Origin of the sequence: Phenylobacterium sp., from assembly GCF_044372605.1 — a bacterium.
In the GTDB taxonomy this organism is placed as follows: domain Bacteria; phylum Pseudomonadota; class Alphaproteobacteria; order Caulobacterales; family Caulobacteraceae; genus Phenylobacterium.
In genome coordinates this window covers 1-49,112 of record NZ_JBILRO010000003.1, presented here as the reverse complement: position 1 = coordinate 49,112, position 49,112 = coordinate 1, and the positions used below count along the sequence as shown (strand labels likewise).

Annotated in this window: 43 protein-coding genes and 1 tRNA gene; 25 read left to right on the top strand and 19 right to left on the bottom strand. The window is 66.5% G+C overall.

From position 1 onward, the window contains the following. Together ACIQ42_RS00745 and ACIQ42_RS00740 are read right to left on the bottom strand one after the other, a co-directional pair. Window positions 1-625: TonB-dependent receptor plug domain-containing protein (locus ACIQ42_RS00745; protein WP_397420316.1), on the bottom strand; the 625-nt coding region annotated here is incomplete at its 3' end. 73 nt (window positions 626-698) lie between these two features. Further along, window positions 699-1,796 carry a Gfo/Idh/MocA family protein gene (locus tag ACIQ42_RS00740; protein ID WP_397420315.1) on the bottom strand — a complete coding sequence of 366 codons (1,098 nt, stop codon included), beginning with the start codon at window positions 1,794-1,796 and terminating at the stop codon, window positions 699-701. Window positions 1,797-1,968: 172 nt separating this feature from the next. Between ACIQ42_RS00740 and ACIQ42_RS00735 the strand changes: the two genes are divergently transcribed. The 3 genes from ACIQ42_RS00735 to ACIQ42_RS00725 all read left to right on the top strand — a co-directional run bounded on the left by ACIQ42_RS00735 (window position 1,969) and on the right by ACIQ42_RS00725 (window position 5,591). Then, window positions 1,969-3,246, top strand: a complete 1,278-nt coding sequence (locus ACIQ42_RS00735) for an MFS transporter (RefSeq protein ID WP_397420314.1) — start codon at window positions 1,969-1,971, stop codon at window positions 3,244-3,246. A 206-nt stretch (window positions 3,247-3,452) separates the two neighbouring features. Continuing rightward, window positions 3,453-4,427, top strand: coding sequence for an SMP-30/gluconolactonase/LRE family protein (locus ACIQ42_RS00730; protein WP_397420312.1), 975 nt, complete (start codon window positions 3,453-3,455; stop codon window positions 4,425-4,427). Window positions 4,428-4,439: 12 nt separating this feature from the next. Beyond that, window positions 4,440-5,591: a GDSL-type esterase/lipase family protein gene (locus tag ACIQ42_RS00725; protein WP_397420311.1), complete on the top strand. Its 1,152-nt coding sequence runs from the start codon at window positions 4,440-4,442 to the stop codon at window positions 5,589-5,591. Here the strand turns inward: ACIQ42_RS00725 and ACIQ42_RS00720 are convergent, their stop codons facing one another. Continuing rightward, window positions 5,592-6,392 carry a DUF1080 domain-containing protein gene (locus tag ACIQ42_RS00720; protein ID WP_397420310.1) on the bottom strand — a complete coding sequence of 267 codons (801 nt, stop codon included), beginning with the start codon at window positions 6,390-6,392 and terminating at the stop codon, window positions 5,592-5,594. It abuts the gene before it with no gap. A gap of 147 nt (window positions 6,393-6,539) precedes the next feature. Here ACIQ42_RS00720 and ACIQ42_RS00715 point away from each other — a divergent pair, with 147 nt between their 5' ends. From ACIQ42_RS00715 to ACIQ42_RS00705, 3 genes are all read left to right on the top strand, one after another. Further along, complete coding sequence (locus ACIQ42_RS00715; RefSeq protein WP_397420309.1) at window positions 6,540-8,240, top strand: GMC family oxidoreductase; 1,701 nt, start codon at window positions 6,540-6,542, stop codon at window positions 8,238-8,240. After that, window positions 8,240-8,857 (top strand): gluconate 2-dehydrogenase subunit 3 family protein, encoded by a 618-nt coding sequence (locus ACIQ42_RS00710; protein ID WP_397420308.1) that lies wholly within the window; start codon window positions 8,240-8,242, stop codon window positions 8,855-8,857. Before ACIQ42_RS00715 ends, ACIQ42_RS00710 begins: the two co-directional genes overlap by 1 nt. 313 nt (window positions 8,858-9,170) lie before the next feature. Further along, entirely contained in the window at window positions 9,171-9,851 is a 681-nt protein-coding gene (locus tag ACIQ42_RS00705) for a DUF1080 domain-containing protein (protein WP_397420307.1), read from the top strand. Window positions 9,852-9,858: 7 nt separating this feature from the next. Here the strand turns inward: ACIQ42_RS00705 and ACIQ42_RS00700 are convergent, their stop codons facing one another. Both ACIQ42_RS00700 and ACIQ42_RS00695 read right to left on the bottom strand, forming a co-directional pair. Then, window positions 9,859-10,434 (bottom strand): gluconate 2-dehydrogenase subunit 3 family protein, encoded by a 576-nt coding sequence (locus ACIQ42_RS00700; RefSeq protein ID WP_397420306.1) that lies wholly within the window; start codon window positions 10,432-10,434, stop codon window positions 9,859-9,861. Continuing rightward, entirely contained in the window at window positions 10,431-12,164 is a 1,734-nt protein-coding gene (locus ACIQ42_RS00695; RefSeq protein WP_397420305.1) for a GMC oxidoreductase, read from the bottom strand. The genes ACIQ42_RS00700 and ACIQ42_RS00695 overlap by 4 nt, the downstream gene beginning before the upstream one ends. Window positions 12,165-12,322: 158 nt before the next feature. Here ACIQ42_RS00695 and ACIQ42_RS00690 point away from each other — a divergent pair, with 158 nt between their 5' ends. Beyond that, window positions 12,323-13,138: a DUF1080 domain-containing protein gene (locus ACIQ42_RS00690; protein ID WP_397420304.1), complete on the top strand. Its 816-nt coding sequence runs from the start codon at window positions 12,323-12,325 to the stop codon at window positions 13,136-13,138. 91 nt (window positions 13,139-13,229) lie between these two features. Further along, window positions 13,230-14,606: an MATE family efflux transporter gene (locus ACIQ42_RS00685; protein ID WP_397420303.1), complete on the top strand. Its 1,377-nt coding sequence runs from the start codon at window positions 13,230-13,232 to the stop codon at window positions 14,604-14,606. Here the strand turns inward: ACIQ42_RS00685 and ACIQ42_RS00680 are convergent. From ACIQ42_RS00680 to lspA, 5 genes are all read right to left on the bottom strand, one after another. Beyond that, complete coding sequence (locus tag ACIQ42_RS00680; RefSeq protein ID WP_397420302.1) at window positions 14,603-15,658, bottom strand: sugar phosphate isomerase/epimerase family protein; 1,056 nt, start codon at window positions 15,656-15,658, stop codon at window positions 14,603-14,605. The genes ACIQ42_RS00685 and ACIQ42_RS00680 overlap by 4 nt on opposite strands. Continuing rightward, entirely contained in the window at window positions 15,655-16,800 is a 1,146-nt protein-coding gene (locus ACIQ42_RS00675) for a Gfo/Idh/MocA family protein (protein WP_397420301.1), read from the bottom strand. The genes ACIQ42_RS00680 and ACIQ42_RS00675 overlap by 4 nt, the downstream gene beginning before the upstream one ends. 2 nt (window positions 16,801-16,802) lie before the next feature. Beyond that, window positions 16,803-17,750, bottom strand: coding sequence for a sugar phosphate isomerase/epimerase family protein (locus tag ACIQ42_RS00670; protein WP_397420300.1), 948 nt, complete (start codon window positions 17,748-17,750; stop codon window positions 16,803-16,805). Window positions 17,751-17,775: 25 nt separating this feature from the next. Continuing rightward, window positions 17,776-19,014 (bottom strand): MFS transporter, encoded by a 1,239-nt coding sequence (locus ACIQ42_RS00665; protein ID WP_397420299.1) that lies wholly within the window; start codon window positions 19,012-19,014, stop codon window positions 17,776-17,778. A gap of 183 nt (window positions 19,015-19,197) precedes the next feature. Then, on the bottom strand, window positions 19,198-19,713 hold the full coding sequence (gene lspA / locus ACIQ42_RS00660; protein ID WP_397420298.1) for a signal peptidase II: 516 nt from the start codon (window positions 19,711-19,713) through the stop codon (window positions 19,198-19,200). Between the two features lie 999 nt (window positions 19,714-20,712). On the opposite strand from lspA, the gene ACIQ42_RS00655 reads away from it, so the two are divergent. From ACIQ42_RS00655 to ACIQ42_RS00630, 6 genes are all read left to right on the top strand, one after another. Next, window positions 20,713-21,732 (top strand): LacI family DNA-binding transcriptional regulator, encoded by a 1,020-nt coding sequence (locus ACIQ42_RS00655; protein ID WP_397420317.1) that lies wholly within the window; start codon window positions 20,713-20,715, stop codon window positions 21,730-21,732. Continuing rightward, window positions 21,729-23,009, top strand: coding sequence for an aspartate aminotransferase family protein (locus ACIQ42_RS00650; protein ID WP_397420297.1), 1,281 nt, complete (start codon window positions 21,729-21,731; stop codon window positions 23,007-23,009). The genes ACIQ42_RS00655 and ACIQ42_RS00650 overlap by 4 nt, the downstream gene beginning before the upstream one ends. Next, a complete protein-coding gene (locus ACIQ42_RS00645) occupies window positions 23,002-24,015 on the top strand; it encodes a phosphotransferase enzyme family protein (RefSeq protein ID WP_397420296.1) in 1,014 nt (337 codons plus the stop codon). The genes ACIQ42_RS00650 and ACIQ42_RS00645 overlap by 8 nt, the downstream gene beginning before the upstream one ends. A 134-nt stretch (window positions 24,016-24,149) precedes the next feature. Continuing rightward, window positions 24,150-25,358, top strand: a complete 1,209-nt coding sequence (locus ACIQ42_RS00640; RefSeq protein WP_397420295.1) for an acyl-CoA dehydrogenase family protein — start codon at window positions 24,150-24,152, stop codon at window positions 25,356-25,358. Between the two features lie 34 nt (window positions 25,359-25,392). After that, a complete protein-coding gene (locus ACIQ42_RS00635) occupies window positions 25,393-26,517 on the top strand; it encodes an acyl-CoA dehydrogenase family protein (RefSeq protein WP_397420294.1) in 1,125 nt (374 codons plus the stop codon). Window positions 26,518-26,558: 41 nt separating this feature from the next. Continuing rightward, window positions 26,559-28,259, top strand: a complete 1,701-nt coding sequence (locus ACIQ42_RS00630; RefSeq protein WP_397420293.1) for a class I adenylate-forming enzyme family protein — start codon at window positions 26,559-26,561, stop codon at window positions 28,257-28,259. Window positions 28,260-28,274: 15 nt separating this feature from the next. On the opposite strand, the gene ACIQ42_RS00625 is transcribed toward ACIQ42_RS00630, so the two are convergent. The 4 genes from ACIQ42_RS00625 to selA form a co-directional block, all read right to left on the bottom strand. Next, the gene (locus tag ACIQ42_RS00625) at window positions 28,275-29,255 is read right to left on the bottom strand and encodes a dipeptidase (RefSeq protein ID WP_397420292.1); all 981 of its coding nucleotides are present in this window, start codon (window positions 29,253-29,255) and stop codon (window positions 28,275-28,277) included. Beyond that, entirely contained in the window at window positions 29,252-29,590 is a 339-nt protein-coding gene (locus ACIQ42_RS00620; protein ID WP_397420291.1) for a hypothetical protein, read from the bottom strand. Before ACIQ42_RS00620 ends, ACIQ42_RS00625 begins: the two co-directional genes overlap by 4 nt. Window positions 29,591-29,629: 39 nt before the next feature. Continuing rightward, window positions 29,630-31,729 carry a TonB-dependent receptor gene (locus ACIQ42_RS00615; RefSeq protein ID WP_397420290.1) on the bottom strand — a complete coding sequence of 700 codons (2,100 nt, stop codon included), beginning with the start codon at window positions 31,727-31,729 and terminating at the stop codon, window positions 29,630-29,632. 80 nt (window positions 31,730-31,809) lie between these two features. Continuing rightward, window positions 31,810-33,369 carry an L-seryl-tRNA(Sec) selenium transferase gene (selA, locus tag ACIQ42_RS00610; protein WP_397420289.1) on the bottom strand — a complete coding sequence of 520 codons (1,560 nt, stop codon included), beginning with the start codon at window positions 33,367-33,369 and terminating at the stop codon, window positions 31,810-31,812. On the opposite strand from selA, the gene ACIQ42_RS00605 reads away from it, so the two are divergent. From ACIQ42_RS00605 to ACIQ42_RS00575, 7 genes are all read left to right on the top strand, one after another. Next, entirely contained in the window at window positions 33,302-35,266 is a 1,965-nt protein-coding gene (locus ACIQ42_RS00605) for a SelB C-terminal domain-containing protein (protein ID WP_397420288.1), read from the top strand. The two genes, selA and ACIQ42_RS00605, sit on opposite strands and share 68 nt — an antisense overlap. A 103-nt stretch (window positions 35,267-35,369) precedes the next feature. Further along, window positions 35,370-35,648, top strand: coding sequence for a type II toxin-antitoxin system ParD family antitoxin (locus ACIQ42_RS00600; RefSeq protein ID WP_397404586.1), 279 nt, complete (start codon window positions 35,370-35,372; stop codon window positions 35,646-35,648). Next, on the top strand, window positions 35,648-35,962 hold the full coding sequence (locus ACIQ42_RS00595) for a type II toxin-antitoxin system RelE/ParE family toxin (RefSeq protein ID WP_397420287.1): 315 nt from the start codon (window positions 35,648-35,650) through the stop codon (window positions 35,960-35,962). Before ACIQ42_RS00600 ends, ACIQ42_RS00595 begins: the two co-directional genes overlap by 1 nt. Window positions 35,963-36,028: 66 nt before the next feature. Further along, a tRNA-Sec gene (locus tag ACIQ42_RS00590) sits at window positions 36,029-36,123 on the top strand. Window positions 36,124-36,145: 22 nt separating this feature from the next. Continuing rightward, on the top strand, window positions 36,146-37,732 hold the full coding sequence (locus tag ACIQ42_RS00585; protein WP_397420286.1) for a peroxiredoxin family protein: 1,587 nt from the start codon (window positions 36,146-36,148) through the stop codon (window positions 37,730-37,732). 31 nt (window positions 37,733-37,763) lie between these two features. Then, window positions 37,764-38,282 (top strand): UGSC family (seleno)protein, encoded by a 519-nt coding sequence (locus ACIQ42_RS00580; RefSeq protein WP_397420285.1) that lies wholly within the window; start codon window positions 37,764-37,766, stop codon window positions 38,280-38,282. Between the two features lie 100 nt (window positions 38,283-38,382). Beyond that, window positions 38,383-39,459, top strand: a complete 1,077-nt coding sequence (locus tag ACIQ42_RS00575) for a YeiH family protein (protein WP_397420284.1) — start codon at window positions 38,383-38,385, stop codon at window positions 39,457-39,459. Window positions 39,460-39,462: 3 nt separating this feature from the next. Here the strand turns inward: ACIQ42_RS00575 and yghU are convergent, their stop codons facing one another. The 3 genes from yghU to ACIQ42_RS00560 all read right to left on the bottom strand — a co-directional run bounded on the left by yghU (window position 39,463) and on the right by ACIQ42_RS00560 (window position 42,752). Beyond that, a complete protein-coding gene (gene yghU / locus ACIQ42_RS00570) occupies window positions 39,463-40,341 on the bottom strand; it encodes a glutathione-dependent disulfide-bond oxidoreductase (RefSeq protein ID WP_397420283.1) in 879 nt (292 codons plus the stop codon). Window positions 40,342-40,442: 101 nt separating this feature from the next. Beyond that, window positions 40,443-41,684 carry a DegT/DnrJ/EryC1/StrS family aminotransferase gene (locus ACIQ42_RS00565; protein WP_397420282.1) on the bottom strand — a complete coding sequence of 414 codons (1,242 nt, stop codon included), beginning with the start codon at window positions 41,682-41,684 and terminating at the stop codon, window positions 40,443-40,445. 15 nt (window positions 41,685-41,699) lie between these two features. Beyond that, window positions 41,700-42,752: an iron-containing alcohol dehydrogenase gene (locus tag ACIQ42_RS00560; protein WP_397420281.1), complete on the bottom strand. Its 1,053-nt coding sequence runs from the start codon at window positions 42,750-42,752 to the stop codon at window positions 41,700-41,702. A gap of 88 nt (window positions 42,753-42,840) precedes the next feature. Between ACIQ42_RS00560 and ACIQ42_RS00555 the strand changes: the two genes are divergently transcribed. Then, the gene (locus ACIQ42_RS00555; RefSeq protein ID WP_397420280.1) at window positions 42,841-43,680 is read left to right on the top strand and encodes a PIG-L deacetylase family protein; all 840 of its coding nucleotides are present in this window, start codon (window positions 42,841-42,843) and stop codon (window positions 43,678-43,680) included. 14 nt (window positions 43,681-43,694) lie between these two features. Continuing rightward, window positions 43,695-45,089 (top strand): neutral/alkaline non-lysosomal ceramidase N-terminal domain-containing protein, encoded by a 1,395-nt coding sequence (locus ACIQ42_RS00550; RefSeq protein ID WP_397420279.1) that lies wholly within the window; start codon window positions 43,695-43,697, stop codon window positions 45,087-45,089. Window positions 45,090-45,098: 9 nt separating this feature from the next. On the opposite strand, the gene ACIQ42_RS00545 is transcribed toward ACIQ42_RS00550, so the two are convergent. After that, window positions 45,099-46,184 carry a serine hydrolase domain-containing protein gene (locus tag ACIQ42_RS00545; RefSeq protein ID WP_397420278.1) on the bottom strand — a complete coding sequence of 362 codons (1,086 nt, stop codon included), beginning with the start codon at window positions 46,182-46,184 and terminating at the stop codon, window positions 45,099-45,101. Between the two features lie 230 nt (window positions 46,185-46,414). Beyond that, entirely contained in the window at window positions 46,415-47,179 is a 765-nt protein-coding gene (locus ACIQ42_RS00540) for an SDR family oxidoreductase (RefSeq protein WP_397420277.1), read from the bottom strand. A gap of 152 nt (window positions 47,180-47,331) precedes the next feature. Between ACIQ42_RS00540 and ACIQ42_RS00535 the strand changes: the two genes are divergently transcribed. After that, window positions 47,332-48,822, top strand: a complete 1,491-nt coding sequence (locus tag ACIQ42_RS00535) for a carotenoid oxygenase family protein (RefSeq protein WP_397420276.1) — start codon at window positions 47,332-47,334, stop codon at window positions 48,820-48,822. Beyond that, on the top strand, window positions 48,819-49,112 hold a 294-nt coding region (locus tag ACIQ42_RS00530; RefSeq protein WP_397420275.1), incomplete at its 3' end, for a nuclear transport factor 2 family protein. The genes ACIQ42_RS00535 and ACIQ42_RS00530, both read left to right, overlap by 4 nt.

The following is a 49,112-nucleotide window of genomic DNA, read 5'->3' as shown; positions in this document are numbered from 1 at the left end:
TCACGCCGGACAGCCTGCCGCTCAGCAGGCCCGGGATGATCTCACCGTTGACGCCCATCGTAAGCCGATGCTCGTCACCGCCATAATAGCTGGCCTCGATAAATGCGCTGGTATCGGCCGTCGGATTCGCCGTGAGAATGTTGATCACGCCGGCTGACGCGTTCTTGCCGAACAGGGTTCCCTGGGGACCGCGCAGAACTTCAATGCGCTCCAGGTCGACCAATTCCGAAACCATCTGGCCCGGCCTCGCGAGCACGACGCCATCAAGAACCATCGACACGCTGGGCTCCGCACCCGGCGATGTCGTAATTGTCCCCAAGCCACGGATCAGCAGGACGGTGTCCTTGGCCGAGTTCTGAGGCCGGAGGGTGATCGTGGGGATGAGCGTGATCAGGTCAGGGACGCTGTTTCGGTTTTGCTCGCGCACGACATCGCCGCCCAGCGAACTCACGGCGATCGGAACCTCCTGGAGCGATTCTGAGCGTCGGCGGGCGGTGACCACGACGTCCTCGATCTGATTGATACCCGAGTCCGACGACGTCGCTTCCTGCGACTGCGCGGCCGCCGGGAGCCCAAGCAAAACGGCTGCTATGCCAGCACCTGCCACCAATTTGGACTTGTACATGTCGCCTCCCCGGCACTTTTTGTTTGAATCTAATCTCTGTCCTACGCTGTCATACATGACAGCGCAATTGTGCTCAATGCGTCAAAAACCCCAGTTCGGTCATTTCGACCACGCGGCGTTCGCGAGCGCTGATCTCGGCGGCGGTTCCAATCGCAACAGCCATCAGCCCATCGTGCGCTGAAACCTCAACCGGGCCCTCGCCGCGCACGGCGGCGATAAACTTTTGATGCTGGTAGAAGGTCGAACCGTGATGAGTGCCGGCCGCCAGCGCCGTCGCGTCCACATCAACGACCCGGCGCTCCACCTGCTTTGGATTCCTGAACCCCACGCGCGGCGAATAGACGATGGCGCCTTCCGGTATCAGGACATCCAGACGGGCCTTGTCGCCGACGGCCGTGATTTCTTCCTGGTTCTCGGCGCCCTCGGCGAACATGCAGAGGTCCAGCATGGCGCGGACGCCGTTGGCGAACTCGACGGTCGTATAGCTGTTGTCGATGATGTCGGGCCGGCGACCCTGGTAGTTCTCGTCCACATGGTTCACATCCATGGAGCCCGAGCAGTAGACGCGCACGGGTTCGGACCGGATGATGAAACGCATCAAGTCAAAGAAATGACAGCACTTTTCCACCATGGTGCCGCCGGTGTTCTGCGAAAAGCGGTTCCAGTCCCCGACCTTTTTCAGGAACGGGAACCGGTGCTCGCGGATCGACAGCATCCTAAGCGCGCCGATGCGGCCGCTGTGGATCTCGTCAATGAATTCCACCGCCGGCGGCATGTAGCGATACTCCATCGCCGTCCAGAACGGCGCGGGCGAGCGAGCCGCATGCTCCGCCACCCAGCGGGCGTCCTCCAGGGTGGTGGCCAGCGGTTTCTCGCACAGGATCGGCAGACCGGCGTCGAGCAGCGGCTCCAGAACACTGCGGTGGGTGTAGTTCGGACTGGCCACGATCACCGCATCCACCTGTCCGCTGCGGACCAACGCGGCGCCGTCGGCAAAGACAGCCACGCCGTCAGCCCTGTCGCCCAGCGCGCGCCGCGCCCAGCCCAGTGAGGTTTCGACAGGGTCGGCGATGGCCGTGACCACCGCACCCGGCGTCACAGCCAGATTGTTGAGGTGCTCGACCCCCATCATGCCTGTCCCGACCAGACCGTATCGAACCACCTGCGGCACCTGCATCTCCACAAAAAACCAATATGACAGCGCTGACTTATTATGAGCATTCTCCAGTCTGATGCGCCGGGCAAGCCTTTAGTCGTAAGAACGGGGGCCGGTCGCGTCGCCGGATATCCAGGGAGGGCCGGAGCATGACGGGGCGGATCCGCCATAACGATGGGATTGGCGCATGAGCGACCCAAAACCCGTCAGCTTCAACAAATGGTTCCTGTTCATCCTGCTGGCGATCGCCGGCATCCTGGCCCTTGTGGACCGGCAGGTGATCTCGGTGCTGAAGCCGGAGATGGCCGCCGAGCTGGGCTGGACTGACGATGACTACGGCACGCTCGGCGCCTGGTTCCAGGGCTCGATGGCTGTGGCGTTGCTGGTTTCCGGACCGCTGGTCGACAGGATCGGCGTCAAGTGGGCCAATGTGCTGGGCGTCTTCACCTGGAGCATCGCGGCGATGTTCCACGGTCTGGCCCACACCATGAACCAGTTCGTGCTGTGCCGGATCGGCCTGGGCGTCACCGAGGCCATGGCTACGCCCTCCGCGGTCAAGACAGTGGCCACCATCCTGCCGCCCAACCAGCGCTCGGTGGGCTTTGGCCTGATCAACGCCATCTCCAGCGTCGGCGCCATCAGTGCGCCGATCCTGATACCGTTCATGGCCATCCCGTTCGGCTGGCGCGGGGCTTTCGTGATCGCCGGGATCGCCGGAATTGTCTGGTCGGTGGTCTGGCTGGTTTCCACCCGCAAGACCAACTTCGGCGACGTCGCGGTCAAGGCGCCGCCAAAGGTCGCAGCCGCACCCGCGGGACCCAAACTCTCTATCCTCAAGGACAAGGCCACCTGGGCGATCTCCGGCGCCAAGCTGCTGAGCGATTCCACCTGGTGGCTGCTGCTGTTCTGGATGCCGGACTTCCTGCACCGCCAGTACGGGATCAGCGGTGTCGCCATCGGCCCGCCCCTGGCCCTGGCCTACGCCGGCGGCGCGCTGGGCGCGCTGGTCAGCGGGGCTGCCGCCACCCATTTCCTGACTCGCGGCTATCCGGTGAACCGCGTTCGCAAGCTGGCGATGCTGATCAGCGGCCTGATGGTGCTGGTGCTGCCCCTGGCTTCACAGGCAGACAGCGCCTGGGGCGCGGCCGCGATCCTGGCCGTGGTGTTGGCGGCGCATCAGGGCTTTTCCACCAATCTGTTCGCGCTCATTGCCGATGTGACCGACAAGACCAAGGTCGGACAGGTGACCAGCTTCGCGGCCTTCTGCGGCAACATCGGCGGCATGACGATCGTCAAGGTGGCGGGCCTCGTGCTGACGGCCGGGCTTGGCTACTATCCGCTGTTTGTGTTTGCGGGCGCCTCGTACCTCATGGCGCTGGCCTGGATCCACCTGCTGCTGCCCAACATCCAGACGGTGGATGGCGCGGCGGACGAAGGGGAGGTTCTGCCGACGCCTCTCCACTGATCGGCAGCGCGGTCCAGTTTGTCGGGCACCAAGATCGCACCTAGGCCGTCATGGATTATTCCCATTGCCAGCCGCGATCCATGGGCGAAAGTAGGACGTGACAGGGCGACGAACAGTCTCCCGCGCGGGGGAGGCAAGACCATGGACACCGGACGCAGGGATGCGATCGGTCAGGGCGCGCTGGCGGTGGCCATCCGGAAGGCGCCATGACGGATCGCATGCTCGACCGCGACTGGAGCCAGCCCGCGCGGTATCCTGACCCGGCCGTCGAGGTGATCGACAAGCGGTTCCATCGCTATCGACTGGGCAGTGCTGCGGTCGAGCGGCTGTGGACCGGCGGGCGCTGGAACGAGGGGCCAGCGTGGTTCGGCGACCAGCGCTGCCTGATCTGGAGCGACATTCCCAACGATCGCCTTCTCAGGTGGTGCGAGATAACCGGCGCGGTCACGGTGTTTCGCCAGCCGGCCAACAACGCCAACGGTAACTCGCGCGACCGGCAGGGCCGCCTGATCACCTGCGAGCATCGCAGCCGCCGCGTCACGCGAACCGAGATCGACGGAACAGTCAGGGTCTTGCTCGACAGGTTTGAAGGGAAGCTGCTGAATGGCCCCAACGACCTGGTCACCCATCCCGACGGCGCCATCTGGTTCACGGATCCCGGCTACGGCACGCTGGGCCACTACGAGGGCGACAAGGGCGAGCTCGAACTGCCCACCCGCACCTATCGCCTTGACCCGTTGAGCGGCGTGGCCACCGTGGTTGACGAGGCGCTGGAACGTCCCAACGGCCTGGCGTTCTCGCCGGACTACCAGCGGCTCTATATCGCCGACACCGGCGCCTCGCACAAACGCGGGCACCCGCGGCAGATCCATGTGTACGACGTGATCGACGGTATGCGCCTGGCTAACGGGCGCGTGTTCTGCGACTTCGGGAAGTCGTCGCCGGACGGCTTCCGCGTGGATGTGGACGGCAACCTCTGGTGCGGGACCGGCTGGGGCGATCCCGACGATGACGGCGTGCAGGTGTTTGCGCCCGACGGCGACAAGATCGGCGTGATCCACCTGCCCGAGGGCGCAGCGAACCTTTGCTTTGGTGGGGTGAAACGCAACCGGCTGTTTATCACAGCCTCACAGTCGATCTATTCACTCTACGTCGAAACCCAGGGCGTGGCCTACAGCTAGGAGAGCAAGACGGTGACACGTTACCCGGGCGAGGCGCTGAGGGCCGGTGCAGTCAGCGTCTTCGGCGCGCTGGACTTCGACGTTCGGCCCAACGGCGTCAGTCCCAGGCGCCTTCCCGACTGGACGCGTCTCCAGGTTCCCCAGGTGATGGACGCCATGGTGCGGATGCCGTCCGGCGTGCGGCTGGCGTTCAGCACGGATGCGCGGGAGATCCGCCTGACTGTGCAGACCTCGCGACTGGAGTTCCCGCCGCAGCCCGCGCGACCGGCAGTGTTCGATCTGGTGGTGGACGGCGCCGTCGTCCAGTCTCACGCGACCGTCGCCGGCAACACCATCCGGTTGGACCGCACGGACCCGGGCAAGTTCGAGCTCATACGTGGCGAGCCCGACGAGGTTGTCTTCAACGACCTCACCCCTGGACTGAAGGCCTGCGAGATCTGGCTGCCCCACAACGCCTATGTGGAGTTGCGGGCGCTGGAGATCGATGATGGTGCGACACTTTCGCCGGTCCCGGCCCCGACCACGCGACGCTGGATCCATTACGGCAGTTCGATCAGCCATTGCCTCGAGGCCCTCCAGCCCACCGGCGTCTGGCCCGCCGTCGCCGCGCGACTGGGGGGCATGCATCTGCAGAGCCTGGGGTTCGGCGGACAGTGCCACCTGGACCAGTTCGTAGCCCGCACGATCCGCAACTCTGACGCCGACCTGATCTCGTTGAAGGTCGGCATAAATGTGATCAACGGCGACACCCTGCGCGAGCGGGCCTTCACCCCGGCCCTGCACGGGTTTCTGGACACCATCCGCGAGGGCAAACCCGACACGCCGATCGTGCTGGTTTCGCCGATCTTTTGCCCCAGCGCCGAGACCCGGCCCGGCCCGACCGTGCCGGATGCGAGCGGCAGGTTCGTCACCCTGCCGGGGCATGAGGAAATCCAGACCGGCTGTCTGACCCTGGTGCGCGTGCGCGAAATCCTGGCTGAGGCGGTGGCGGCGCGACATGCGGCGGGCGACGCCAATCTGCACTACCTGGATGGACTGACCCTGTTCGGCGCCGATGATGCCGGCGACCTGCCCGACGACCTGCACCCCAATCCCGAGGGCTATATCCGCATGGGCCACCGGTTTGCCGACGCCGTGTTCACCGGCGGGCTCAAGCTGGGATAGTCAGCGGGTCAGCGGCCGGACCCAGATGTTGCGGAAACTGATCGGCGCACTGGGGTCGCCATGGGCCTGCAGCTTGATCGGCGTGGGGCCGTGAGCCTTGTAGGTCGGCTTGCCGATGAAGCGGGTTTCGCCGGGCAGGACGAAGTTGTTCTGCACCAGTACGCCGTTGTGCAGCGCTGTCACCCGCGCCGGCGTCACCAGCGCCCCGTCGGCGCCGAACACCGGCGCCGTCCAGATCACGTCATAGGACTGCCATTCGCCGGGCTTGCGGCTGGCGTTCACCAGCGGGATCGACTGCTTGTAGATGCTGGCGGCCTGACCATTCACGTAGGTCGTGTTCTCGAAGGAATCGAGGATCTGCAGCTCGTAGCCGCCATCGCCGGCGCCGGTCGACGCCAGGAAGAGGCCGCTGTTTCCCCGGCCCTGGCCTGAGCCGGTGATACCCACAGGGATCTTCCATTCGATGTGGAGCTGGTAGTCGGTGAAGACCTGCCGCGTCTGGATGTTGCCGGAAGCCTTGTTCACCGTCATCGCGCCATCGGCCACTGTCCAGCCTGCCGGCCCCCCGCCCCGGACCGCGACCCACTGGGCCAGATCCTTGCCGTCGAAGAGCACCACCGCGTCGGAGGGGGCATCGCCATCGCGGCGGCCGGGGGTGACGATCGGCGGGACGGGCTGGTAGGCCTCGGTGTCCGCAGGTTTCGCGACCTGCGCCAAGGGCTGCGCCGGCGCAAGGCACAGCATCAGGCTGCCGAAGACGGCGGGGACAGGGGCGAAACGCAGCGATGATCGATGGGTCATGGTCGCGAAGCGTCCTCTGACGCCCGGGACACGTCAAGCCGGAACCCCGAATAGTCATTGGTCACGCCAACGCCTTGAGCTAGCCTCTTCCCGAAACTGCAGGGCGGGCGCGGTCCACAAGGGCCACGGTGGCTGGAAACGGGACCCATGGCGTCTGAACCCTATGACGTGATCATCGTCGGCTCCGGGGCCGGCGGCGGCATGAGCGCTTACCACCTGACCAGGTCGGGCCTGAAGGTGCTGATGCTGGAGGCCGGGCGGCACTATGACCCGGCCACCGAAACGCCGATGTTCAACATCCCGGCGGACGCGCCCCTGCGCGGGGTCGGAACGCCGGACAAGCCGTTCGGATTCTATGACGCCACGGTGGATGGGGGCTGGGAGGTTCCGAACGAGCCCTACACCGTCGCCGAGGGCTCCGAGCCGTTCAAATGGTGGCGGCCGCGGATGCTGGGTGGGCGCACCAATCACTGGGGCCGGATCTCGCTGCGTTTCGGTGAGCTCGACTTCAAGCCCCGCAGCCGCGACGGCCTGGGCTACGACTGGCCCATCACCTACGACGACCTGGCGCCCTGGTACGACAGGACCGAGCGGCTGATCGGCGTGTCCGGCGCGGCCCCGCCGCGCGGCCTGCTGAACACGCCGGACTCTCCGCCCGGTTGCCTGATGGAAGCCGCCCCGCCGCGGGCGTACGAAATCTTCTACGAGCGCGCCTTCCGGGCCATGGGCATCCCGGTGATCCCCATGCATGGCGCCGTCGTCACCCAGGCGATGGAGGGCCGGAACACCTGCATCTTCGCCACGCCCTGCGGTCGCGGCTGTTCGATCGGAGCCAATTTCCAGAGCACCACCGTCCTGCTGCCCCCGGCGATGGAGACCGGAAACCTCACCATCACCACCAATGCCCTGGTCTATCAGGTGGATCTCGACAAGGCCGGCAAGGCCAAGGGCGTGACATACGTTGATCGCAAGACGGGAGAGCACCATTCGGTGACCGCTCGGTCAGTTGTGCTGGCCGCCGGTTCGGGCGAGACGGCGCGGATCCTGCTGAACTCCAAGAGCGCCGCATTCCCGGATGGCCTTGGCAACACCAACGGCATGGTCGGGCGCTACCTCATGGACAGCGTCGGCCTTGGCGTTCAGGGCCGTTTTCCTGCTCTTGAGGGTCTGCCGCCCACCAACGATGACGGCCAGGGCACGCAGCACACCTATGTGCCCTGGTGGGGCTACGGGAAACAGAAAGAGCTGGGGTTCCCGCGCGGTTATCACATCGAGATCGGCGGAGGCCGGCGCATGCCCTCGCTCGGCATCGGCAGCTATGTGGGCGATGACGAGACCCTGGTCGGCGACGCCCTGAGGGACAAACTTCGCCACCGATACGGCAGCGTGATCGGCTTCGACGGGCGCGGCGAGATGATCCCCAACGATGACTGCTATTGCGAACTTGACCCGAAGGTGAAGGACAGGTGGGGCATCCCGGTGCTGCGGTTCCACTGGAAATGGGGCGACGCCGAGATCCGTCAGGCCGCGCACATGGTGCAGACCTTCCTCGAAGTCATCGACCGTCTGGGCGGCACGCCCGTGCCCGGCTACGAGACCGACGGCCGCAAGGCCATCTCCAAGGGCGGCGAGATGATCCATGAGGTCGGCACCGTACGCATGGGCCACAACGACAAGGACTCGGTGGTCAACCAGTACGGCCAGTCCTGGGCCGTCCCCAACCTGTTCGTGACCGACGGCGCAGTGCTGGTCTCCAGCCCGGACAAGAACCCGACCCTGTCGATCCTGGCCCTGGCCTGGCGTTCGAGCGACCATCTGGCGAGCCTGGCCAAACAGGGAGCGCTGTGATGTCCGACGACGCCCCCAAGCCCTACGTGTCGAAGATTGACCGCCGCACCGCCATCACCTGGATCGGTGTGGTCGGCGCGGCGACGGCGGCGGCGGCCGGTGTCGTGGTCTACGGCCCCAAGACGGGCGGCAAGGTCGAAGCCAAGGGCTATGGGACAGACCCCAACCTGGTGGAGCCGGCCAAGGCCCCCTGGCCCCGCATCCTCACCCCCGACCAGCTTCAGACCGCGGCGATCCTGGCGGACTACATCCTGCCGGCCTCGGCCACGGCCCCCTCGGCCAGCGCGCTGGGCATCCCCGACTTCGTCGACGAATGGGTGAGTGCGCCCTACCCCGATCAGGTCAAGAGCCGCGCGGTCATTGTGAAGGGGCTGACGGAACTGGGCCGCAAGGTTCTGAAGGCCAATGCGGCGGATCGAGCCGCCGCCATGAGCGCCATCCTCGCCACGCCGTTCTTCATCAGCTTCCGCAAGCTGACCATCGGCGCCTACTACACCACCAAGGAAGGCTTCAAGGACATCGGCTACATCGGCAATGTGGCGCGGGTCAGCGATCCCGGGCCTTCGGAAGCGGTGAAGGCGGCGCTGGAGCGGGAACTGAAGAAGCTTGGTCTGTGAGGGCGCGTTGCATAATTCCCGCTTGGCGAGCGAGCCCCTTCGCCCCTTGTGAGAGGATTGCGTGATCCAGTTTGGCGCAGGAATCAGCTCACGCAGCCCTTCGCCCCTTGTGGGAGAAGGTGGCCCGCGCAGCGGGTCGGATGAGGGGTCTCGCTTATCTATCCGAATGAATTTCAGGGATTTACTGGCCAGGATCATCGACCCCTCATCCGTCAGGCTTCGCCTGCCACCTTCTCCCACAAGGGGAGAAGGGGTGTTTGGGCCGTCTGCACGACCAACCAGACTCCGCAACGCGCCCTTTGAGGATGAACCCATGAAGCACCTGATGCTTGGCCTCGCCCTCACCGCCTTCGCCACAGGCGCCCTGGCTGCCGACAACACCCTGACGCGCGCCGAGAAGAAGGCCGGCTGGACCCTGCTGTTCGACGGCAAGACCACCGATGGCTGGCGGGCCTTTAAACAGACGGAAATCGGGCCCGGCTGGAAGGTCGAGAACGGCGTCCTGTTCCCGGACCCCAAGGTCGCGAAGGACATTGTCACCAAGGGCGACTACGCCAGTTTCGAGCTCTCGTTCGAGTGGCGGATCAGCAAGGGCGGCAACTCCGGCGTCATGTTCCACGTGATCCCGGAAGGTTCCGAGACGTACGAGAGCGGGCCGGAGTACCAGATCCTCGACAACAGCCGCAGCGTACAGCCCAGGGAGCAGGCGGGAGCGCTATACGCCCTGGTCGCCCCCACCATGGACAAGACCAAGCCGGTGGGCGAGTTCAATCAGGCCCGACTGATCGTGGACCGCGGCAAGGTCCAGCACTGGTTGAACGGCATGGAAGTCGCCCGCTACGAGATCGGCTCACCCGAGTTCAAGGCCCTGGTGGCGGCGAGCAAGTTCCGACGCTGGCCCCAGTTCGCCACCGGTCAGACGGGCGGCATCGCCCTGCAGAACCACGGGAACGACGTGGGGTTCCGGAACATCAAGATCCGGGTGTTGAAGTAGCCCGCCCTCACGTCGCCCAGGCGCGACCGATCTCCTTCAGGGGCACGCAGCCCCGGTAGTCACCCGGAAACGGATCGTAGCGCAGGGTCTTCGTGGCGCCGGTTTCGGAGGTGAAGAAGCCGGTGAACGTGGCCTGCTTCATGAGCGCGAAGAAATGCGAGACCGGCTTCTGGGCAGCCTCGACATCGTAGCGTCTCAGGAGTTCCGTCTGCTGCGCCGCGCTCAGGGCGGTGAACGCCATGCCGTAGGCGGCCTGGGCATCGGCCTGCATGGTGTCGAGGCCGTCCCGAAGTCGTTTCACCTGGTCGGGATCATAGAAGGTCGCCAGGGCGCGATCGATGAACGGCGCGACGCCGGCCGCCCGCGCGCCGGGTGTATCCGTGGCCGGCACGATCAGCTCGACAGCGGCGTCCAGGATCTGCGCCTGCGCCGAGGTCAGGGCCCTCGGAATCCAGGTCAGCGTCGGCTGCGCAAAGGCAGAGGACGGCAGGATCAGGGTGGCCCACAGCGCGCCAAAACTCAGGCCGGCGCCGATCAAGGCGTCGCGGCGGCCGGGTGAGTTCGGCAAATCGAAAGGCCTCACAGCTCACCCCTCTTGCTGGCCGCCACAGCGTGATCCACCGCCCGCGCGGTCAGAGCCATGTAGGTCAATGACGGGTTCACGCAGGACGCCGAGGTCATCGCCGCGCCGTCGGTGACATAGACGTTTCGGCAGGCGTGCACCTGATTGTGGGCGTTCAGCACCGAGGTTTTCGGATCACGTCCCATCCGCGCAGTGCCCATTTCGTGGATACCGAGACCCGGACCGTATCCGGTGTCGCCGCCCACTACATTCTTGAAACCGGCCGCATCCAGCATCTCCATGGCCGCCAGCCGCATGTCCTTGCGCATGGCCTTTTCGTTGTCGCGGATGCTGACGTCGAAGGTGATGGTCGGCAGACCGTGCTGGTCCTTCAGTGAGGTGTTCAGGGTCATGCGGTTGTCGGCATAGGGCAGCATCTCGCCGAAGCCCCCGAGCCGGACGGCCCACGGGCCTGGCTGGGTGAGCTCGGCCTTTCGGTCTGCGCCGAAGCCCGGGCTGTTCAAACCGCGTTCCCAGCCAGGGCGCCCGGCGCCGCCCTGGTAGCCAAAGCCGCGCAGATAGTCGCCTCGCGCGCTGGCCTTGTCACCGAGATTGCGGAACCGGGGGATGTAGATGCCGTTCGGTCGGCGGCCGGAATAGTACATGTCCTCGTAGCCCGGCGCCGCGGCCTGGGCGCCGACGCCCAGGTGATGGTCCATGATGTTGCGGCCGACCTGGTCGCTGTCATTGCCAAAGCCGTTTGGGAACCGTTTGCTGGTCGAGTTCAGCATGATCCAGGCGGTATTGATCGCCGAGGCGCAGAGGAAGATGACATCGGCGTAGAACTCGGTTTCCTCGCCGGTCACCGCATCCTTCACCCTGACCCCGGTCGCCTTGCCCTTGCGCTCATCCAGGATCAGCGAGGTGACGATGGAGTCCGGCCGCAAGGTCAGGTTCCCCGTCCGCTCGGCCGCCGGCAGGGTCGCAGAGTTGGAGCTGAAGTAGGCGCCGAAGGGACAGCCCCGGATGCAGAGATTGCGGTTCTGGCACTTGCCTCGACCCAGGGCCAGCTGCTCTTCGGTTGGCGCGGTCAGGTGCGCCACCCGGCCGATCGTGATCCTTCGATCCGGGATTTTTGCCTCGACCTGGGCCTTCAGGTGCTTCTCGACGCAGTTCATTTCCATCGGCGGCTGGAACTGACTGTCCGGAAGGTGGGCCAGACCCTCGCTCTGACCGCTGACGCCAATGAAGCGCTCCACATAATCGTACCAGGGCGCCAGGTCCTCGTAGCGGATCGGCCAGTCTACCGCGATGCCCTCACGGGCATTGGCCTCGAAGTCCATGGGGCTGTGGCGATAGGTCTGTCGGGCCCACTGGAGGGAACGACCACCCACGTGATAGCCGCGGATCCAGTCAAACCGTTGGGTCTCGGTGTAGGGGTGCTCGTCGTCCTTGACGAAGAAGGGGCGGGTGTATTCGGTAATGGTGTAACCCGTGCGCTGCTGCACCCGGTAGTGGGCCTTCAGCTCGGCCGGCGGCAACCTGCCGCCGGGATACTGGGTCTCCCAGGGGCTCATGGTCGCGGTGGGATAGTCCTCCAGATGCTTGACCATCCGGCCACGCTCGAGGACCAGGGTCTTGAGCCCCTTTTCCGTCAGCTCCTTGGCCGCCCAGCCGCCGGTGATGCCGCTGCCAACGACGATGGCGTCGTAGCCGTTCTTGCGGCGCGCGCGGGTGTTGAGGTTGGCCATGTCGCTCCCTTGCGCCCTGCTGTTCCGGAATCAGCAGTTGGATTGAGCGGTCTTCACGTCCGCCACTCATTGCGCTGGTAGCTTCCATGAAATCGATTACATTTCAACCCGCCGGACGGTCGATTCAACGTTCGCCGGCCAGCCCCCGGGAGGACGTGATGACGGGTTTCAACCAGCGCCGGATCGCGGCGTTCTGCGGCGCGGCCATGGTCCTGGCTCTGACCGGCTCCGCGGTGCAGGCGGAGCCGCGCTGGCGGTCGATCTTCGACGGCAAGACCCTGAACGGCTGGACCCCCAAGATCGTCGGCTACCCTGCAGGCGAGAACTTCCAGAACACCTTCATCGTCAAGGACGGCGCGATCCAGGTCTCCTACGCAGGCTACGACCGGTTCGGCGCGCGGTTCGGACACCTGTTCTACAAGACCCCGTTCAAGGCCTATCGGCTGCGTCTCAACTACCGGGTGCTGGAGCCGCCGCTTCCCGACACTCCCGGCTGGGCCCGGGGCAACAGCGGCGTGATGTTTCACAGCCAGAGCGCCGAAAGCATGGGCTTGAGGCAGCCGTTCCCTGTGTCGGTAGAATTCCAGATCCTGGGCGCTGACGGCCCCGGCCCGAGACCCACCGGCTCGGTCTGTACGCCGGGGGTCAGCATCACCCTGGGCGGCGTCCGCCAGCCGGTTCATTGCACCACGTCCTCAGGTCCCACCATTCCCAACGGAACCTGGACGGCGCTCGAGCTGGAGGTCACTCCCGACGGCGACGTCACCGAAAAGATCAATGGCGTAGTCGTTCACCGCTACGCCAGCATCGCGCTCGACCCGGCCGACCCCATGGCTGCCGCCGATGCACGCCGCCTGATCGCCGAGCGCGGCGGTGTCCTGCCGGTCACCGAGGGCTACATCGCGCTCCAGAGCGAGGGCCATCCGATCGAGTTCAGGGATATCCAGGTGCAGGTGATCAAGTCCCGGCGTTAGACTACGTTCTGAGGGGCGTCGCGGCTCCGTTGGAAGCGTTCGCAGATTTACTGCCTATCAGCGATCAGTTGAACGGCGTTAGGGTGGGTCCATGTCTGACGTCCCTTCGACTGAGCGCCCCATCCATCCACTGTTGATCGCCCCCGTGGCGCCCACTTTGGCGAAGCTGGCGGCGCCCAATCTTTTGGGGATGATGGCCACAACCGCCGTGTCCATCGCCGAGACCGTTTACATCGGTCGGCTGGGGGCCGAGGCCCTGGCGGCGGCGGCGCTGGTGCTGCCGCTGATCATGCTGATGGGTATGATGAGTGCGGGTGCCATGGGCGGCGGCGTCTCCTCGGCGATCAGCCGGGCGCTGGGCGGGGGCGATGCGGATCGCGCCGAGGCGCTGGCCCGGCACGCCACGGTGATCGGCCTTGCGATGGGTCTGCTCTTCACCCTGCTGTTGACCGTGTTCGGCGGCGCAATCTTCCACATTCTGGGCGGACGTGGCGATACGTTGAGGCTGGCGGCGCTCTACGCCGGGATCGTGTTTGCTGCGGCCTCGGCGCTGTGGATGGTCAACATCCTGGCCTCGGTGCTGAGGGGCTCCGGAAACATGGTCGGCCCATCGGCCATCATGATGGCCGGCGCGGCCCTGCAGGTGGTGGTGGGCGGCGCGCTCTGCTTCGGCTGGGGTCCCGCGCCGCAGCTGGGGATCGCGGGGGTGGGCCTTGGCCAGGTGATCACCTCGGTACTCAGCGTGGTGCTGCTCTATCTGATGCTGCGGTCTCCGAAGGCCAAGGTGAGGCTGCAGGTGATCGGCCCGCTGCGGCGCGATCTCTTCATGGATATCCTGAAGGTGGGCGGCCCGGCCCTGCTGTCACCGATCCAGACAGTGGCCACGGTATTGATCATCACAGCCATCGCCGCCCGCTTCGGGGTTGAGACCCTGGCCGGATACGGCATCGGCTCGCGGCTTGAGTTTCTGCTGGTGCCAATCGCGTTCTCTGTGGGCGTGGCCTCGATCCCGATGGTGGGGCTGGCGATCGGGTCGGGCGACGTAGCCCGCGCGCGGAGGGTGGCGTGGACGGCGGGCGCCATGGGCGCGGCCGGACTGGGGACTGTCGGCATCGTGCTCAGCCTGGCTCCGGACCTGTGGGTTTCGATCTTCACAGAAGATCCAGCGGTGCGTACGGCGGCAGCGCTTTACCTGCACTTCGCTGGCCCGACGTTCGCCTTCTTCGGCCTTGGCCTGGCGCTCTACTTCGCCTCTCAAGGGGCGGGGCGGATCATGGGACCACTGCTGGCGGGCACGGCGCGGATGGCGGTCGTTGCGGCCGGAGGCTGGATCCTGGTGGCCAACAGCGCACCGTCATGGAGCCTGTTCGCCCTGGTCGCGGCCGGCATGGTGGTGATGGGCGTTGTGACCGCTGCGTCCGTGGCGATGACACCCTGGGGTCCGCGCCCGACACCTACGGAAGCCTAAAGCCCCAGCAACCGTCGGTTCTGGTCCGCATCAACACCCGAAGCCGCGAAGTCGTCGAAGGCACGGTCGGTGACCCGGATGATGTGGTCGCGGATGAAGGGCGCGCCTTCGCGGGCGCCGTCCTCCGGGTGCTTCAGGGCGCACTCCCATTCCAGCACCGCCCAACCGGGATAGTCGTACTGGGCCAGTTTCGAGAAGATCGCCCGGAAGTCCACCTGGCCGTCGCCGGGGGAGCGGAACCGGCCCGGCCGGTCGACCCAACCCTGATAGCCGCCATAGACGCCGGAGCGACCGTTCGGCCGGAACTCGGCATCCTTGACGTGGAAGGCGCGGATGCGGTCGTGGTAGCGATCAATGAAGTCGAGATAGTCCAGCTGCTGCAGCACGAAGTGGCTGGGGTCGTAGAGGATGTTCGCGCGGGAATGGCCGCCGACCTCGTCCAGGAACCGCTCGAAGGTGGCGCCATCGTGCAGGTCTTCGCCCGGGTGAATCTCGTAACAGACGTCGACGCCGGCCTCGTCGAAGGCGTCGAGGATCGGCCGCCAGCGCCGGCCCAGCTCGGCGAAGGCCTCCTCGATCAGGCCGGCGGGTCGCTGCGGCCAGGGATAGAGGTAGGGCCAGGCCAGCGCGCCGGAGAAGGTGGCGTGGGCGTTCAGGCCCAGCCTTTGGCTGGCTTTGGCGGCCGCCAGAAGCTGACGGACGGCCCATTCCTGCCGCGCCTTCGGTCGTCCCCGGACATCGGCCGGCGCGAAGCCGTCGAACAGCTCATCGTACGCCGGGTGCACCGCCACCAGCTGGCCCTGAAGGTGGGTGGAAAGCTCGGTGATGACGAGGCCGTGTTGCGCCAGCCGTCCGGCGATCTCGTCGCAGTAATCCTGGCTGTCGGCGGCGCGTTCCAGATCGAAGAACGACGTCGAGTCTCCCGTGGGCATCTGTACGCCAGCATAGCCCAGTCCCGCCGCCCATTCGGCAATGCGGTCCAGCGAATTGAACGGCGCCTCGGGCCCGATGAACTGCGCCAGGAATATGCCCGGCCCCTTCAGCGTCTTCATGGCGCAGCCTCCAATGAAACCCAGCCTTCGCCATCACGGCTGGCGGCGACAGCACGCTCCACGAAGGCCATGCCGCGAACGCCGTCGGCGATACCGGGAAGCGGAGCCGGGTCGGTCCGGCCCTCAGCGATAGCGTCGGCAAGGTCGGCGTAGAGGTTGGCGAACGCTTCGATGAAGCCTTCCGGATGGCCGGTCGGAATCCGCACCCGCGCCCTTGCCGGCGCGCTCAGGTAGCCGGACGCGGCGTGCAGGATCTGGCTGGGCGCATCCAGCAGGTCCAGCGCCAGCTCGCCCGGCCGCTCATGCGACCAGCAGAGGCCGCCCTTTTCGCCATAGACCTTGATGGTCATGCCGTTGCGCGCGCCCGCCGAAATCTGGGAGGCGATCAGCACGCCCCGGGCGCCGCCGGCAAACCGCAGCAGCATGTTGCAGTCATCGTCCAGCACCCGGCCCGGAACCATGCTGGACAGGTCAGCGCAGAGCCGCTCCACCCTCAGCCCGCTGACAAACTCGGCCATGTTGAAGGCGTGAACGCCGATGTCGCCGATGCAGCCGCCGACGCCCGCCTGCGCCGGGTCCGCCCGCCAGCCGGCCTGGCGATCCCCGTCACGTTCGATGGGACGCGACAGCCACCCCTGCGCATACTCCACCACCACCTTGCGGATCGCGCCGAGGTCGCCCCGCCGCACGATCTCGCGGGCCTCACGGGCCATCGGATAGCCGGTGTATATATAGGTCAGGCCGTAGACCTTGCCCGAGGCCGCCACCTTGCCGGCCAGCGCCCTGGCCTCCGCCAGATTGAGAGTCGCGGGCTTGTCGCTCATGACATGCAAACCAGCATCGAGCGCGGCCGCCGATATGGAATAGTGGGTGTCGTTGGACGTCACCACGGCCACCAGCTGGGCGCCGTCAGGGCGGGCGGCCTCGGCGTGGATCATCTGATGGTAGTCGGCGTAGATGCGGTCCTCGCGGACCCCCCACATCCGTCCCGCCTCGGCGTTACGGCTGGCGTCGCGGCTGAACGAACCTGCCACGAGCCGAAAGCGACCGTCCAGTTCGGCGGCCATGCGGTGGACAGGCCCGATGAAGGCGCCCGGCCCGCCGCCGACCATCGCCATCCGCAAAGGGGCCTGCGCCGCCATGGTCAGGCGACCACCCCGGCCAGGAAGTCATGGCTGATCTTCGCCGCCTCGATCCGGGGACGGGCAAAGGGCGGTTCCTGCTCCACATGGAACCCGCGAACCCCTGCCGCATAGGCGGCCGGCAGCAGGGTCTTCCAGTTGAGCGCGCCGGAGCCCACCTCGGTGGGATCCATGCTCAGGACATAGTTGGGCTTGGTGGTGGCCTTGAGGTCCTTCACGTGCATCTGGGTGAACCGTCCCTTGTGCTTCGTCAGGAGGGCGCCCGGATCGACCCCGGCGGCCGCCGCCCAGCCCACATCCAGCTCGAAGGAGACGATGGCCGGGTCGGTGTTCTTGATCAGGATCTCCAGCCCGGTGGTATCGCCCAGTGGAGCGAACTCCGGATTGTGGTTGTGGTAGCCGATGGTGATCCCGGACGTCTTCAGCACTGCGCCCTTGGCGTTGAGGAAGTCGGCGTTCATCTTCCAGTCGTCGGCGGTCATGCCCTCGGCGATGCGACGCAGGAAGCCGGGGAAGGTTTCACCGACCGCCGGCGCCCGCCCGAACCGGTCCGGAATGTAGAAGATCGGCATCACGGCGTTGGTGACGCCCAGCGTGTTCAGGTCCCCGGCCAGCTTGGCCAGGTCGCCGTCGAGACCGCCACGTCCTTGGATATGGGCGCTGCGGCAGATCAGGCCGGCCCGGTCGATGGCCGCCCGCAGGTCCGTCGGGGTCCGGCCCAGGAAACTCGCCAGTTCGACGGCCTTGTAGCCGATCTTCGAGACCGTCCCGAGCGTGCCATCCAGGTCCTTCGCTACGTCCGGACCCAGGGTGTAGAGCTGGATGCTGATCGGCAGTTTGCGCTGCGCAAAGAACGGCTTGGCGGCGGCGTCCGCGCCGGTGGCCGTCATGGCTGCGAGACCGGCGGCGAGGAACCCGCGTCGGTGCAGGTCGGACGATATCGGGCGCATGCGGCGTCTCCCTTGAAGGTCATGGTCAGGCGATGTCGGGGGTTTCGGGCGCCCGCGTGGGCGGACGGAAGAACAGGGCTAGGATCACCACGGCGGCCAGCGCCATCCCGGTCGGGACCAGGAACAGGGTCTGGTAGTCGACGATCTGCGTCTCGGCGCCGCTGATGTCGGTGACCTTGGTGGTCAACCGGCCGATCAGGGTGGGGAACAGGAAGCTGGCCACCACGCTGCCGATTCCCAGGATCAGCAGGTTGAACAGGCCCTGGGCGCTGGAGCGCACGTCCTTGGGGAAGACGGCGTCCACGAAGATGTAGACCGTCGCGAAGAAGAACGCGTAGCAGACGCCGTGCAGCAGCTGGACGGCGACGATCACCGGCAGGCTGTCGGCGAAGAAGGCGAACACCGCAAACCGTGCCGCGTGGCCCAGCACGCCAATGATCATGGTCATCTTCCAGCCCAGCTTCACCAGCACCGGGCCGAGGATCAGCATGGTCCCGATCTCGGCCAGCTGGCCCAGGCTGAGCACCACCATGCTGAGGTTGCCGGCGATGCCCACCCGGTTGGTCAGGAACCCGTCGGCCATCACGAAGTAGCCGTTGTGGATCACACTATCGATGAAGGTGACCGCAAACAGCACGCCCACGAACGGCACACCCAGCAGCTTCACCGCACGCCGCCAGGCCAGCTTGTCGACGCCCTCGGCCTCACGGCGTGGCGGGGTGTGCGGCAGGGTCAGGCTGTAGGCCGCCAGCGCGAACGACACGATGGCCGCCACCAGGAAGATCCAGCGGATCTGCTCGATGTCGGCCTCGGCGTCCAGCAGGAAGATGAACGGCCAGCTCACCAGCATCCAGCCCACCGTACCGCCCATCCGCACCGCGCCGAACTGCTTGGCCGGGTCCTTCAGATTGGCAAACGCGATGGAGTTGGAGACCGACAGGGTCGGCACATAGAGCAGGCTGTAGACCATGTAGCAGGCGAAGAACGGCCAGAAAGTGCTGGAGAACGCCACGCCGATCAGGGCCAGACCACTCAAGGCGTGGCTGACCGCCATGAACCGCTCGGCAGCGAAGTTGCGGTCGGCGAACTGGTTGGAGAAGAACATCCCGGCCAGGGCGGCGACGCCCCAGCAGCTGCCCACCAGCGACTGCTGCCAGGGCGCGAACCCCAGCAGGCCCATGTAGGGAAACAGCTTCGGCGCCCAGGCCCCCCAGACGGCCAGCTGCAGCACCATCATCAGGAACAGCCGCACTTGCACCGTCATGTCTGCGCTCCCGGGTTTACGCGGCTCAGAAGCTCATTGGGGCGGCTTCTGCGGGTCCGATGTAATCGATTTCAGGGATAGCAAGCGGTGGAGTGGGGGGCAACAGGGGGTGAGGGTCGGGCGCGTGGTGGCGACCGACCGCCGGGAGCGGACTCCGGGGACGACCGCAATGGGGGTGCGGCCCTAAGGTGCCAGAGAGCTGCTCGACGCCTTGTGCCTCCGCTCTCCCGCTCGACTCAGAACCAGCATGTCCAACAGGACGAGACCGATACCTACGTTGATGAAGACATCGGCGGCGTTGAAGACCCAGATGAAACCTGTCTCTGTTGCGTCAAGCATGTCGATGACAGCGCCGAGCCATATTCGGTCAATTGCGTTGCCAATGCCGCCAGCGATAATGAAGACCAAGCCAGTAGCCATGGTCCTCGGCTCGTCTCGACTGCAGACCAGGAATCCAAGAACGCCCGCTACAGCGAGGTTTATGCCTGCCAGGCCCCAGCGGGTGACCTCGCCGAGATCCGGTGCGAGTCCGAATGCATTGCTGCGGTTGAAGACAAGCGTGAGATCAAAAGGTCCCGGCAGGGCGATACTCTGTCCTAGGGCCATCGCGGAAAAAGCCCAAAGCTTCGTCGTCTGGTCGATTGAGAGGAGTGGGACGACAAAGAACAACAGCAGACCAAAACGTGAGCGCCTGGACACGTCCACTACTCCTCCGCGAGACCCTTATATGGTAACGCTTGAGCCCCGTCAGTCCAATAGCTCTAAACAGCCGCTTAGGGTCGGAACCTGCCTCAAGGCCGGCACCCGGAAGCAGCCGTTCCGGCTCAGCGACGGATAGCTGACCCTCTCAAGGGGCGTTCAAGGGGGTAGCGGACGTTGACCCGCGCTGGTCGAAGCCAACGCTATCGTTGCGACTGTACAGTCCGTTGGACGAGCCAAAGGTGAAACGCGTGCACTCCGAGAAAAGCGAGTGCGGTAACAATGTTTGCGGGTATGGCTAGGTGTTCCTGACCGGCCCTCGGTTCTCGGAAAGTCGTCAAGGCGACGATTGCGGCGAGGCAGACCGCAGCGAGCACAGGCGTGAATGCGAGCGCAACATGGCGTGGCGCAGTCCAAGTTACCGAGCCATTCAGCCACCACTGCATTGGCAGGCGACGTTCCGTTTTGAAGCGAAGATTTGCTCGCAGCGACATTGCCGTCAGAAGCGCTATGGTAATCAGAGCTACTACCGCTTGCGTCATGACAAGGCCTCCAATCGACAAGAGAATAGGCTCGTCAGGGGAGTGTCTGCAACGGGTCGAGGCTGTGCAAAAACACCAACGATCCAATTGTCGAGACGATACCTATCCCCATGGGACCTGTTGCGCGCTTTCGGCTTGAGCAGGTGGATAGATATCATGTCACCCGGACTCCTGCGATCAGCCTTCCTCGGCTCCGGCGAAGCCGAGAGGGAGAGGGTCGGGAGAGGGCCGGCGCGTGAAAATGTGATCCGCTGATGGGAGGGCGAGGAGGTACGGCGGCGAGGTTTGCGGGGCCTCGACGTCACATCTGAGTCAGCCCAGCCGGCCCTCTCCCAACCCTCTCCCAACCCTCTCCCTCTCGTCGCCCTCGCTCGCGCGAGGTCTCGGGGGAGAGGAGGCGGCTAAAGGCCGTAGCCCACACTTGTCTTGCCCCGCCGCCGCCGCCACTCTCCGCGCGATGGCGACGATACAGGATGTTGCGCGCAGCGCGGGGGTCTCCACCGCGACGGTGTCACGGGTGTTCAGCGCACCGGAGCAAGTGGCCGAGGACACGCGCGCCCGGGTGCGGGCGGCGGTGGCGGACCTGGGCTATACGCCGAACCTGGCGGCCAAGACACTACGGACCCTGCGGACCGACAAGATCCTGGTGACCGTGCCGGACATCTCCAATCCCTTCTTCTCGCAGGTCATCCGGGGCGTGGAGGAGGCGGCGACGGCGGCGGGCTATGCGGTGTTGCTGGGCGATACCCGCCACGAGGAGGCCCGCGAGGATCAGTACGCCCAGATGCTGCTGCGCAAGGAGGCCGATGGTCTGATCTTTCTGGGCCACCGCCTGCCGGACGCGCTGGCCGCGATGGTGGCCAGGATGGGGCCCCGCACGCCGATCGTGAACGGCTGCGAGTTCAGCCCGAACCTGAGCGTCTCCAGCGCCCACATCGACAACGAACGTGCCGCCGCCGAGGTGATGGCGCACCTCTATGATCTGGGCCACCGACGGATCGGCGTGATCACGGGGCCGCTGATCAGCCCGATCAGCCGCGACCGGCTGGCCGGGGTCCAGGGCGCGGTGCCGCGTCAGGCGAAGCTCAAGGCGCTGACCGTGGCCACCGGCGATTTCTCCATCGAGTCGGGCGAGGCGCGGGCTGGCGAGCTGCTGGATCGACCGTCGGCGCCCACGGCGCTGTTCTGCTTCAATGACGAGATGGCGATGGGCGCGCTGGCGGCGATCCGGCGCCGTGGTCTGAAATGCCCCGACGACATCTCGGTCGTCGGCTTCGATGACATCCGCTTCGCCCGCTATCTCGATCCGCCGCTGACCACCATCAGCCAGCCGACCCACGAGATCGGGCGTCATGTGGTCAGGCTGTTGCTGGATATCCTGAGCGGTGACGCCGAGGATCGGCGCGACGTGACCTTGCCGCACCAGTTGGTTATCCGGGCCAGCACAGCGCCGCCGCCGAAGGGAGCCTCCACATGACCGCCGACCTGCTTGCCCGCCGGAACCAGGCGCTCGGCGCCGGCGCGGCGCTCTTCTACGAGACGCCGCTGCACATCGTGCGGGGCGAAGGCGTCTATCTGTTTGACGCCGGAGGGCGGCGCTATGTCGACATGTACAACAACGTCCCCTGCGTGGGGCACGCCAATCCTGATGTAGCCGAGGCGGTGGGGCGTCAGCAGGCGACGCTGAACGTCCACAGCCGCTATCTGCATGAGGGGATCGTCAGTCTCGCGGAACGGCTGACGGCCCTTCACGGCCCGCAGATCGAGAGCGTGGTGTTCAGCTGCAGCGGCACCGAGGCCAACGAGGTGGCGATCCGCATGGCGCGCTTCGCCACCGGCAAGCGCGGAGTGGTCTGCACGGACGCCACCTATCACGGCAACAGCGAGCTGGTGGGCGGCATGACGCGGCTCGGCGCAGGGCAGCCCGAGCGGGCCGATCTGGCGACATTTCCTTCGCCCGAGCTCTATCGGCCGCTGGACGACAATCTCGACGAAGACGCCCTTTGCGAAGTCTATCTGGACCGGCTGCGGGCCGCGATCGCCCGGCTGGAGGCCAGCGGCGCCGGGTTTGCCGCATTGATCGTCTGCTCGATCTTCGCCAACGAGGGCCTGCCAGACGTACCGGTTGGTTTCATGACGCGCGCCGCCGAGATTGCGCGGGCGGCCGGCGGGCTGGTGATCGCCGACGAGGTACAGGCCGGCTACTGTCGTACCGGGCGCTGGTGGGGCTATGAGGCCATGGGCTTCACGCCGGATATCGTGGTCACCGGCAAGCCCATGGGCAACGGCGTGCCCCTGGCGGCGACGGCGGCGAGCCGGGCCCTGGTGGAGGGGTTCCGCGCCCCGACGCGGTACTTCAACACCTTTGCCTCCAGCCCACTGCAGGCGGCAGCCGGCATGGCGGTCCTCGATGTGATCGAACGTGACGGCCTGCAGAGCAACGCCGCGCGGGTGGGCGGCGATCTCAAGGCGGCCCTCAAGGCGCGCCAGTCGCAGCACGACTGGATCGGCGACGTCCGGGGCCAGGGCCTCTTCATCGGCGTCGAGATCGTCCGGGACAAGGACTCCCGAACCCCCGACCGGGATCGCGCCGTCGACATAGCCAACCGGCTGATGCGTCGGGGGTTTCTGACCTCCAACGCCGGGATGCTGGGTAATGTGGTGAAGATCCGCCCGCCTCTGGTATTCTCGCAGGCGAATGCGGTCGACTTCCTTGAAGCCTTCGATGCCACCGCAGGGGAACTCAATGCCTGAGGCGCAACTTGATCAGGCGGACATCGATGTGTTCACTCCGGCCGCAGAGGCGGCGCTGGCCGCATTCCCGATCGATCCGGTGGACCTGGAACTGATCGCGCTATCCGAGAATGTCACGTTCCGCGTGCGCCACCGCGCTGATGGCGCGAGCTTTGTGCTGCGCCTGCATCGGCCGGGCTATCACACCCTGGCGGAACTGAATTCCGAGCCACTCTGGACCCGGGCCCTGAACGAGGCTGGGATCAGCGCACCCGTCCCCATGGCTGCGCGGGACGGCGGTCACTATGTCCCGGTCACAGTCGCCGCCCGGAGCGAACAACGGTTTGTCGGCATGGCAAGCTGGACCGACGGCGAGCTGCTGTCGGACATCATCGACGCGACCCAGGATGCATCCGCCACCGCCAGACACTTCGAACAGCTGGGCGGGATCATCGCGGCCCTGCACAACCAGGCCAGCGTCTGGAGCCCGCCGGCCGGGTTCACGCGCCATGCCCTGGACGCCGACGGGCTGATGGGCGAGGCGCCTTTCTGGGGCGCGTTCTGGGAACACTCGGCCTTCTCTCCATCCGAGCAGGCGCTTTTGAAAACCACCCGTGACAAGGTCCACGGAATGCTCCAGCGGTACGGCAAGGACCCGTCGCGGTTCAGCCTGATCCACGCAGACCTTCACCCCGGCAACATCCTGGTTGGGCAAGACCGCCTGACGGTGATCGACTTCGACGACGCAGCGTTCGGCTGGCACGTCTACGACATCGCCGTCGCGCTCAAATACAACCAGACCGAACCCGGGTTCGACGCCCTGCAAGCGGCGCTGCTCAAAGGCTATCGTGCGGCTAGACACCTCTCCGATTTCGACGAAGCCCTGATCCCGACATTCATGATGATCCGCCGCATGGCGCAGGTAGGTTGGCTACATCAGCGCCCGGAGATTGATGCCCGTGAGTTCATGGAGACCGCGGGACCGGAGGTCTGTCGCCAGTGCGCCGCCTTCAAGCCTCCAATCTGAGGCCGTCTGGCTGCGGACAACCTAATGAGACCGGGCATCTAGCCTTACGTGGCGGGAACAGACGCATTGACGACGCAGCACGTTTGACGAAGCCTCCGTCTGACAGGAGGAGAGTCGCCCTGGGAGGTTCCACAATGGCCGACGTCGATCCGAAAGACCTGCAAGCCTTCGCCGAGGCTGCAGACGCCTGGTTCAAGGAAAACGTGAACCGCGATCCAGGGTTCATGCTGCCACTGACCTTCATGGAAGTGGGCACGGATCAGCAGTTCCACTTCCTGCGCGACTGGCAGAACAAGGTCTACGAGGCCGGCTATCTGGGCGCGGCCTGGCCGAAGGAATATGGCGGCGGCGGCCTGGCGCAGGCGTTTCAGGCGGAGGCCACCCGGGCCATGCGCCGGCACGGCGGGCCGATCTTGCTGAACGCCATCGGCCTCAACTGGACCGGGCCGCTGCTGCTCGATTTGGGCTCGCCGGCGCAGCGGGCGAAGTACCTCAAAGGGATCCTGTCGGCGGAAGACATCTGGTGCCAGGGGTTCTCGGAGCCGGAGAATGGCTCGGACCTGGGCAACGCCCAGACCCGCGCGGTGCGGGATGGCGACAGCTACGTCGTGACGGGTTCGAAAATCTGGACGACGCTGGGCAAATACGCCCGATACATGATCCTGCTGGCGCGGACCCAGCCCCCGGGTGAGCGCAAGTACGACGGGCTGACCTTCTTCCTGGCGCCGATGAAGATCGACGGCGTTGAGACCCGCCCGATCAGGAAGCTGACCGGTGAACATGGCTTCACCCAGACCTTCTTCCGCGAGGCCCGGATCCCGGCGGACGAAATCGTCGGTGTCGAGGGCGGCGGCTGGAAGGTGGCCATGCGGACCCTGGAGTACGAACGCGGCGCGCGCGGCGGTCAGGCCGGCGGCTATGTGGCGGTGGGGTCCAACGCCTGGGACGTGCTGGAGATGGCGCGCAAGATGACCCGCGGCGGCAAGCCCGCCCTTGAAGATCCAGCGCTCCGCGCCCGGATGGTGGACTTCATGATCGACATCCAGAGCAACGCCCTGTGCTCGCAGCGCTCGGGCTTCAGCCCGCTCAACACCGACCGGCCCACTGGCGTGGCGCTGAGCGGCAAGCTGATGCACTCGGAATTCTCGCGCCGGATCAATGAGTTCGCCATCAGCCTGAACGGCGCCCACGGAGCCTACTATGTGGGCGACCCCAACGCCGTCGACGGCGGCTGGTGGACCCGGTCCTACCTGAACGCCTTCTCGGGCACGATCGGCGGCGGCACCTCGCAGATCCAGCGCAACATCATCGGCGAGCATGTGCTCGGCCTGCCGAAGAGCTGAACCGGATGGCCACGAGCACCATGGGACACGGCTGATGCAGGAACTGGGACGGCTGGGATTCAGCGAGGATCAGGGCAGCCTGCTGGAGGTGGCGACCTCGTTCTGCGCGAAGCGGTCGCCGATGGCGCGCGTGCGCCAGTTGATCGAGGACGACACCGGACACGATCCCGACGTCTGGCGCGAGATCGTCGAACTGGGGTGGCTGGGTATCGCGATCCCGGAGGCCTACGGCGGCGCAGGGCTGCAACTGGCCGAGGTGGTTCCGGTCATGGAGCAGATGGGCCGCTACATGCTGGCCGGGCCCTTCTATTCCACAACCCTGGCCGCCCAGGCGATTCTGGCCGGCGGCACGGAAGATCAGAAGCGGACGCTGCTGCCGAGGCTGGCCGAAGGGTCGATCACCAGCCTGGCCCTCTGTGAGGCGAACGGCGACTGGGACCTCGCGAACATCACCTGCACCGCCACGGCGACCGTATCGGGCGCGCTGAGGCTCTCGGGTGAGAAGCGGCTTGTCAGCGATGCGGCCTCTGCGTCCAACATCATCGCCTCGGTCATGCTGGACGGTCGTCCGGCGCTGGTGTTGATCGACCGCGCCACGCTGGGCCCCGATGCGCTGCGCCGCGAGGTGATTATCGACGAGACCAAGCGGGCGTACAGCCTGTCCCTGGACGGCGTCGAGGTTCCAGCGGCCAACCTGCTGGACCCGGACCGCGCCGGGGCCGCGCTTCACCATATTCATCTGACCGCCAACCTGCTGGCGGCGGCCGAGATGTGCGGCGGGACCCAGTCGGTAATCGACTACACGCTCGACTACCTGAAAACCCGGGTGCAGTTCGGCCAGCTGATCGGCGCCTACCAGGCGTTGAAGCACCCGATTGTCGACGCCTACGTCAGCTACGAGCAGACCCGCAGCCACGTCTACAGCGCCGCCCATTGCTTTGGCGAACAGGGCGTGGGCGAGATCGCCACACGCATGGCCAAGGCCCAGGCCGACACCACCCTCTCGTTTGCAGCGGACCGGGCCATCCAGTTTCACGGCGGGTTCGGCTTCACCTATGACTGCGATGCCCAGCTCTATCGTCGCCGCGCCATCTGGCATGCCTCGCAATACGGCGACGCGGCGTGGCACAAGGCGAAGCTGGCGGACCTGCTGCTCTAGGCCACGATCCCACGCCAATCCGGAAACCTGGAGCCAGACCCTTGGCTGATACGCCTACGCCCAAGTACGCCACCCGCGCCGAGGCGATCGCCGCCCTGACCGCGCCCGGGCAGTTTTACGAACTCGAGCAGATGACAATCCGGGGCCGGTCGCTGCGGGTGTTCAAGAATGCGCCGGCCTCGCTGCGTGAACTCTTTGCCGATGCGGTCAGCGACAAGACCTTCATCGTCTACGAGACTGACCGGCTGACCTTTGCCGAGGCCTGGGCCAAGGCCGGTCGCATCGGCGGCCTGCTGGTCAAGGACTACGGCGTCCAGCCCGGCGACCGGGTGGCTATTTCCATGCGCAACTATCCGGAGTGGATTCTGGCCTTCATGGCGGTGACGTCCATCGGCGCCATCGCCGTGGCCATGAACGCGCTCTGGCAGCCTGACGAGATGGCCTACGGCCTCAGCGACAGCGGCGCCAAGGTGCTGTTCGCGGACCAGGAGCGGCTGGATCGGCTGGCCCAGGTCGCAACGCCCGTCGACGTAAAGGTGATCGCGGTGCGGGCCACGGAGTCGGGCGGCCCCGCGGATCTGAACACCCTGCTCGCGGCGGCCGGCGACGTCGACATGCCACCCGCCAGCATCGCGCCTGACGACGACGCCATGATCTTCTACACCTCCGGGTCGACCGGCCACCCGAAGGGCGTGATCTCGACCCATCGCAATGTCCTTTCGGCGCTGTTCTCCTGGGAGCTGGATCTGGTGGTCGGCGCTGAGCTGGCCGGGATCACACCGGAGCCGCCGGTCGTTCAGCCCGCTGGTCTGCTGGCCGTGCCCCTGTTCCACGTCACCGGCGCCAATGCGATCTTCCTGCAGGCCTATCGCGCCCAGCGGAAACTCGTCTGCATGTACCGTTGGGACCCGGAACGGGCGGCGGAGTTGATCGAGGTCGAGAAGATCTCGTCCTTCACCGCGCCCGCCGCCATGACCGGCGATCTGGTGCGGGCGGCCAGGCTCACGTCGCGTGACCTCGGCAGCCTTCTCTCTGTGGGCGGGGGCGGCGCGCCGCGTGCGCCGGAACAGGTCAAGCAGATCGAGGGCGCGTTCGGCAATGCCTTGCCGAATACCGGTTGGGGCATGACCGAGACCAACGCCATCGGTACGGGGATCGGTGGGCTGGACTATCTGGGACGTCCGGCCAGTTCCGGGCGCTGTTCGGCAGTGCTGGACCTCAAGATCGTCGACGAGCAGGGAAACAGCCTTCCGGCCGGCGAACGCGGCGAGCTGCTTGTGCGCGGCACGTCGGTCTTCTTCGGTTACTGGAACCGGCCCGACGTCAACGCCAATCTGTTCGAGGATGGCTGGTTCCGGACCGGCGATGTGGCCTATCTGGATGAAGAGGGCTTCCTGTTCATCGTCGACCGCATCAAGGACCTGATCATCCGGGGCGGTGAGAACATCGGCTGCGGTCAGGTCGAGGCGGCCCTGCTGCTGCACCCGGACGTCCACGAGGCCGCCGTCTACGCCGTGCCGGACGAGCGGCTGGGCGAGGAGGTCGGTGCCACGGTCCACGGCGCGCCCGGTCTGGATCCCGAAGCCCTGCGCACCTTCCTGCAGGCGCATCTGGCCCGGTTCGAGGTCCCCCGCTACATCCTGCTCGCCGACCAGCCCCTGCCCCGCACCGCGTCCGGCAAGATTCTGAAACGAGATCTGCGGGAAGCGGCGCTCAAGGACCTGGGCGTCGCGGCCGGCTGACGGCGACGCCCGCCGCTACTTGCCCTGCGCCGTAGCCAGACTTTCGCGATAGGCGTCGGCCTGGGTCAGGAGGCGGAGCAAGTTGCCGCTCCAGATCTTCTGCAGGTCGGCTTCGGAATAGCCGGCGGCGCGCAGCCGCGCGGTGATCTTGGGCAGGTCGGCCACGCTTTCCATGCCCTTGACCCCGCCGCCGCCATCCCAGTCCGCGCCCAGCCCGACGTGATCCGGCCCGACCAGCTTCAGCACATGCAGCAGGTTCGCCATCACGTCTTCGAACGAGGCGCGCCAGTTCGGATAGGCCGTGTCGAGATCAGCGATCTCCTTCGACAGCGCCGTCCGCTCCGCCGGGGTCAACTGCGACCACTTGGCCAGCCGGGCCCGCAAGGCGCCCTGCATTGTCCGGAACTCCGGCGTCGTGGTGGTGGGGGCCACATAGAGCGAGTTGATCTGGATCACACCACCGGACGCCGCCACCTTCTTCAGGCGCTCGTCGTCCAGGTTGCGCGGGTGGGCGAAGACCGCCTTGGCGCCGTGGTGGGACAGGATGATCGGCGTTTTGGACTGGGCGACGAGCTGATCGATCACATCGTCCGAGGCGTGCGAACCGTCGACGATGATGCCCAGGCGATTGGCTTCCTCCAGCCAGGCCTGACCTAGCGGGCTCAGCCCGTTCCAGCGTTTGACGGGATCGGTGGCGCTGTCGCCGAACTGGTTGTTGAGCGTGTGGACCGGGCTCGCCATGCGAACGCCCAGTCCATAGAAGGTCTTCAGCAGGCTGATGTCCTCGCCCAGCGGATAGCTGTTCTCGATGCTCTGGTAGACGATGATCTTGCCGGAGGCCGCGATGGACGCCGCCTCATCGGCCTTGGTGGCCAGGACGAAAGTCTTCGGGTTCGCCGCAACCATTTCGCGGATCTTCACCGCCCGCCCAATCGCGGTGTCGCGCGAGGCCGCGTAGCCGGCTGCGGTCAACGGCCCCTGTGGCGTGAAGATCACCCAGAAGCCGCCGTCCAGCCCGCCCGCATCCGCGGCACGTCGACCTGGGAGAACGGGCCCTGTTCGGGATGGGCGCGCATGATGTCGAAGCCGCCGCGTTCCAGATTGGCGGGCGTGTCCAGATGGGTGTCGAGGGTCAGGAGCCGCGCATGCAGCTTCGCATCCGCCGCTGAGACGCCCTGGGCCATTGCCGCAGACGACGACATCACCACAAGACCGGCCAACAGGCTCACCACTGGTCGCAACCGCATCATGATCCCCGATACTGTCCGGCTAGCTCCGGAGCCTTGATGCAGATCACCCGTCGCCGCCGAGATCAAGGCGTCAAAGGCCATTGGTCCCTTGATCGCTGCAGATGCCTGCCCAGCAGGCGGTCAGAAGTTCAGGGCAAGTCCAACCCGCACCGTACGCCCTGGCGACGGCGCGATATCTTTCAGGAATGAGGCGTGCTCACGCACCACCTGATCCGTCAGGTTCCGGCCTTCGAGGAACACCCGCAGGTCGCGGTCCTCCACGGGCTTGTAGCTGATCCGGGCGTTGACAACGGTGTAGCCTCGGGTCAGCAGTTCGAAGGTGGTCACGCGATCCTGTTCGCCCACGCGGCGAACCTCAAGCTGGCCATCGTACCGCGGGCTGGCCCAGACCAGACGGCCGGTGACGGACCAGGGCGGTATGCGGGCGATCGCCGCGCCGTTGGCCTCGCCATGGACATAGTCATAGGCGGCCTCAAGCGACAGGCTGCGCCCGGCGCCTTGCCAGATCGCGTAGGATCCTTCGATCTCGCCACCGTAGAAGGTCGCGTCGAACTGGGTGAACAGGAACACCGGTAGTTCGCCATCCGGGTCAATCACCCCCGCGTCATCGACCATATCCCCGGTGGGCGCCTGTTCGATGAAGCCGTTGTAGCGCGCCCGATAGACATGGGCCTCGGCGCGGGCCCGATCGTTCTCCCACCGTGCCGTCAGCTCAAGTGACGTGACTTTCTCGGACCGGAACGTCGGGTCACCGACCTCATAGGCTCCGGTGCCCGCGTGCGGGCCATCGGCAAAGAGCTCGAACTCGGTGGGAGCCCGGCTGCTGCGCGCCGCACTGAGACTGAGGAAGGTATCTGCCGTCGGCCGCCAGAACACCGCGCCGGAGGCCGAGACGTTGGTGAAGCTCGGGGTGGCGTCGGCGGTCGCCCAGTTCAGGCCATTGGCCCGCGCCGCGGCGCTGGTGGGTCGTCCGACGAGTGAAGCGTCCAGCCTGCGGCGATCCAGCCGCAGGCCGCCCTCCAGGCCCCAGCTTTCGAGATCGAGACGCTGGAGTGTGAACACACCCAGTTCGTCAATCTGTACCGGCGGAATGAAGGCCTCGTCTCCGATTGCTTCAAGGTCCCGCAGCAGTCCCTGGAATCCGACCGCGCCCTGCCATCCGTCGCGCTCGCGCTGCACCAGCTCCACGCGACCTTCAGCGCCCTCTGACCGGAAGACCGTGCCCACCGCGCGGCTCGCGACCTCCACCTCGGCGTGTTTGTAGTCGGCATAGCCGACGGAGAACCGCGCCCGATCAAACAGGCCAAGTTCGATACCCCGCTCGCCCCGGAAATCCACGCGGGTCTGTTTCAGGTCAATGTAGACCGGGCCTTCTTCCGGCGGGGTTGTGAAGACGATCTGGGGAAAGGGCACGCCGTACCGGGTCTCGGTGCGCTTGACCGACAGACCGATGTAGCCGTCGGACCCGATCCAGGAGGCGCCGACGCCATAGGCCTCCAGGCTGACGTCGGAGTTCAGCACCCTGTCGCCAGGCAGCGGCGTCTCGCCAGTTGCATCCGCCAGGATCTCCGACACGGCGCGCCCGCCCGCCTTGTAGTCCTGGCTCTTGCGCTTGACCGCATCCACCACAATCACCCAGGGGCCCTTGCCGCCCTTGAGGTTGGCCGAGGCCGCATAGCTGTCGTCAGCCGTTCCGTAGGAGGCCGAGATGTGGCCTTCGGGACCGTCCTTCGCCGCCGACGAGGGTACCCGGTCATCGATGATATTGACCACGCCACCGATGGCCGAGCCGCCATAAGCCAGGGTCGCCGGGCCGCGAAGCACCTCGATCCGGGTCGCCTCGCTGGGCTCCGATGCCACGGCGTGGTCGGGCGAGAGTGAGCTGGCGTCGACCAGTCCCACGCCGTTCTGCAGCACCTGAACGCGGGGTCCCGACAGGCCACGAATGATCGGGCGGCTGGCCCCCGGGCCGTAGAACGTGGAGCGCAATCCGGGCATGCCGTTCAGGGTGTCGCCGAGGCCCACGGCCGGCGCGGCCTGAAGTTGCGCGCGGTTGACGATGTTGACGCTGGTGGTGGTGGAATCCAGCGAGACCGCATAGGGGGCGCCCGTAATGACCACTTCCGAAACTTCGTTGGGCGGCTTCTCGGCCGCGAACGCAGGCGCGGTCATCAGCGTGGAAATGCTGACAGCCGACAACAGACAGGTCTTCAGATTCATGGGGGTCACCGCAACAGACTGATCGGTTACGGGTATATGTTATATCATAACAAAAACAAAACTGGAATTGCAGCTGCCGGTCAGCCCGGCGTCAAAGCGCGCCGAAGAGCTGCCGAGAGCGCATCGAGTTCGCCGTCGCTTACCGTGCGGAGATCCAGCAGCACCCGGTCCCGCTCGATCCGGCCGACCACCGGCGCCGGCCCTGTGCGCAGTCGGCGCGCCAGAGCCTCCGCGTTCATCGCCGGCGTCTGAACGGTGAGCGCGTAGCCAGGCAGGGCGTGCATCGGCATGGCCCCGCCGCCCGCATAGCTCCGGGTTTCGATCACCTCGACCTTGAGGTCGCCGATGTCGGCCACCATCGAGGCCAGCACCTCAGCCCGCGCCCGGATCACGTCGCCCGGCTGGGTCAGCATCCTCAACACCGGCACCCGCAGGGTGGGATCGGACGGTGCGCGATAGAGGCGCAGCGTCGCCGCCAGCGCCGCCAGTGACAGCTTGTCGAGCCGAAGCGCGCGCGCCAGCGGGTGGCGGGCCAGGGTCTCGACCAGCTCACGAGGTCCGGCAATGATTCCGGCCTGAGGCCCGCCCATCAGCTTGTCGCCGCTGAAGATCACCAGATCAGCACCCGCCTTCACACTCTCCTGTACCCGCGGCTCTCCCTCGATCCCGTAAGGTGCCAGGTCGATAAGGGCGCCGCCCCCGAGATCCTCCACCAGCAACAGGCCACGCGCGTGGGCGAAGGCGGCCAGCGCCTCCAGCGACGGCGCGCTGGTGAAGCCGGTGATCCGGTAGTTGCTGGGGTGCGTGCGCAGGATCACCCGCGCCTCGGGGTGGTCGGCCACCGCCTGTTCGTAGTCCCGCAGATGGGTGCGGTTGGTGGTCCCGATCTCGACCAGCCGCGCGCCACTCTGGGCCACGATGTCCGGCACCCGGTACCCGCCGCCGATCTCGACCATCTCGCCCCGCGACACGATCACAGGTGTCCCGGCGGCCAGCGCCGCGAGCGCCAGCACCACGGCGCCGGCGCAATTGTTGACCGCAAGGCCGGTCGCAGCCCCGGTTGCGCCGGCGATCAGCGCCTCCAGATGATCATGTCGCGAGGCGCGCCGCCCACTCTCAAGGTCTAGCTCCAGATTGCCGTATCCCGCGGCGAGCGTCATGGCGGCTACAGCCTCTGGCGCCAGCGGCGCACGGCCAAGGTTGGTGTGGATAACCACGCCGGTGGCGTTGATCACCCCGAACAGCGTCTCGCGGGTGGTGTCGACCAGCCGCCGCTCCGCTTCATCCAGGAGGGAGGCCACGGTTGGGATCAGGGGGGCGTCGCTCAGCAGGCGTTCGCGAACATCGGTCAGCACCGCACGCACTGTCCGGGTGACTGCGGCGTCGCCAAACCGCTTGCCCAGCTCCAGGGCCGCCGGATCAGCGCAGATCGCGCCCACCGCCGGCAGACGCCGACGGGGATCCTGATGAACGGGCTTGGGGGCCTGGCGGGCGACGGGTCTGTCTCCTGTAAGATATTGTTGTAGCGAGCCGGCGGCCGCCCGAGCAAGGGACCGCCGACAATTCGGACGTTTGAACCGGCCTGCCGGAGCCTTACTGTCGAACCTCCTGATCGTCGCCAGCCCGAGGGAGACGCACATCCCGACCGCACCCCTGACCCTCGGCGTCATCGGCCACGTCAACCACGGCAAGACCGCCCTGGTGCGTGCCATGACGGGAATCGAGACCGATCGGCTGCCGGAGGAGTTGGCGCGGGGCCTGTCGATCACGCCGGGGTTCGCCTGGCGCGGCTATCCATCGGGCGAGATCGACGTCATCGACTCCCCCGGCCATGAGGATTTCATCCGCGCGATGGTCGCGGGCATGACCGGCGTCCGCGCCGTCCTGCTGGTAGTCTCCGCGACTGAGGGGTTCGGCCGGCAGACGCGGGAACATCTGCAGATCGCCGCGCTTCTGGGTCTCAGGGTCGGCCTGGTCGCGGTGACCAAGGCAGATCTCGCGTCGCCGGATCTACAGGCCGAGCGGCGCGAGGACATCCAGGCGACGCTGGCAGGAACCTTCCTTGCCGGGGCGCCGGTGGTCTTCTGCTCTGCCCTGACGGGGCAGGGCCTGGACCAGCTCCACGCGGCGATTGACGCCCTGCGGTCCACAGCGCCGCCGCCGACCGCCCTGCCCGGCGCATTCCTGCCCATCGACCGCGCCTTCACGGTTCCCGGCGCCGGCGTGGTCGTGACCGGCGTGCTGCAGGGTCAGCCCTTGACGCCGGACATGCGGCTGGTGCTGGAACCGTCCGGCCGCAGCGTCAGCCTGCGCCAGGTTCAGGTTCATGGCCGGACCGTCGAAGCCGCCCCGCCCGGCGGACGGGTCGCGGTAGGTCTGCGCGGCGTCGCGCTGGACGAGGTCCGGGCCGGCGACGTGCTGTGTTCGCCGGGCCATTTCACCGCCACCAGCCAGATCGATGTGCGACTGACGCTGGACGCAAGCGCGCCTCGCCCGCTGAAACACCTCGACCAGGTCAGGGTCATGTGGGGCGCGCGGCAGGAGGTCGCCTCGGTACGGCTGATGGGCGCCAGCGCCATCGCGCCCGGCGCGGACGACTTCGCCCAGCTTCGATTTGCATCGCCCGTGATCGCCTACGCGGGCCAGCGCGGCGTGCTGCGGCGCCTGTCACCGGCGGCGACGATCGGCGGCGCCATTGTCCTGGACCCTGATCCGCCGGTCTATCGGGGGCGGCCCGGCCTGCGCCGCGTCGTACTGGAGGCCGCAACGACCGGCGACATCCACGAAATAGCCGGCCAGCTCGCGGCGCGGGATGGCGGCACGCTCGCAATGGCCGAGCTGACCCGGCTTGCACGGTGCGACGCACCGGCGGCACAGCTGAATCTTGCTCTTGAATATCAGGATCTGGGCGACGGCCGCTTCGCATCGCGCGACGCCCTGGCGACTGCACGCACCGCCTATCTCGACCTACTGGCCGCCGCCCATCAGGCCGCACCCACGCGACGGATGGTGTCAACGGCCGATATCCGGGGCGCGCTCGCCCGCCAGACCGCCCGGGACATTGTCAGCGCCGTCGAGCGCGCGCTCGCCGCCGAGGGTGCCATCCGCCTTGAGGCGGGGCGGGTGGCGCTGAGTGGACACGACCCTCTGGCTGCGCTTTCGCCCGAGGCCCTGAACCAACTGGACGATCTGGAGGTCGCCCTGCGCGAGGGCGGCCTGACCCCGCCGGATCCTGCGAGGTTGACTGGCGGTGATCCGGGTCTCAGCGACCTGCTCCAACTGTTGATCGAGGGCGGCCGGGCGATCTCCCTGCGCAATGTGTCGCTACGCCAGACCCTGGTGTTTCATCCCGCCAGCCTCGACGAGGCCGTCGCCACGCTGGGCTCCGCCTTCCCGCCGCCCCTGACCTTCACGACCGGCGAGGCCCGCGCGGCGCTGGGCACCAGCCGCAAGTTCATCGTGCCGGTGCTGGAGTATCTGGACGAGATGGGACGGACGACGCGGGAAGGGGATGTGCGCAGGGTCGTGGAAGCGTAGGCACGGAATTGCGGTCACGGTGGCGCCGAAAGGCGCTCAAGCAGGGTTCCCACTTGAGTGGAACGTCCAATATGATTAAATCCTACTGAGGCGAGGGCTATCCATGCGATCAACCCAACAGTTCAGCGTAACCCTTCCCCATGAGATGGCGGCAGACGTCAGGGCCAAGGTCGCGTCCGGCGACTACGCCAGTGAGAGCGAGGTCATCCGTGAGGGGCTTCGCGCGCTCCAGGCGCGCGACCGCGCCATCGAAGCCTGGCTGAAAACCGACGTGGTCCAGGCCTATGACGCCATGGCCGCGGATCCTGGCCGTGGCTTGTCGCTCCGGGAGGTGCGGGCGCATCTGGCGCAGGAGCATGATCGCGCGGCCCCAAAAGCCTGATGGCGGACTACCGCATAGTCGTTTCTCCCGAGGCTGATGCTCAACTGATCGCGCTCTACAGATACATTGCTGTTGAAGCATCGCCGCGCACAGCTGAGCGGTTCGTCGGCAAAATCCTGGATCAATGTGAAAAGTTGAGCCGTTTCCCTGAACGCGGTGCACCGCGAAACGACATTCGACCGGGTCTTCGAACCCTGGCGTTTCGGGGAGTCGTGATCGCCTTTGCGGTTGGCGAGGGTTTGGTGACGATTGTCGGTGTTTTCAATGGTGGGCAGGATTTCGAGAGTATGCTGACAGGTAACCAGCAGCCGTGAGGCAAGAGTACGCCACCAGAAAGTCGTTCGCGTCCCGGCGCATCCCGTCCTACTGTGATCCCGTCTGGAGGTGACTGGAGTCTGGTGGCTTCCCTGGTCTTCAAAACCAGTGACACGTCCAAAAGGCGTGTGGTGGGTTCGATTCCCATCCATCTCCGCCAAGCCTGTGGTGAGACCCGTTCGATGACCGTGCCCTGCCCGCCTTTCGCCCTGACCGACCGCGCCGGCGAGACCCGGCGGTTCCCGACCGGGCGGCCAAGCCTGATCGCCTTCATCAAGGAGGATTGCCACACCTGCAATCTGGCGGCGCCGCTGCTGGAGGCGTTTCACCTGGCGTGGGGTGAGGCCGCCGACGTGCTGGTGCTGGGCCAGTCGAGCGAGGGCAACGATATCCTGCAGGATCGCCACGGCTTCACCCTGCCGTTCCTGGACGACAGCGCGTGCAAGACCTCCTTCGCCTGGGATTTCGAGATTGTTCCGGCGGTCTACTGGATCGGCGCCGATGGCGTGGTGAAGACCAAGCTGGAAGGATTTGTGCGGGAGGAGTGGCAGGCGCTGGACCGCCAGATCGCCGCCGATCTCAACGCCGCCCCCGCCGTCATCGCCTGGGCGGACCTGCCGGACTGGCGGCCCGGCTGCGGTTCCAAGCACCTGGACCCGGAGATCCATGACAAGCTACAGGCCGAGGCCGACGACAGCCCGATCCGGGCGCGGCGGATCGAAATCGCCACCGCTGACGACATCGCCGAGTTCATGTTCGACCAGGGCTTCAGCGACGGCCTGCCGCTGATCCCGCCCACGGCCGAGCGGGTGATCCGCATGCTGGCGGGCACACCGCGCGCGCCGCAGGATATCGTGGCCGTTGTACCGCCCAACATGGCGCCGGTGACGGTGGAGAAGATCGCCATCAACGCCGTGATGGCGGGTTGCAAGCCCGAGTACCTGCCGGTGGTTATCGCCGCCGTCGAGGCCGTCTGCACCGACGAGTTCAACATGCACGGTGTGACCGCCACCACCATGGGAGCCTCGCCGGTGCTGGTGGTCAATGGCCCGATCCGTGAGCGCATCGGCATGAACATGCGGCTGGGCGCCTTTGGACCCGGCAACCGCGCCAACGCCACCATTGGCCGCGCGCTCAGGCTGGTGGTGCGAAATGTGGGCGGTGCGCAGCCCGGGGGCGTGGACCGCTCCACCCTCAGCAGCCCGATGAAGTTCACCATGTGCTTTGCGGAGTGGGAGGAGGGCTCACCTTGGGAGCCGCTGCATGTGGAGCGCGGCTTCAAGGCGGAGGACTCGGTGGTCACCGCCTTCGCCATGACCAGCGGGCCGGTGCAGATCGTGGATCAGGAGTCCCGCGGACCCGACCAGATGGGCGGCACCCTGGGCCTGGGGCTGGAGAGCATGTTCCTGTCCAAGATCCGGCGGATGCACACCGACGCCCTGCTGGTGGTCTGCCCCGAACATGTCGCCACACTGACCAGCGAGGGCCCCTACTCCAAGGCGCGTCTGCGCGAACGCATCCAGGCGGTGACGATGCGACCCATGCGCGACATGGTGGCCAACGAGATCTCGGGCGCCGGCATCACCCAGGCCATGGCCGCGAAGATGACGGACGCGCAGCTGGATACGCCGGTCTCCAAGTTCGCCAGCGACGCCTACATCCACATTGTTGTTGCGGGCTCGGACGCCGGAAAGTTCTCGGCCGCCTTCCACGGGTGGGTGACCGGACCGATGGGATCGATCAGCGTTTCCCGGAAAATCGAATACTGATAGCCTCAGGGCTGAACCAGGGAGGATATCGATGACGACCATTCTGGACCCGACCGATGAGCGGGTCCCCGTCGAGCGCCAGATCACCGTGCGAACGGGCGATATCACCGGGGTGATCGGGCTGCTGGATATCGCCAAGCCCCGCGGCAACATCCTGCTGGACGAGCTGGAAGTGCTAATGGCGGCCCGGTATCCGAAGGTAGAGATCAAGCGCTACGCCAAGCCCACCTTCACCAAGCCCTGCCCGTCGGACCTGCGCCTGAAAATCAAGGCCGAGTGCGCGGTTCTGGTGGAAGGCCTTGCCGATTGAGGATCATGCACGACGTGCAGTCTGCACGACACTGTATGGTTCGAGATCCAGGGACTTCCGGCGGTGACCATCGCCTCCAGTGAGTTTGGCCAGGCCGCCGAGGTTCAGCGCAAGGCGCTGGGCATGGAAGGCGCGCGCTATGTGCTGGTGGACCATCCGATTCAGGACGCCACCGACGACGAGATGCGCGGCAAGGCTCGGGCGGTGCTGGAACAGGTGATCGCCGCGCTGACGGTTTAGGACGCCGGGCTCCGCCGGCGTTCACAGGAAATGCCGGGTGAACAACGGTCAGTTGAAAGGCCCCTCTTGCCCTGTACGGGGAATGGGCTGATCTCACCCTATGCTGAGGGAAGAGCACTACACCGCCTCGTCGCTGGATTCGCTCGAGGGCGTTCCAGATCCGGTCGAGGTGCCCGTCACACGGGCCAGTCTGCTGACCACGGCCCGCAAGCTGGCGCCAGGCCTGTCGATCGTGGTGCTGGTCTCGATGGCCGCCGCCTGGCTGGCGGATCACTACACCGTCCCGATCCTGCTGTTCGCCCTGTTGCTGGGCATGGCGATGAACTTCCTTCGGGCCGACGCCAGCTATCGGCCCGGCCTGGATTTCGCCACCCGCCAACTGCTGCGGCTTGGCGTGGCCCTGCTGGGCGCGAGGATCACCGCCGATCAGGTGCTGTCACTCGGCGGCAATGTGGTGCTGGTGGTGACGCTGGGCGTCGCCCTGACCATCACTGCGGGCTGGCTGCTTTCACGGGTGCTCAAGCTCCGGCCCGAGTTCGGCGTCCTGACCGCCGGCGCAGTGGCGATCTGCGGCGCCTCGGCCGCGCTGGCGATATCGTCGGTCCTGCCCCCCTCGCCCACCCGCGAGCGCGACACCCTGCTGACCGTGGTGGGCGTCACCGCCCTGTCGACGGTGGCCATGGTGACCTATCCGGTGTTGGCCGCCGCCCTGGGGCTTTCGGAACAACAGACCGGCCTGCTGCTGGGCGCAACCATTCACGACGTGGCCCAGGTGGTGGGCGCGGGCTACGGCGTCTCCAAGGAGGTCGGCGACACCGCCACCATCGTCAAGCTGTTCCGCGTGGCCCTGCTTCTGCCGGTGATCGTCATCGTAGCCCTGATGTTCCGGGCGAAATCCGAGACCAAAACCAGCTGGCGCTCCGCGCCGCTGGTCCCCGGCTTCCTGCTGGCCTTTATCGCCCTGGTGGCGATCAACTCCACGGGCCTGGTCCCGAAGGAACTGCCCGCCGCCGCCGGCGAGGTTTCCCGCTGGCTGCTGGTGGCCGCCATCGCCGCGGTGGGCGTCAAAACCTCGCTGGGCGACATGTTCAAGGTGGGCTGGAACTCACTGGCGATCATCGTGCTGGAGACGCTGGTGATCCTGACCTTCGCCCTGACCGCCATCCAGCTGATGTGAGGATCAGCCGGCGGCGCCTGCGTCCAGCTTGTCCTGAGTCCGCAGGTCGAAGTCCGAGGCGTCGTGGCGTTCGCGCAGCTGGCTGGAGGGATCACCCTGGGCGCGGTTGACCATCCGGCCGCGCTTGACGGCGGACCGCTCAGCGATCTGGTCGGTCCAGCGGATGACGTTCTTGTACTCGGCCACCTGCAGGAACTCGCCGGCCTCATAGACCACGCCCTTCACCAGCGCGCCGTACCAAGGCCAGACGGCCATGTCGGCGATGGTATAGTCGGCGCCGCCCAGATACTCGCTCTCGGCCAGACGGCGATCCAGCACGTCCAGCTGGCGCTTCACCTCCATGGCGTAGCGGTCGATGGCGTATTCGATCTTGATGGGCGCATAGGCGTAGAAGTGGCCGAACCCGCCGCCGAGGAACGGCGCCGAGCCCATCTGCCACATCAGCCAGGACAGGCACTCGGCGCGCGCCGCCGGCTCGGTAGGCAGGAACTCACCGAACTTCTCGGCCAGGTGGATCAGGATCGCGCCGGATTCAAACACCCGGATCGGCGTGGGGCCGCTGCGGTCCAGCAAGGCCGGGATCTTGGAATTGGGATTGATGTCGACGAAACCCGAGCCGAACTGATCCCCCGCACCGATGTTGATCAGCCAGGCGTCGTACTCGGCGCCCGAATGCCCCAGCGCCAGCAGCTCCTCCAGCATCACCGTCACCTTCACGCCGTTGGGCGTGCCCAGGGAATAGAGCTGCATCGGATGCTTGCCGACGGGCAGCACGTGCTCCTTGGTCGGTCCGGCGATCGGCCGGTTGATGGCGGCGAACCGGCCCCCGCTCTCCTTGTTCCAGGTCCAGACGGCGGGCGGAGTGTAGGTGGCGTCGCTCATGGGGGCTCCAGACGTTTCCAGGGGGCGCGCATTGGACCTGCGCTCAGGCCTATCTGGGTGGCATGAACAGTGGTTGCGAGTCGAGTGTGAAGCGCGGTCGGCTAACCACCCGCCGCCACGATCTCCGCCGCCTGATCCTGGACGCGCTTCACTGCCCGCGCCACGCCCGACACCTGATCCGGCTCGCCCAGCAAGAGGCGGTGCTGCAGCCAGACCGTCGAGCGGGCTGCATGTTCGGCGACGGGCAAGCGCAGGCTGGCATAGTCGATCTTCGGCGCCGATGCGCGCAGGCGAGGCCCGAAGTCGCCGCGGCGGAACACCTCCAGTTCATTCAGGCTGGGGTAGGAGACGCCCATGGGCACACCCTCAGCCCCCAGCGCCTTTTCGAACAGGCGCAGGTCCATGCCGGCGAAGGCGGCCTGATCATAGTGGAAGACATAGCAATAGTTGCCCTGGCTGTTCATCCGGGGATCGCGAAACTGGGGGCGAATGCCCTCGATCCGCGAGAGCGCCTCGCCCAGCGCCACGGCGTTCTGATTACGCCTGCGGTTCTGCTCAGGGAACCGTTCAAGCTGGGCGGCCAGCACCGCACCCTGCCACTCGGTCATGCGCAGGTTCGCCCCGTAGCGGACGTGGTGGTAGAACCATTCGCCCTCCACGCGGCCGCAGTTGGCGTAGCTGCGGGCCAGGTCGCGCAACCGGTCATCGTTGCAGATCAGCACTCCGCCCTCGCCGGCGGTCATCAGCTTTGACGACTGCATGGAGAAGCTGCCGAAACTGCCCCAGGAGCCGACGCCCCGGCCCCGCCAGAACGTGCCGTGGGCGTGGGCGCAATCCTCGATCAGATGCAGGCCCCGGCGCGCGCAGAGCGCGGTGAGCGCGTCGAGGTCAGCCGCCGCGCCCGCCACGTGGACCACCATGATGGCGCGGGTGCGCTCTGTGATGGCGGCCTCTGCGGCAGCGGCGTCGAGGCAGAGGGTCTCGGGATCAACATCCACCAGCACCGGCGTGGCGTTGACCGCCAGCACCGCGCCAGCGGACGCCACGAAGGTTATCCCGGGCACGATGACCTCGTCGCCCTCGCCGACGTCGCAGGCCGCCAGAGCTGTCTCCAGGGTATGGGTGCCGTTGGTCATGGCCAGGCCATGTTTTGCGCCGTGGTAGGCAGCGAAGTCGCTGGCGAAGCGCGCCGCCCTTTCCCCGTCGCCATCCCACCAGCAGCCGCTGTCCAGGGTAGCGGACAAGGCCTCGCGCTCTCGGTCGTCCCAGATCGGCCAACGGGGGAAAGGCGCTGCAATGAGCGGTTGTCCGCCAAGAATCGCGACGCGGTTATCAGAGGTCATTCGTATGGCTCCGGCTCATGCGGCCACGGGTCGACGCGGCAACGCGCAGACCGCTTGCCAGGCGGCGTCAACCTGATCCGGCGTCACCGGGGCCAGATCCGCCACGGATATGTCGAGGGACTCCGCGCGGGCATAGGCCGCCAGTCCGGTCAGGGCGGCGCGGAACTGTTGCTCGGTGATCCCGAGGTCCACCGGATGGGCGCGGACGCCGCTGCGGGTTACAATATCGGCGGCGCGGCCAGGGTCGTTGCCCTGCACCACACTGAGCGCCACCACGCCGCAGGCGATGAGTTCGCCATGGATCTGGGACACGCCCGTCAAGGCCTCGTAGGCATAGGCCCAGAAGTGTTCGGAGCCTTCCTCAAATCGACTGTGACCGGCCTGCGCGCAGGCGGCGCCAATGCGGCGGTAGGCATGGGCCAGAAACCGGATTCCATCGGCGGAGACATCGCGGATGTCGCCCGCGGCGGCGTCCAGACCGTCCAGAAGTTCAGCGCCAAGGGCCGCGAGGTCGGCCCGCCAGGGATGGCCATGACCGGCGTCGCTGGCCAGTTTCCAGTCAAAGAGACCCGTGTGGCACGACAGCACATCCCCCACGCCTGCGCGGTTCAGATGCGGCGGCGCCGACCGGATCAGGGGCAGGTCGAGGACCACCAGACGCGGTGTGACCTTGGCGATGTAGCGCACCCGCTGGTCCTGGCGCACGCCGATCGCATCCGTGAAGGCGGCGTCGACGGAGGTGATGGTGGGAACTTGGATAAGGGGCTTCTCGTGTTTCCAGGCGAGAAACTTGGCGGTATCCATGGCCGTGCCGCCGCCGATGCCGACGACCGTGCGGCCGGCGTCGCCTACCGCGGCCAGGGCCTCCAGCTCCGAAAGCTCCATGTCCGCGGCGACAATCACCCGCGCCGGTTTCGGAAACGCCGGCGCGATCAGAGTCCACGGTGGATCGTTGACGACGGCGGTGTACGATCCCAGCCCGGAGAGCACGTCCCCCAGCGACACCTCGGCCACATCAAAGGGCTCGCCGATCATGATCGAGGTGAAAGGGTCTGCGTCGCGCGCCATCGAGTCTCCTGCAACTCAGCCTATGCAGGCCACAAACCGGTGGTCAATGATTTGACCCCGGGCGATCCGGCGCCTAGCGTTGAATCCCATGACCACGCCGACCACCATCGCGCCTGGAGAGGGCCGCACGATCCTGCTGGTGGTGGCCCATGCAGACGACCCGGCACTGTTTCTGGGCGGCACGATCCTGCGCTGGGCCGATGCCGGGTGGCGGATCGTCTGTGTGCGGGTCACCGATGACCGCTGGGACTCCCACAACCTCACCGAAGCCGCGACCATCGCCGCCAACGCCGCAGAGTTCCGTCAGGCCGCCGCCGCCCTAGGCATCACCGAGATCGTCGAGCTGGGCTATGCGACCGACGTTCTGGGCGACGCCAGCGAGGTGGCCCTGCGCGAGCATGTGATCCGCCAGATCCGCACCCACAAACCCTATGCCCTGGTCACCTTCGATCCCTATGCAATGTACGGCGAGGACAACCAGGACCACATCAAGGTCGCCGCCGCGGTGGACGAGGCCTTCTGGACCAGCCAGTTTCCCCTGCATCACCCCGAACATCTGGCTTCGGGTCTGGCGCCACACGGCTGTTTCGAGCGGTGGTACTTCGGGCGTTCGGTGACCCAGGTGACCGATGTGATCGATATCACTCCGGTTCTGGAGCGCAAGCTGGACGCCGCACTGTGTCACCAGACCATGCTGCGCAACTATGTGAACCAGGTCCGGATGCAGGCGAGAACCGGCGGCTGGGCCCTGCCCCTGCTGGATGACGTCGCCGCTGGCGGCGACCTTCGGCCCTTTGTCGAGATGCTGATCCGGGGTGGCGCGCGCCAGGTGGGTCAGCGCCACGATCTGGACGCAGCGGAAGAGTTTCGCGTCGTGCGGTTCGGCGGACTTGAAGGCCTGCTGACCCGGCATGGGCGGCGGCTATGAAACGGGAGGCGGCCATGGCGACATCGCGGGCAGGGACAGCGCGCATCGATATCACCCCGGATTGGCCGGTGATGATGGCGGGGTTCGGACAGCGCACCCAGCCCAGCCAGGGCGTGCTTGACCGGATCTTCGTCAAGGCGCTGTTCCTCGACGATGGTGAGAACCGGCTCTTGCTGATCACCGCCGACCTGATCTCGACGCCGAGGCAGCTGGGTGAGGCCGTCGCCCTGGCGCTGGGCGAACGCTTGGGGCTGGCGCCGGAGCAGATCTGCGTCTGTGCCTCACATACCCACTCCGGGCCCGTGCCTCATGATGCAGGAGACGGCGCACCCGGTATCGCGGCGTTCGCGGCCTCGCTGCAGGCGGCGATGATCCTGGTCGGCGTGCAGGCGGTGGACACTGCGCGGCCCTGCCTGGTTCGCACCGGGGTGGGCGAACTGGACGGCTTCCTCAATCGCCGTACCCGCGGGGCGCCCAATCTGGTCGACAGGCGGATCCCGGTCGTCATCGCGGATGACGCGGAAACCGGGGCGCCGATCGCCGTGCTGTTCGGCGCGGGATGCCATCCCGTCACCCTGGGCTGGGATAACCTGCACATAAGCGGCGACTTTGTAGGCCTGGCCCAGCGGGCCATCGAGGCCGCCACGCCGGGCGTCAACGCGCTGTTCTTCAACACCACCGAGGGCAATGTGGTGCCGATCACCAGCCCCAATCGGGACGCACTGGACCCGCGCGGCTATGTGGGCGGCAGCTATGCCGACACGCGCAAGATGGGCGAGGATCTGGCCCGGGCGGTGACGGACGTATTGGCGAGCGCCACGGTCACCGCGCCGCTCAGGGTCTCGTCGGATCGGCAGAGCCTGTTCCTGAAACCCAACTTCGCCGACTATTCGCCGGAGGCCGCCGCCGCTCTGCTGGCCGACGCGCGCGCGACGCTGGCCACCTATCTGGGTCCGGACCTCGAACGCGGCCTGCCGCCGGGCCCGCTCTGGTCCGTGGCCTCAGAGGTGGTTGTCGCCCGCGACCTCAGTGAGGACGACATGCGCGAACTGATGATCGCCTGCTGCCGGTATCTGGGGCTCTATCAGCGACCCGCGGTTGCCACGCCGCCCAGGCCGGTCAAGGCGCCGGTCCAGGTGATGCGGATTAACGATTTCGAGCTACTGGCGCTGCCCGGCGAGGTGATGGTCGAGGTAGGACAGGCCTGGTCCGAGCTGGCCGCGAGCCCAACCGCCTTCATCGTGGGTCTGGCCAACGCCCATCTGCGCTACCTGCCGCTGGCCTCCCACTTCGCCGAACCGGAGGCGTCAGTTCGCTATGAAACCGTGACCGCGGGCTTGCAGTCGGGAGAGGTCGAGGTCGCGCTCGAACACGCGGCTGCAATGCTGGCCGGCCTCCGCGCGGCGTGACGCCACCCGTCAGCTTCTGACCGCACCGCATACCGCCGCCAGCAGGCGAGGCAGGCTGGCGGCACTTGCCGGGTTCTGTCCCTGACGAACGACGACCAGTTCCAGCGAAGGCACGACCATCACGACCTGCCCGCCAGCGCCCATGGCCGCAAAGGTGTCGCGCGGCGAGCCTTCGAAGCGATATCCCGCACCCTCCGCCCCACCCGCGCCGACGCCGGCGCCGCGTCCGGGTCGGGCGTTTTCCCACCACAGATATCCATAGGCCGGATTGAGCGCCTGTGAGGGCGAGGTCGCCGCCTTGAGATAGGCCGCACTGACGATCTGCCGCCCGGCCCAGCGACCACCGCGCTGGGCGAATAGGCCAAAGCGAGCCAGATCCCGGGCCGAGCTTCGCGCGGAATAGTAGTTCGTCACAGGGCCGCCCGGGCCCTGACCCACATTGGTCAGCCAGGTGGTGTCTTTCATTCCCAGCGGGCCCAGCAGGTTCCGCCCGGCGAAGACCTCGAACGGCTCGCCAACCGCGCGCTCGATGAGGTGGTAGAGCAGATGGAATGTCGCGGTGTCATAGGCCCACAGGGTTCCGGGCGGGACCGCCTGAGGAGCAGCGGCGTTTATGCCGAACTGGTCGCCGGCCACGCCGCGCAACGCCAGACCTCGAAAATTCTGGCCGCTGGTCATGCTGAGCATGTGACGGATTGTGATCGCCGCCTGCGGCTTGTCGCGCCACGCCGGAATGAAATCGGCGGCGCTTTGCTCGACGCTCTTGATACGTCCCTGATCGATGGCGATGCCGACCAGAACGGACACCATGCTCTTGGCGGCCGAGGCGATCTCCTGAAGGCTGGGGTCCTTGACCCCGGGCGCATAGCGTTCCGCCGCCAGCCGTCCCTTGTGCAGGACCACAACACTGCTGCTGCGCTCGGCCATAGCGGCATCGATGCCCGCGGCAAGACGTTGCTGATCCAGCCCCGATCCGCCCGGCGCGGGACCGGCCCAGTCGTTGCCCGCAGGCCAGTACTCCGACCCGGCCGCCATCGACGGCCCACCGATCGCGAGCCCCGCTGCCGCGCCAACAAAGACCCTGCGGCTTGTCATGTCATGCCACGCCCATCGCTATGTCGGTAACCGGACAGATGACCGATCTGCAGGCGCCACCCTAGATCCCGCGGGTCGGATCAGGAAGTCCATGCCGGGCGCTTACCGCCGGGTGCGAACATGACCTGGACTGGCCCCGGCGACCGTTGGGTGCCGCAACCTGGATCTTGAAAGCCACACGCTGGCGGCCCACGGACTGCAACGAAGTTCACAATCCGCGGGTCGGGACGCTATCCCGCAAATCTGCGGTTGAGCTTGCGCATCCCGCCGATCCAGCGATCGTAGTCATTCGTCTTGTTGCGCATATAGGTCAGGACTTCGGGGTGCGGCAGGACCAGGAAGGTCTCGGCCTCAATCGCGCGCACGCAGGCTTCCGCCACCACGTCCGGCTCCATCATGCCGTCGATGCTGGCGACGCCGTCCGGATTGCCGGCGGTCATGGCGGTCCGCACCGCCTGCGGGCACAGCACGGAGACCTTGATGCCCTGATCGCCGTGGGTGATCGCCAGCCACTCTGCCAGACCGACGGCGGCGTGCTTTGTGACGGCGTAAGGCGCCGAGCCGATCTGCGACAGCAAACCCGCCGCCGACGAGGTGTTCAGCAGATAGCCGCCACCGCGCGCGGCCATCAGAGGCACCAGGTGTCGCGCCGCCCAGACATGGGCCATGACATTGATGTCCCAGATCCGCTGCCAGTCTTCCGTGGGCGTCTCGGCGCCGCCGCCGACGCCGATGCCGGCGTTGGAGCAGAAGAGGTCGATGGGTCCGATCTGGCTTTCGACCTGTTCGATCAGCGCCTGGATGTCCGCCTCGCGGGAAACATCCGCCTGGATGGCGACGCCGCCGATTTCAGCGGCGACAGCGCGAACGCCGTCGCCATCGCGGTCCGAGCAGACCACGGCGCGCGCGCCCTCCGCGACAAAGCGGTGCGCCAGCGCCCGGCCAATGCCGCTTGCCGCGCCGGTGACGACGATGATCTTGTCCGTGAGGTTCATGGTTTCCTGCCCGTGACGTTTCCTGAAGTCTTGCCGGCTTCCTTAAACCGGCCAGCCGCCGCGCGGTAGATGATCTGTGCGCGCGATGACCCAACTTGCGAAGGCAGGTCACGCTGATAGTGTGCCGCTCCCCAACCGGACTGGAGCCCCCGATGAAGATGGAACGCCTGCCTCCGGTGAAGACCTCGCTCCAGCCGAGCAATCACCCCTACCTCACCGGCGCCTGGACCCCGCTGCACGAGGAGGTCGACGCGACCCACCTTACGGTTCTGGAAGGCGCGATTCCGACGGATATCGACGGCGTCTATGTCCGCAACACCGAAAACCCGGTGCATCAGGCGCTGGGCCGCTATCACCCCTTCGACGGCGACGGGATGGTCCATGTCATCAGCTTCAAGAACGGCCAGGCTGACTATCGCAATCGCTTTGTCCGCACGCGCGGCTTCGAGGCGGAACAGGAGGCCGGACAATCGCTCTGGGGCGGCCTGATGGACGGCGCGGGCGTCTCGCTGCGTCCGGGATTTGGCGCCCATGGCGGGCTGAAGGATACCGCATCCACCGACGTGGTGGTGCATGGCGGGCGGATCGTCGCGACCTTCTATCAGTGCGGCGAGGCCTACTGGCTGGATCCCGAGACCCTGGAACAGGGCGGCGTCGCCAGCTGGGCGCCGCTGGACGGCGTCTCGGCCCACGCCAAGGTCGACGAGGCCACCGGCGACCTCCTCTTCTTCAACTACTCCAAGCACGCGCCTTACATGCACTATGGCGTTGTCGACCGGACCGGAAAGCGGGTCCACTATGTGCCGGTGCCCCTGCCCGGGCCCCGCCTGCCGCACGACATGGCGTTCACCGCCAACTACTCGATCCTGAACGACCTGCCGGTGTTCTGGGACGAGGAGCTCCTGAAGCGCAACGTCCACGCCGTGCGCGAGCATAGGGGGATGTCGTCGCGGTTTGCGGTGATCCCGCGCTTCGGGAACCCCGAAGACATCCGCTGGTTCGAGGCTGATCCCACCTACATCCTGCACTTCCTCAACGCCTATGAGGACGGCGACGAGATCGTCATGGACGGCTATTTCCAGGAGAAACCGACGCCCCGCCCGCTGGCCGATGCGCCGGCCGGCTACGAGCACATGATGGGCTTTCTGGATGAGCACTCATTCCTGTCCAAACTGCATCGCTGGCGGTTCAACCTGAAGACCGGCGAGACCCGCGAGCATCATCTGGATGATCGGGTGCTGGAATTCGGGATGTTCAACCAGCGCTACGCCGGCAAGCCCTATCGCTACGCCTATTCCACCTTCACAAAGCCCGGCTGGTTCTTGTTCAAGGGCTTTGTGAAACACGATCTGGAAACCGGCCAGTCGTGGTCGCTGACGCTACCGGAAGGCCAATACGCCAGCGAGGCGCCTTTCGTGCCGCGCATCAACGCCACGGACGAGGACGACGGCTATCTGGTCAGCTTCATCATCAACGAGGCCGCCGGCACGTCGGAATGTGTCCTGATCGACTGCAAGCGCTTCGAAGATGGCCCCGTGGTCCGGATCGCCCTGCCGCACAAGATCTCCAGCGGTACCCACAGCGTCTGGGCCGACCGCGAATTCATCAGGAACGGCGTCTCGGTAACAGGAGCAACCGCATGAGTCCGCAGGATTACGTCGATTTCGGCGCCCGCTACATGGCCGCCGTCCAGGCCGGCGATATGGATGCGGTGCGGGCCTGCTACGCCCCGGATGCCAAACTATGGCACAACACCGACGGCATCGAGCAGACCGTCGAGGAGAACATGAAACTGCTGGGCTGGATGGTCCGCAGGATGCCCGACAGACACTACCGGATCCTGCGACGCGAGGCGCTGTCAGACGGGTTTGTGCAACAACATGTGCTTGAGGCGTCACTTCCCGACGGCGCCCTCTGGACCATGGACGCCTGC

Excerpts from the sequence above, each read along its gene's own strand:
- ACIQ42_RS00735 (WP_397420314.1), top strand. The coding sequence starts at position 1,969 with ATGAGCGACCCAAAACCCGTCAGCTTCAACAAATGGTTCCTGTTCATC.
- ACIQ42_RS00730 (WP_397420312.1), top strand. The coding sequence starts at position 3,453 with ATGACGGATCGCATGCTCGACCGCGACTGGAGCCAGCCCGCGCGGTAT.
- ACIQ42_RS00720 (WP_397420310.1), bottom strand. The coding sequence starts at position 6,392 with ATGACCCATCGATCATCGCTGCGTTTCGCCCCTGTCCCCGCCGTCTTC.
- ACIQ42_RS00715 (WP_397420309.1), top strand. The coding sequence starts at position 6,540 with ATGGCGTCTGAACCCTATGACGTGATCATCGTCGGCTCCGGGGCCGGC.
- ACIQ42_RS00710 (WP_397420308.1), top strand. The coding sequence starts at position 8,240 with ATGTCCGACGACGCCCCCAAGCCCTACGTGTCGAAGATTGACCGCCGC.
- ACIQ42_RS00705 (WP_397420307.1), top strand. The coding sequence starts at position 9,171 with ATGAAGCACCTGATGCTTGGCCTCGCCCTCACCGCCTTCGCCACAGGC.
- ACIQ42_RS00695 (WP_397420305.1), bottom strand. The coding sequence starts at position 12,164 with ATGGCCAACCTCAACACCCGCGCGCGCCGCAAGAACGGCTACGACGCC.
- ACIQ42_RS00690 (WP_397420304.1), top strand. The coding sequence starts at position 12,323 with ATGACGGGTTTCAACCAGCGCCGGATCGCGGCGTTCTGCGGCGCGGCC.
- ACIQ42_RS00685 (WP_397420303.1), top strand. The coding sequence starts at position 13,230 with ATGTCTGACGTCCCTTCGACTGAGCGCCCCATCCATCCACTGTTGATC.
- ACIQ42_RS00680 (WP_397420302.1), bottom strand. The coding sequence starts at position 15,658 with ATGAAGACGCTGAAGGGGCCGGGCATATTCCTGGCGCAGTTCATCGGG.
- ACIQ42_RS00675 (WP_397420301.1), bottom strand. The coding sequence starts at position 16,800 with ATGGCGGCGCAGGCCCCTTTGCGGATGGCGATGGTCGGCGGCGGGCCG.
- ACIQ42_RS00670 (WP_397420300.1), bottom strand. The coding sequence starts at position 17,750 with ATGCGCCCGATATCGTCCGACCTGCACCGACGCGGGTTCCTCGCCGCC.
- ACIQ42_RS00665 (WP_397420299.1), bottom strand. The coding sequence starts at position 19,014 with ATGACGGTGCAAGTGCGGCTGTTCCTGATGATGGTGCTGCAGCTGGCC.
- ACIQ42_RS00655 (WP_397420317.1), top strand. The coding sequence starts at position 20,713 with ATGGCGACGATACAGGATGTTGCGCGCAGCGCGGGGGTCTCCACCGCG.
- ACIQ42_RS00650 (WP_397420297.1), top strand. The coding sequence starts at position 21,729 with ATGACCGCCGACCTGCTTGCCCGCCGGAACCAGGCGCTCGGCGCCGGC.
- ACIQ42_RS00645 (WP_397420296.1), top strand. The coding sequence starts at position 23,002 with ATGCCTGAGGCGCAACTTGATCAGGCGGACATCGATGTGTTCACTCCG.
- ACIQ42_RS00640 (WP_397420295.1), top strand. The coding sequence starts at position 24,150 with ATGGCCGACGTCGATCCGAAAGACCTGCAAGCCTTCGCCGAGGCTGCA.
- ACIQ42_RS00635 (WP_397420294.1), top strand. The coding sequence starts at position 25,393 with ATGCAGGAACTGGGACGGCTGGGATTCAGCGAGGATCAGGGCAGCCTG.
- ACIQ42_RS00620 (WP_397420291.1), bottom strand. The coding sequence starts at position 29,590 with ATGGCCTTTGACGCCTTGATCTCGGCGGCGACGGGTGATCTGCATCAA.
- ACIQ42_RS00615 (WP_397420290.1), bottom strand. The coding sequence starts at position 31,729 with ATGAATCTGAAGACCTGTCTGTTGTCGGCTGTCAGCATTTCCACGCTG.
- selA (WP_397420289.1), bottom strand. The coding sequence starts at position 33,369 with ATGTGCGTCTCCCTCGGGCTGGCGACGATCAGGAGGTTCGACAGTAAG.
- ACIQ42_RS00600 (WP_397404586.1), top strand. The coding sequence starts at position 35,370 with ATGCGATCAACCCAACAGTTCAGCGTAACCCTTCCCCATGAGATGGCG.
- ACIQ42_RS00595 (WP_397420287.1), top strand. The coding sequence starts at position 35,648 with ATGGCGGACTACCGCATAGTCGTTTCTCCCGAGGCTGATGCTCAACTG.
- ACIQ42_RS00585 (WP_397420286.1), top strand. The coding sequence starts at position 36,146 with ATGACCGTGCCCTGCCCGCCTTTCGCCCTGACCGACCGCGCCGGCGAG.
- ACIQ42_RS00575 (WP_397420284.1), top strand. The coding sequence starts at position 38,383 with ATGCTGAGGGAAGAGCACTACACCGCCTCGTCGCTGGATTCGCTCGAG.
- yghU (WP_397420283.1), bottom strand. The coding sequence starts at position 40,341 with ATGAGCGACGCCACCTACACTCCGCCCGCCGTCTGGACCTGGAACAAG.
- ACIQ42_RS00565 (WP_397420282.1), bottom strand. The coding sequence starts at position 41,684 with ATGACCTCTGATAACCGCGTCGCGATTCTTGGCGGACAACCGCTCATT.
- ACIQ42_RS00560 (WP_397420281.1), bottom strand. The coding sequence starts at position 42,752 with ATGGCGCGCGACGCAGACCCTTTCACCTCGATCATGATCGGCGAGCCC.
- ACIQ42_RS00555 (WP_397420280.1), top strand. The coding sequence starts at position 42,841 with ATGACCACGCCGACCACCATCGCGCCTGGAGAGGGCCGCACGATCCTG.
- ACIQ42_RS00550 (WP_397420279.1), top strand. The coding sequence starts at position 43,695 with ATGGCGACATCGCGGGCAGGGACAGCGCGCATCGATATCACCCCGGAT.
- ACIQ42_RS00545 (WP_397420278.1), bottom strand. The coding sequence starts at position 46,184 with ATGACAAGCCGCAGGGTCTTTGTTGGCGCGGCAGCGGGGCTCGCGATC.
- ACIQ42_RS00540 (WP_397420277.1), bottom strand. The coding sequence starts at position 47,179 with ATGAACCTCACGGACAAGATCATCGTCGTCACCGGCGCGGCAAGCGGC.
- ACIQ42_RS00535 (WP_397420276.1), top strand. The coding sequence starts at position 47,332 with ATGAAGATGGAACGCCTGCCTCCGGTGAAGACCTCGCTCCAGCCGAGC.